Annotated in this window: 45 protein-coding genes and 1 pseudogene (1 of these 46 cut by a window edge); 14 read left to right on the top strand and 32 right to left on the bottom strand. The window is 69.5% G+C overall.

All coding sequences use genetic code 11. The annotated features are described in order from the left end of the window. A protein-coding gene (pdxY, locus tag AC06FP_RS16070) for a pyridoxal kinase (protein ID WP_478076227.1) crosses the window boundary here: on the top strand, positions 1-859 show its 3' portion. The gene continues 50 nt to the left of window position 1, outside the view; 859 of the gene's 909 nt are visible here — the last part of the coding sequence; the start codon falls outside the window, past its left edge; the stop codon is at positions 857-859. Beyond that, positions 856-1,986 carry a prephenate dehydrogenase gene (locus AC06FP_RS16065; protein WP_478076226.1) on the top strand — a complete coding sequence of 377 codons (1,131 nt, stop codon included), beginning with the start codon at positions 856-858 and terminating at the stop codon, positions 1,984-1,986. Before pdxY ends, AC06FP_RS16065 begins: the two co-directional genes overlap by 4 nt. Positions 1,987-2,315: 329 nt before the next feature. Here the strand turns inward: AC06FP_RS16065 and AC06FP_RS16060 are convergent, their stop codons facing one another. The 5 genes from AC06FP_RS16060 to AC06FP_RS16040 form a co-directional block, all read right to left on the bottom strand. Continuing rightward, complete coding sequence (locus AC06FP_RS16060) at positions 2,316-2,507, bottom strand: hypothetical protein (RefSeq protein WP_456116473.1); 192 nt, start codon at positions 2,505-2,507, stop codon at positions 2,316-2,318. 137 nt (positions 2,508-2,644) lie between these two features. Further along, positions 2,645-4,414 (bottom strand): ABC transporter transmembrane domain-containing protein, encoded by a 1,770-nt coding sequence (locus AC06FP_RS16055; protein WP_478076225.1) that lies wholly within the window; start codon positions 4,412-4,414, stop codon positions 2,645-2,647. A 38-nt stretch (positions 4,415-4,452) separates the two neighbouring features. Then, on the bottom strand, positions 4,453-5,043 hold the full coding sequence (locus AC06FP_RS16050; protein WP_478076224.1) for an IMPACT family protein: 591 nt from the start codon (positions 5,041-5,043) through the stop codon (positions 4,453-4,455). Positions 5,044-5,123: 80 nt separating this feature from the next. Further along, on the bottom strand, positions 5,124-6,014 hold the full coding sequence (locus tag AC06FP_RS16045) for a hypothetical protein (protein ID WP_478076223.1): 891 nt from the start codon (positions 6,012-6,014) through the stop codon (positions 5,124-5,126). Beyond that, a complete protein-coding gene (locus tag AC06FP_RS16040) occupies positions 6,011-6,529 on the bottom strand; it encodes an RNA polymerase sigma factor (RefSeq protein WP_478076241.1) in 519 nt (172 codons plus the stop codon). Before AC06FP_RS16040 ends, AC06FP_RS16045 begins: the two co-directional genes overlap by 4 nt. Positions 6,530-6,738: 209 nt before the next feature. Between AC06FP_RS16040 and AC06FP_RS16035 the strand changes: the two genes are divergently transcribed. Beyond that, positions 6,739-9,642 carry a putative bifunctional diguanylate cyclase/phosphodiesterase gene (locus AC06FP_RS16035; RefSeq protein ID WP_478076240.1) on the top strand — a complete coding sequence of 968 codons (2,904 nt, stop codon included), beginning with the start codon at positions 6,739-6,741 and terminating at the stop codon, positions 9,640-9,642. A 223-nt stretch (positions 9,643-9,865) separates the two neighbouring features. Here the strand turns inward: AC06FP_RS16035 and AC06FP_RS16030 are convergent, their stop codons facing one another. From AC06FP_RS16030 to AC06FP_RS15990, 9 genes are all read right to left on the bottom strand, one after another. Next, a complete protein-coding gene (locus AC06FP_RS16030; protein WP_478076222.1) occupies positions 9,866-10,459 on the bottom strand; it encodes an LOG family protein in 594 nt (197 codons plus the stop codon). Between the two features lie 115 nt (positions 10,460-10,574). After that, positions 10,575-12,011, bottom strand: a complete 1,437-nt coding sequence (gene lpdA, locus AC06FP_RS16025; protein WP_478076221.1) for a dihydrolipoyl dehydrogenase — start codon at positions 12,009-12,011, stop codon at positions 10,575-10,577. A 127-nt stretch (positions 12,012-12,138) separates the two neighbouring features. After that, entirely contained in the window at positions 12,139-13,341 is a 1,203-nt protein-coding gene (gene sucB, locus AC06FP_RS16020) for a dihydrolipoyllysine-residue succinyltransferase (RefSeq protein WP_456116466.1), read from the bottom strand. Positions 13,342-13,383: 42 nt separating this feature from the next. Then, positions 13,384-16,215 (bottom strand): 2-oxoglutarate dehydrogenase E1 component, encoded by a 2,832-nt coding sequence (locus AC06FP_RS16015; RefSeq protein ID WP_478076220.1) that lies wholly within the window; start codon positions 16,213-16,215, stop codon positions 13,384-13,386. Positions 16,216-16,416: 201 nt separating this feature from the next. Next, positions 16,417-17,322: a GNAT family N-acetyltransferase gene (locus AC06FP_RS16010; RefSeq protein WP_478076219.1), complete on the bottom strand. Its 906-nt coding sequence runs from the start codon at positions 17,320-17,322 to the stop codon at positions 16,417-16,419. Next, complete coding sequence (locus AC06FP_RS16005) at positions 17,319-18,764, bottom strand: ribosomal protein uL16 3-hydroxylase (RefSeq protein WP_478076218.1); 1,446 nt, start codon at positions 18,762-18,764, stop codon at positions 17,319-17,321. Before AC06FP_RS16005 ends, AC06FP_RS16010 begins: the two co-directional genes overlap by 4 nt. Before the next feature lie 103 nt (positions 18,765-18,867). Further along, on the bottom strand, positions 18,868-19,377 hold the full coding sequence (locus AC06FP_RS16000; RefSeq protein ID WP_478076217.1) for a DUF3060 domain-containing protein: 510 nt from the start codon (positions 19,375-19,377) through the stop codon (positions 18,868-18,870). A gap of 184 nt (positions 19,378-19,561) precedes the next feature. After that, positions 19,562-20,944, bottom strand: a complete 1,383-nt coding sequence (gene purB, locus AC06FP_RS15995; RefSeq protein ID WP_478076216.1) for an adenylosuccinate lyase — start codon at positions 20,942-20,944, stop codon at positions 19,562-19,564. Between the two features lie 36 nt (positions 20,945-20,980). Further along, entirely contained in the window at positions 20,981-22,300 is a 1,320-nt protein-coding gene (locus AC06FP_RS15990; RefSeq protein WP_478076215.1) for a hemolysin family protein, read from the bottom strand. A gap of 240 nt (positions 22,301-22,540) precedes the next feature. On the opposite strand from AC06FP_RS15990, the gene AC06FP_RS15985 reads away from it, so the two are divergent. Next, the gene (locus tag AC06FP_RS15985) at positions 22,541-23,953 is read left to right on the top strand and encodes a class II fumarate hydratase (RefSeq protein WP_478076214.1); all 1,413 of its coding nucleotides are present in this window, start codon (positions 22,541-22,543) and stop codon (positions 23,951-23,953) included. A gap of 581 nt (positions 23,954-24,534) precedes the next feature. On the opposite strand, the gene AC06FP_RS15980 is transcribed toward AC06FP_RS15985, so the two are convergent. The 7 genes from AC06FP_RS15980 to AC06FP_RS15950 all read right to left on the bottom strand — a co-directional run bounded on the left by AC06FP_RS15980 (position 24,535) and on the right by AC06FP_RS15950 (position 29,003). Beyond that, the gene (locus tag AC06FP_RS15980) at positions 24,535-24,969 is read right to left on the bottom strand and encodes a hypothetical protein (RefSeq protein ID WP_478076213.1); all 435 of its coding nucleotides are present in this window, start codon (positions 24,967-24,969) and stop codon (positions 24,535-24,537) included. Positions 24,970-25,030: 61 nt separating this feature from the next. Beyond that, on the bottom strand, positions 25,031-25,618 hold the full coding sequence (locus AC06FP_RS15975; protein WP_478076212.1) for a DUF2884 family protein: 588 nt from the start codon (positions 25,616-25,618) through the stop codon (positions 25,031-25,033). Positions 25,619-25,651: 33 nt separating this feature from the next. Beyond that, complete coding sequence (locus AC06FP_RS15970; RefSeq protein WP_478076211.1) at positions 25,652-26,491, bottom strand: DUF4097 family beta strand repeat-containing protein; 840 nt, start codon at positions 26,489-26,491, stop codon at positions 25,652-25,654. A gap of 22 nt (positions 26,492-26,513) precedes the next feature. Next, complete coding sequence (locus tag AC06FP_RS15965; protein ID WP_456116455.1) at positions 26,514-27,527, bottom strand: hypothetical protein; 1,014 nt, start codon at positions 27,525-27,527, stop codon at positions 26,514-26,516. After that, positions 27,524-28,396 (bottom strand): ABC transporter ATP-binding protein, encoded by an 873-nt coding sequence (locus tag AC06FP_RS15960; protein WP_456116454.1) that lies wholly within the window; start codon positions 28,394-28,396, stop codon positions 27,524-27,526. The genes AC06FP_RS15965 and AC06FP_RS15960 overlap by 4 nt, the downstream gene beginning before the upstream one ends. Beyond that, positions 28,393-28,755 carry a GntR family transcriptional regulator gene (locus AC06FP_RS15955; RefSeq protein ID WP_055764809.1) on the bottom strand — a complete coding sequence of 121 codons (363 nt, stop codon included), beginning with the start codon at positions 28,753-28,755 and terminating at the stop codon, positions 28,393-28,395. The genes AC06FP_RS15960 and AC06FP_RS15955 overlap by 4 nt, the downstream gene beginning before the upstream one ends. A gap of 2 nt (positions 28,756-28,757) precedes the next feature. Then, positions 28,758-29,003 carry a hypothetical protein gene (locus AC06FP_RS15950; protein ID WP_456116453.1) on the bottom strand — a complete coding sequence of 82 codons (246 nt, stop codon included), beginning with the start codon at positions 29,001-29,003 and terminating at the stop codon, positions 28,758-28,760. A gap of 171 nt (positions 29,004-29,174) precedes the next feature. On the opposite strand from AC06FP_RS15950, the gene AC06FP_RS15945 reads away from it, so the two are divergent. The 5 genes from AC06FP_RS15945 to AC06FP_RS15925 all read left to right on the top strand — a co-directional run bounded on the left by AC06FP_RS15945 (position 29,175) and on the right by AC06FP_RS15925 (position 33,016). Continuing rightward, complete coding sequence (locus AC06FP_RS15945; protein WP_478076210.1) at positions 29,175-29,705, top strand: glutathione peroxidase; 531 nt, start codon at positions 29,175-29,177, stop codon at positions 29,703-29,705. A 100-nt stretch (positions 29,706-29,805) separates the two neighbouring features. Beyond that, positions 29,806-30,765: an FKBP-type peptidyl-prolyl cis-trans isomerase N-terminal domain-containing protein gene (locus tag AC06FP_RS15940; protein ID WP_478076209.1), complete on the top strand. Its 960-nt coding sequence runs from the start codon at positions 29,806-29,808 to the stop codon at positions 30,763-30,765. 22 nt (positions 30,766-30,787) lie between these two features. Then, positions 30,788-32,137 (top strand): UDP-glucose dehydrogenase family protein, encoded by a 1,350-nt coding sequence (locus tag AC06FP_RS15935; RefSeq protein WP_478076208.1) that lies wholly within the window; start codon positions 30,788-30,790, stop codon positions 32,135-32,137. Then, positions 32,130-32,372 (top strand): SlyX family protein, encoded by a 243-nt coding sequence (locus AC06FP_RS15930; RefSeq protein WP_153190114.1) that lies wholly within the window; start codon positions 32,130-32,132, stop codon positions 32,370-32,372. Before AC06FP_RS15935 ends, AC06FP_RS15930 begins: the two co-directional genes overlap by 8 nt. Before the next feature lie 17 nt (positions 32,373-32,389). After that, positions 32,390-33,016 (top strand): DUF2058 domain-containing protein, encoded by a 627-nt coding sequence (locus tag AC06FP_RS15925; protein ID WP_478076207.1) that lies wholly within the window; start codon positions 32,390-32,392, stop codon positions 33,014-33,016. A gap of 72 nt (positions 33,017-33,088) precedes the next feature. Here AC06FP_RS15925 and AC06FP_RS15920 read toward each other — a convergent pair whose 3' ends face one another. Together AC06FP_RS15920 and AC06FP_RS15915 are read right to left on the bottom strand one after the other, a co-directional pair. Next, positions 33,089-33,628, bottom strand: a complete 540-nt coding sequence (locus AC06FP_RS15920) for an NMCC_0638 family (lipo)protein (protein ID WP_478076206.1) — start codon at positions 33,626-33,628, stop codon at positions 33,089-33,091. A 64-nt stretch (positions 33,629-33,692) separates the two neighbouring features. Next, complete coding sequence (locus AC06FP_RS15915; protein ID WP_456116447.1) at positions 33,693-34,880, bottom strand: MFS transporter; 1,188 nt, start codon at positions 34,878-34,880, stop codon at positions 33,693-33,695. 249 nt (positions 34,881-35,129) lie between these two features. On the opposite strand from AC06FP_RS15915, the gene AC06FP_RS15910 reads away from it, so the two are divergent. Further along, on the top strand, positions 35,130-35,327 hold the full coding sequence (locus AC06FP_RS15910; RefSeq protein WP_456116446.1) for a hypothetical protein: 198 nt from the start codon (positions 35,130-35,132) through the stop codon (positions 35,325-35,327). A 76-nt stretch (positions 35,328-35,403) separates the two neighbouring features. On the opposite strand, the gene AC06FP_RS15905 is transcribed toward AC06FP_RS15910, so the two are convergent. Next, a complete protein-coding gene (locus AC06FP_RS15905) occupies positions 35,404-36,864 on the bottom strand; it encodes an amidohydrolase family protein (protein ID WP_478076205.1) in 1,461 nt (486 codons plus the stop codon). Between the two features lie 48 nt (positions 36,865-36,912). After that, complete coding sequence (locus AC06FP_RS15900) at positions 36,913-37,587, bottom strand: ankyrin repeat domain-containing protein (RefSeq protein WP_478076204.1); 675 nt, start codon at positions 37,585-37,587, stop codon at positions 36,913-36,915. A gap of 125 nt (positions 37,588-37,712) precedes the next feature. Here AC06FP_RS15900 and AC06FP_RS15895 point away from each other — a divergent pair, with 125 nt between their 5' ends. Further along, a complete protein-coding gene (locus tag AC06FP_RS15895; RefSeq protein WP_456116443.1) occupies positions 37,713-38,594 on the top strand; it encodes a LysR substrate-binding domain-containing protein in 882 nt (293 codons plus the stop codon). A 162-nt stretch (positions 38,595-38,756) separates the two neighbouring features. Here AC06FP_RS15895 and AC06FP_RS15890 read toward each other — a convergent pair whose 3' ends face one another. From AC06FP_RS15890 to AC06FP_RS15875, 4 genes are all read right to left on the bottom strand, one after another. Continuing rightward, a complete protein-coding gene (locus tag AC06FP_RS15890) occupies positions 38,757-39,926 on the bottom strand; it encodes an amidohydrolase family protein (protein ID WP_478076203.1) in 1,170 nt (389 codons plus the stop codon). A 439-nt stretch (positions 39,927-40,365) separates the two neighbouring features. Beyond that, entirely contained in the window at positions 40,366-43,047 is a 2,682-nt protein-coding gene (gene metH, locus AC06FP_RS15885; RefSeq protein ID WP_456116441.1) for a methionine synthase, read from the bottom strand. Further along, on the bottom strand, positions 43,044-44,177 hold the full coding sequence (locus AC06FP_RS15880; RefSeq protein ID WP_456116440.1) for a homocysteine S-methyltransferase family protein: 1,134 nt from the start codon (positions 44,175-44,177) through the stop codon (positions 43,044-43,046). Before AC06FP_RS15880 ends, metH begins: the two co-directional genes overlap by 4 nt. A 50-nt stretch (positions 44,178-44,227) precedes the next feature. Beyond that, positions 44,228-45,157, bottom strand: coding sequence for an ArsR/SmtB family transcription factor (locus AC06FP_RS15875; protein ID WP_456116439.1), 930 nt, complete (start codon positions 45,155-45,157; stop codon positions 44,228-44,230). 201 nt (positions 45,158-45,358) lie between these two features. Between AC06FP_RS15875 and AC06FP_RS15870 the strand changes: the two genes are divergently transcribed. Further along, positions 45,359-46,507 (top strand): acyl-CoA dehydrogenase family protein, encoded by a 1,149-nt coding sequence (locus AC06FP_RS15870; protein WP_478076202.1) that lies wholly within the window; start codon positions 45,359-45,361, stop codon positions 46,505-46,507. A 273-nt stretch (positions 46,508-46,780) separates the two neighbouring features. Here AC06FP_RS15870 and AC06FP_RS15865 read toward each other — a convergent pair whose 3' ends face one another. From AC06FP_RS15865 to AC06FP_RS15855, 3 genes and pseudogenes are all read right to left on the bottom strand, one after another. Then, the gene (locus AC06FP_RS15865) at positions 46,781-49,948 is read right to left on the bottom strand and encodes a multidrug efflux RND transporter permease subunit (protein WP_478076201.1); all 3,168 of its coding nucleotides are present in this window, start codon (positions 49,946-49,948) and stop codon (positions 46,781-46,783) included. Between the two features lie 24 nt (positions 49,949-49,972). Then, positions 49,973-51,136 (bottom strand): annotated as a pseudogene (locus AC06FP_RS15860) (efflux RND transporter periplasmic adaptor subunit); the annotation flags it as partial. Between the two features lie 23 nt (positions 51,137-51,159). After that, on the bottom strand, positions 51,160-51,798 hold the full coding sequence (locus AC06FP_RS15855; RefSeq protein WP_478076200.1) for a TetR/AcrR family transcriptional regulator: 639 nt from the start codon (positions 51,796-51,798) through the stop codon (positions 51,160-51,162). On the opposite strand from AC06FP_RS15855, the gene AC06FP_RS15850 reads away from it, so the two are divergent. Together AC06FP_RS15850 and AC06FP_RS15845 are read left to right on the top strand one after the other, a co-directional pair. Further along, positions 51,793-51,987 carry a hypothetical protein gene (locus AC06FP_RS15850; RefSeq protein ID WP_478076199.1) on the top strand — a complete coding sequence of 65 codons (195 nt, stop codon included), beginning with the start codon at positions 51,793-51,795 and terminating at the stop codon, positions 51,985-51,987. The genes AC06FP_RS15855 and AC06FP_RS15850 overlap by 6 nt on opposite strands. Before the next feature lie 47 nt (positions 51,988-52,034). After that, positions 52,035-57,014: an NAD-glutamate dehydrogenase gene (locus AC06FP_RS15845; protein ID WP_478076198.1), complete on the top strand. Its 4,980-nt coding sequence runs from the start codon at positions 52,035-52,037 to the stop codon at positions 57,012-57,014. The last annotated feature ends 128 nt before the right edge of the window (positions 57,015-57,142 follow it).

Here is a 57,142-nt window from a genome sequence, read left to right as displayed (position 1 = left end):
GGACGGGCCCTCGCCGGTGGACGTGATCTCCGTACAGTCGCAGCTGGTCTATGGCCACGCCGGCAACAGCGCGGCGGTGCCGCCGCTGCGCGCCCTGGGCCTGCGCGTGGCGGAGATTCCCACCACCCTGCTCAGCAATGCGCCGTTCTACGCGACGCTGCGCGGCCGCGTGCTGCCGGCGGACTGGTTCGCCGAACTGCTGCAGGGTGCCAGCGAGCGCGGCCTGCCGCAGCGCGCCGGCGCGCTGGTATCCGGTTATTTTGGCAGCGTCGCCAACGGCGCGGCCTTCGCCGACTGGCTCGACGGCGTGCTGCCGTCCTGCCCGGGCCTGCGCTACTGCCTGGACCCGGTGATCGGCGACACCCACACCGGGCCCTATGTCGAACCCGGGCTGGAACGCATCTTCGCCGAGCGCCTGCTGCCGCATGCATGGCTGGTCACGCCCAACGCCTTCGAGCTGGGGCGGCTGACCGGCATGCCGGCGCTGGAACAGGACGACGCCATCGCCGCCTCGCGCGTCCTGCTGGAGCGCGGCCCGCAGTGGGTGATCGCGCACTCGGTGTCCGGCGTGCCCGGCGAACTGGTGACGCTGGCGATCGGCCGCGACCAGGTCTGGCGCTGGGCTTCGCCGCACCTGCCGGTGGACGTGGCCGGCACCGGCGACGTGCTGATGTCGCTGCTGGTGGCATTCCTGCTCAAGGGCCATGCGTTCGAGGACGCGGTGGGCCGCGCCATCGCCGGCGTGCATGCCGCGCTGGAGGCGACGCTGGCCCAGGGCGTGGAGGAGTTCGACGTGCTGGCGGCGGCGCCGGCCGCGCTGGGCACGCCGTACCGGTTCCACGCCGAGCGGTTGGCATGAGCGTGGCGCAGGCGCCGGTGACGCCCGTCATCGGCATCGTCGGCAGCGGCGGCGCCTACGGCCGCTGGCTGCGCGGCTTCTTTCAGTCGCGCATGGGCCTGGAGGTGATCGGCCACGACCCGGTCGATGCCGCCTCGCAGACGCCGGAGCAGCTGCTGGAACGCGCCGACGTGCTGCTGTTCTCCGCGCCGATCCGGCATACGCCGGCGCTGATCGACGATTACGTGCGGCGCTCGGCCGGACGCGAGCGCGGCCGCCTGTGGCTGGACGTGACCTCGATCAAGAGCGCGCCGGTGGCGGCGATGCTGCGTTCGCAGGCCAGCGTGGCCGGCCTGCATCCGATGACCGCACCGCCCAAGGCGCCCACGCTCAAGGGCCGGGTGATGGTGGTGTGCCAGGCGCGCGTCGATGCGCCGTGGCAGCCGTGGCTGGAGCAGCTGTACGCCGCGCTGGAAGCCGAGTGCGTGCCGGCCACGCCCGAGCACCACGACCGGGTAATGGCGCTGGTGCAGGCGATGGTGCATGCCACCCACCTGGCGCAGGCCGGGGTGATGCGCGGCTACGCACCACTGCTCGGCGACCTGCAGGCGCTGATGCCGTACCGCTCGACCGCGTTCGAGCTGGATGCGGCGGTGATCTCGCGCATCCTGTCGCTGAACCCGGCGATCTACGAGGACATCCAGTTCGGCAATCCGCATGCGGGCGAGGTGCTGGATCGCCTGCTGGGGCAGCTGCAGCAGCTGCGCGCGCAGCTGGCCGATGGCAGCGATGCGGCGCGCGCGGCGTTCCGCAGCCAGTTCCTCGACGACAACCGCGCGGCGGTGGGCGAGCAGACCCTGCGCGACGGCAACTACAGCTTCGAGCGGCTGGGCTACCTGCTGGCCGACCTGACCGATACGCGCGCGATGAGCGTGCACCTGCCCGAGGACCGCGCCGGCTCGCTGCGCGAGCTGCTGCACGTGTTCGAACGGCATGGCATCAGCCTGTCCTCGATCCACTCCTCGCGCACCCCCGGCGGCGAGGTGCACTTCCGCATGGGCTTCGCGCAGCGCTACGCGCCGGCCGTGCTGGAAGCGGCCGCGCGCGAGATCGACCACAGCGGCATCGGCCGGGTGCTGGACCGCTGAGCGCGCGTTCATCCACAGCGGCTGTGGATGACCTGCGCACAAGCCTGTGGATGGATGCCGGCAGCCCTTGCGGCGCAAGGCTGTCAAGATGGCTGGTCAATTCCTGGCCAGCCATCGTCGCAGGTATCGGCGGATCGACGGCGGGCCATTCCGTCTGGCTGTGTCGCGTCGCTGCGTGCGTCCGCGCGTTGCCGCGCGCATTCATCCACAGCGGGTGTGGATGACCTGCGCACAAGCCTGTGGATGAACGCCGGCGGCCCTTGTCGCGCAAGGCTGTCAAGATGGCTGGTCAATTCTTCGCCAAGCGTATTCCTGCGCGCCCACGGGTTTCAGATCGTCAGCCGCAGCTCGCCGTCGAGGGTGGTGAATTCGCGCGCGTTGCGCCGCAGGTGGCGGCCGTCGTCCAGCTCATAGCGCGGCGTGGCGTCGCCATCGCCCGCGTTTCCCGGCTCGGGAATGAACTCGATGATGATGTGGCTCTCGCCATTGCTGTCGGTGGCGGGGAACTGGCGGAATGCCATGGCAACCTCCTGCGTGCATGCAACCCGGTTCGGCCGGGCCAGCGTGCTGCGCCGCGCGTTAGCCCGGCGTCGAGGGATGTTCGTCCGCGCGCGTGCATCGTCACGCGCGTCATGCGTGGTGCGCATCGCGCTGCGGTTCAGTCGATGAACTGCAGCCGCGCCAGTTCCGCGTACAGGCCGCCTTCGCGCAGCAACTGTTCGTGCGTGCCCTGCGCCACAATGCGACCGTGGTCCATCACCACGATGCGGTCGGCCTTGAGCACGGTCGCCAGGCGGTGCGCGATCACCAGCGTGGTGCGGCCGGCCATCAGCCGTTCCAGCGCTTGCTGCACCGCGCGTTCGCTCTGCGCGTCCAGCGCGCTGGTGGCTTCGTCCAGCAGCAGGATCGGCGCGTCCTTGAGCAGGGCGCGGGCGATGGCGATGCGCTGCTGCTGGCCGCCGGACAGGCGCGCGCCGCGCTCGCCCAGTTCGCTGGCGTAGCCCTCGGGCAGGGCACGGATGAAGTCGTCGGCCTCGGCGGCACGCGCGGCGGCGCGCACGTCCTCGTCGCTGGCCTGCAGGCGGCCGTAGCGGATGTTCTCCGCCGCGCTGGAGGCGAACAGCGCCGGCTGCTGCGGTACCAGCGCGATCCGTTCGCGCAGCGCCGCCGGTTCGGCCTGGCGCAGGTCGATGCCGTCGATGCTGATCGTGCCCGCGTCGGGATCGTGGAAGCGCAGCAGCAGCGACAGCACCGTGCTCTTGCCGGCGCCGGACGGGCCGACCAGGGCCACGGTCTCGCCCGGCCGCACATGCAGGGTGAAGCCTTCCAGCGCGGGCTGCCCCGGGCGCTGCGGGTAGTGGAACACCACGTCGTCGAAACGGATATCGCCGTGCAGCGGCGTGGGCAGGGCGAGCGGCATGGCCGGCGCGCGCACGCCGGGGCGTTCCTGCAGCAGCTCGGCGATGCGGCCCATGCCGCCGGCCGCGCGCTGCAGCTCGTTCCATACCTCGGCCAAGGCGCCGACCGAGCCGCCGCCGATCAGCGCATAGAACACGAACTGGCCCAGTTCGCCCTTGCTGATGCGCCCGGCGATGACGTCGTGCGCGCCGGACCACAGCACCAGCACCACCGCGCCGAACACCAGGGTGATGACGACGGCGGTGACCAGCGACTGGGTGCGGATGCGGCCGCGCGCGGTCGCCACCGCCACGCGCACCGCCTCGGCGAAGCGCCCGGTCTCATAGCCTTCGCGCGCGTGCGCCTGCACGGTGCGGACCGCGCCGAGGGTTTCGCTGGCGAGGTTGTTGGCATCGGCGACGCGGTCCTGGCTGGCGCGCGAGGCCTTCTCCAGGCGGCGCGCGCCGAGCACGATCGGCAGCACGGCCAGCGGGATGCCGACCAGGGTGAAGGCGGCCAGGCGCGGGCTGGTGACGAACAGCATCGCCAGGCTGCCGACCACGGTGACGGTACTGCGCAGCGCCACCGACATGCTGCTGCCGACCACGCTGCGCAGCAGCTCGCTGTCGGCCGACAGGCGCGAGACCAGCTCGCCGCTGCGGTTGCGGTCGTGGAACTGCGCATCCAGCCCGATCAGGTGCGCGTACAGTTGCCGGCGCAGGTCGGCCACGACCTTCTCGCCCAGCAGGGACACGAAGAAGAAGCGCGCCGCGCTGGCCGCGGCCAGCACCACCACCACGGCGAACACCAGCAGGAATACCTGGTCGATGTTGCTGCCGTTGCTGAAGCCGTCGTCGATCATGCGCCGGAACGCGACCGGGAAACTCAGCGTGGCCGCCGAGGCGACGGCCAGTGCCACCAGCCAGGCGACGAACAACCCCATGTGGCGGCGCACGAACGGCCACAGCGCACGCAGCGTGCCCAGCCGTGCCTTGGCGGAAGTGGGGGAAGCAGGTGCGGTTTCGGTCATGGGCGGGGCATCGGGAGAAGGGAGGGCCGGCACCGGCCTCAGCCGCCGGCGTCGAGCCAGCGCACCCTGTCACGGGTGGCGTCGCGCAGCTGGGTTTTCAAGCCGTCCACGCGGTCGGCGGGCAGTTCGATGGACAGCTGCGCGCCGTGCTCGTCGAACGCTTCGTCGAGTTTGTCGGCCGCGTGGGTGGCCAGCTGCGTGTACACGGTACCGAGTTCGTCGAACGGGCAGGCCAGCCGCAGCCGGCGCATCGCCACCAGCGGCAGGCGCGGCGCCAGCCGCAGGCATTCGGCCGCGGTGCCGCCATAGGCGCGCACCAGCCCGCCGGCGCCGAGCTTGATGCCGCCATACCAGCGGGTCACGACCACGGCCACGCGGTCGTAGCCCTGGCCGTCGATCGCGGCGAGGATGGGGCGCCCGGCGGTACCGGAGGGCTCGCCGTCGTCGCTGGAGCGGTATTCGTTGCCGCAGCGGTAGGCCCAGCAGTTGTGGGTGGCATCGGCCACCGCGACATCGGCGAGGAAGGACAGCGCATCGGCCGCGCTGCCGATCGGCGTGGCCTGGGCAAGGAAACGGCTGTGCTTGATCTCCAGCACGTGGCTGGCGGGCGCGGCGAGGGTATCGGGCATCGCGCACATTCTAGGCGGCCGGCCGATGGTTTTGCCGGATCAGGCTCCCTGCTGGCCGGCGGCGGAGAGCCGCGCGCCGCTCAGTCGGCCAGCAGCGGCCGCAGATCGCGCGGAATGCGCGCTTCCGGATAGGCCTGCACGAAACGCGCCAGGCTGGCGCGCGCGGCATCGGCATCGCCTTCGTCGCGACGGGAGCGGATGCGCTCCAGCCACTTCCGGCGCGGGAGCCGGGCGTCCTCGTCGATGCCGTCCGGCGCGACGACCGCGACGCTGGCCTGTTCGCGCAGCACGGAACCGGTCGTGCGCACCGCTCCATCGGCAAGGGGCTGCGGCGCGCTGGAGCGCAGCCGCATCGCCGCCGGTGCAGCCTGCTGCGCCGGTGCTTCGACGACCACGGGCGCGGGCTCCAGAACGTAACTGGCCGATGCCGATGGTGCGGGCGGCGGCGGTGGCGCGGCGGCCGCGCGCGCCGGCGACGGTGCGGATTCCTGCCGGGGCGTGGACCTGGCTTCGGCCTTGGCGGCCCGAACCGGAGCGACCGGTGGCGGTGGTGGTGCCGGCCGTGCGGCGGCTGCCTCGGGTGCGGCCGGTGGTGCAGGCATCGCTCCCCCGGACGCAGCGTCCGCTGCCGGCGCTTCCTGCGCAGCGGTGGGAGCGGCGAGGGGCGGCGGCGGTACCGACGGCGGCACCGGCCGCAGCTGCCAGGCCAGGCCGACCGCCAGCACCAGGGAGGCGGCCACGGCCAGCGACGACACCAGCCCGCGGCGCCGGCGATGCCGCGAAGGCGAGGCACTGACGGTGAACGCAGCCGGCGGCGCGGAAGGCCGCGGAGGCGGCGCTGCGGACGGTTCGCGCGCAAGCGCGGCGATGGCCGCGTCGGTGCCTGCCGACGGTGCGAGATCCGCGGCCGGGCGGCCCAGCAGCCGCGCCAGTTCGCGCTCTTCGGGAGTCAGGGGCTCGGACATGTTCATTCGCTCAACCTCGCGCGCAGCTTGTCCATCGCATAGCGCAGCCGCGACTTGACGGTTTCCCGGCCCACGCCGGTGATCTGCCCGATCTCCTCCAGGCTCAGTTCCTGTTCCAGGCGCAGGATCAGGACCTCCTGCTGTTCCTGCGGCAGTTCGGCCATCGCCTGGCGCAGCTGCAGCCGCTGCGCCTGCTCGTCGGCCAGCAGCTCCGGCGTGCAGGTGTCGGCCAGGCGCGCGGTGCGTTCATCGGCATCGTCCGGCGTCGCCGGCCGGTGCCGGGCGGCGCGCCAATGATCGTTCAGGCGGTTGTGGGCGATGCGGAACAGCCAGGTGGCGAAGGCCGCCTCCGGCTTCCAGCCCGAGCGGGCATGGATCAGCCGCTGCCACACGTCCTGGAACAGTTCCTCGGCCAGCGAGCGGTCGCGCAGCTGGCCCAGCAGGTAATGGAACAGGCGCGCGCGATGGCGCGCATACAGTTCGGCGAACGCCGCGCCGTCGCCCTCGGCGTAGGCCAGCATCAGCGCTTCGTCGGTCGGGGCTTGGACGGCGGTATCCACGTGCCGCAGCCTAAGCGCTCGCCGCGCCACTGCCTAGTCGCCTGCCGGCGCGGGCCGGTCCGCGTTCAGGAAATGTCGATGCCTGCGCACCGGAGCCGGGGCCAGCGGCGTTATGCTGCACCCCAGGGGGGAGTTCTGGAGCGCCGGAACCCGGAAAAAACATGGAGATCATGTCGCACAGCCAATCCGACGTGCATGCCGGCAACGGACGCGTGGACACCGATTCGCCTGCCAACCGCGTGGTGGCGACGCTGCATGGGCTGCTGCCGCAGGGCAGCGCCGTGGCGTTGGCCTGGGACGACGCGGTGCTCGGCCAGGGCGACTGCGTCAGCCCCGGGGCGGACGCGCTGCGCGGCGCCGTGCGTGGCCTGCTGGCGGGCGCGCCGTTGCCGGACGGCCTGCGCCAGCCGCTGATGGAAAGCTGGACCGACGGCGATGGCGGCGCGCGCATCGTGGTGCTGGCCGAGGTCGATGCCTCGTTTTCCGGGGCGCAGCGGCAGGCCTGGCTGGGCACGGCGCATGCGCTGGTCGCGGCGGTGCTGGTGTCGCTGCGGCAGGGCGTGCAGATCGAACAGCTCGAGCGCGCCAAGCGCCTGCAGCGCGCCCTGTTCGAGATCGCCGACCTGGCCGGCAGCGACCTGGAAATGCCGCAGATGCTGGCCCAGTTCCACCGCATCCTGTGCACGCTGATGTATGCGGACAACTGCTACATCGTCGAGTGCGACGAGCACCAGAGCAGCCTGCGCTTCCTGTATTTCGCCGACACCCTGGACAATTTCGCGCCGCACCCGGAGCGGCGTTTCCGCTTCGAGGAAATGCAGGACAGCCTGACCTTCGCGGTGCTGCGCCAGGGCCGGACCATGCACGGCCCGTCGCGCGAACTGCTGCAGGTGCTGGACCAGCAGCATTCGGTGCACAGCGGTCCGGACAGTGCCGACTGGCTGGGCGTGCCGATGTGGCGCGACAGCGCGGTATGCGGCGCGATCGTGGTGCAGAGCTACGAGACCGGCGTGCAGTACGGCGACGAGGACCGCGCCGTGCTCAATTTCGTGGCCAAGCACATCCTGACCGCGATGGACCGGCGCCAGGCGCATGTGCAGCTGGAGCAGCACGTGCAGCGGCGCACCCTGGAGCTGGAGCGGGCCAACGCCAGCCTGCAGGACGAGATCCAGGAGCGGCGCCGCGCCGAGGCCCTGCAGGCGGCGCTGTTCAATGTTTCCGAGCTGGCCATGAGCTGCGGCAGCCAGGCCGAGTTCCATGCCGAAGTGCACCGGGTGATCGACGGCCTGCTGGACGCCAGCAATTTCTACATCGCGCTGGTCAACGAGCAGGGCGACGGGCTGGATTTCGTCTATTCGGTGGACGAGTTCAACCGGGTGCGCGCCTCGCGCTCCTTCAGCGGCGGCCTGACCGAGTACACCATCCGCAGCGGCCAGCCGCTGCTGGCCACGCGCGCGCAGATCGACGCGCTGATTGCGCGCGGCGACGTGCGCGAGTTCGGCGCCAAGTCGCAGTGCTGGCTCGGCGTTCCGTTGTTCAGCGACGACGAGGTGGTGGGCGTGATCGCGGTGCAGAGCTACAACCCGCAGGTCACCTTCACCGCGCACGACCAGCGCCTGCTCGCGTTCGTGGCGCGCAACATCGGCAACAGCCTGGCGCGCCAGCGCGACCGCAACCGCCTGCTGCAGGCGCATGCCGAGCTGGAGCGGCGCGTGGCCGAACGCACCCGCGAGCTGGGCGAGGTCAACCAGAAGCTGCTGGCGCAGATCGGCGAGCGCATGCGCGTGGAGCAGCGCCTGACCCACCTGGCGATGCACGACGTGCTGACCGGCCTGCCCAACCGCCTGCAGCTGCTGGAGAAGCTGGAGGAGGCCATCGAACACGCGCAGCTGGGCGTGGGCCCGATGTTCGCGCTGCTGTTCCTGGACCTGGACCGCTTCAAATGGGTCAACGACAGCATCGGCCACGCCGCCGGCGACCGCATGCTGGTGGAAGTGGCGCAGCGCCTGGTCGGCATGCTGCGCAGCGACGACGTGGTGGCGCGCCTGGGCGGCGACGAGTTCGCGCTGCTGGTGCGCTGCGACGGCGCCGAGGCGGCGATGGAGGTCGGGCGGCGCCTGCTGCGTTCGCTGGAGCACTCGATGTGGGTGGACGGGCGCGAACTGTTCCCTTCGGGCAGCATCGGCATCGCGCTGTGGAGCCCGCGCTACACCTCCGGCGCCGAGCTGCTGCGTGACGCCGACGCGGCGATGTACCGGGCCAAGGGCATGGGCCAGGACCGCTGCATGGTGTTCGACGAGGCCATGCGCGAGCAGTCGCTGCAGAGCCTGGAACTGGAAGCTGACCTGCGCCGGGCCATCATCAGCAATGACTTCCTGCCGTTCTACCAGCCGATCGTGTCGCTGGCCGATGGCTGCGTGGTCGGCCACGAGGCGCTGCTGCGCTGGCAGCACGAGGGCAGGGGGCTGCTGCTGCCGGGCGAGTTCATCTCGCTGGGCGAGGAAAGCGGCCTGATCGAGCAGGTGGACTGGCTGATCTACGAGCAGGTGGTGCGCGACCTGGCGGGCACGGCGTCGGGCTATGTGTCGGTGAACGTATCGCCGCGCCATTTCCGTTCATCGGAGTTCGCCGCGCGCCTGCTCGACCTGCTGGACGCGGCCGGCGCCGATCCGGGCCGGCTGCGGGTGGAGATCACCGAGATGGCGCTGCTGGAGGACGCGCCGCGCACGCTGCGCATCCTGCATCAGCTGCGCGAGCGCGGCATCGTGGTGCAACTGGACGACTTCGGCACCGGTTACTCGGCGCTGTCCTACCTGCACCGTTTCCCGATCAGCGCCTTGAAGATCGACCGCAGCTTCGTGGCCGGGCTGCATGCCGACAACGGCAAGAGCACCCAGGCCCTGGTCGAGGGCGTGGTGTCGCTGGCGCGCACGCTGGGCATCGAGACCATCGGCGAGGGCGTGGAGGACGAACGCCAGCTGCGCACCCTGCTGGAAATGGGCTGCAATTTCGGCCAGGGCTACCTGCTCGGCCATCCGCTGCCGCGCGAGGCGACGCTGCGGAAAATGGAGTGAGCGAGCTTTCGCCGCGTTGCAGGTGCAGCACGTGCCTACCGCAACGCAGCCCACAGCTTTTCATCGAACCGCGCCACGCTGGCAGTGGCGGCGCCGACAATGTTTACCGCGTCGCCACGCACCAATGATTTACCGCAACGCGGCCCGTAGCTTTTCATCGAACCGCGCCACGCTGGCAGCGGCGGCGCCGGCAATGTTCACCGCGTCGCCACGCGCCAATGACTTACCGCAACGCAGCCCGTAGCTTCTCATCGAACCACTTGTCCGCCTGCGCCGGCGAATACGCACGCATCCACGCCAGCATCCGCTCGGCGTCGTCGCCGTACCACAGGTCCTGGCGCTGCTCCGGGTGCAGGAAGCGTTCTTCCACCATGTGGTCGATCATGCCGATCAGCTTGGCGTAGAAACCGTCGATGTCGAGGAAGGCGCAGGGCTTCTTGCCGATGCCGAGCTGGCGCCAAGTCAGCATCTCGAAGATCTCTTCGGCGGTGCCGAAGCCGCCGGGCAGGGCGACGAAGGCGTCGGACAGGTCGAACATGCGCGACTTGCGTTCGTGCATGGAGCCGACGATCTCCAGCGTGGTCACGCCCTGGTGCGCGACTTCCAGGTCCACCAGGTGCTGCGGGATCACCCCGGTGACCTCGCCGCCGGCGGCCAGCACGCCATCGGCCACCGCGCCCATCAGCCCCGTGCGGCCGCCGCCGTACACCAGGCGCAGGCCTTCCTGGGCGATGCGCCTGCCCAGTTCGGTGGCGCGCTCGACGTAGACGGGTCTGGCGCCGGGATTGGAGCCGCAATAAACGCAGATGGACTTCATGGGTGTTCCTGGAAACGGAGGTGTGCGGATCGCGCCGGTGGGCGGGCGCGATCGGGGAATGCAGAAGCAAGAAGGCTCCGCCGGGGCGGAGCCTTCTCGGTCAGGCCGGTGTCGCTCAGTTGGCCTTGTGGATGGCGCGCTTGCTGACCGCCATCGCCGCGTCGTGGATCACTTCCGACAGCGACGGGTGGGCGTGGCAGATGCGGGCCAGATCGTCGGCCGAACCGCTGAACTCCATGGTCAGCACGCCTTCGTGCACCAGTTCGGAGACGTTGGCGCCGACCAGGTGCATGCCCAGCACCCGATCGGTTTCGGCATGGGCCAGCACCTTGACGAAGCCGGCCGGCTCCATCATCGCCACGGCGCGGCCGTTGGCGGCGAACGGGAAGCTGCCGGCCTTGTACGGGATGCCCTCGGCCTTGAGCTGGGCTTCGGTCTTGCCGACCCAGGCCAGTTCCGGCTCGGTGTAGATCACCCACGGGATGGTGTCGAAGTTGACATGGCCCGGCAGGCCAGCGATCAGCTCGGCCACCGCGATGCCTTCCTCGAAGCCCTTGTGCGCCAGCATCGGGCCGCGCACGCAGTCGCCGACCGCCCACACGCCATCGACGCCGGTGTGGCAGTGGTCGTCGACCACGATCTGGCCACGCTCGTTGACCTGCACGCCGGTGCCGTCGGCCAGCAGGCCCTTGGTGGCGGCGCGGCGGCCCACGGCCACCAGCAGCTTGTCCACGGTCAGGGTCTTCTCGCCTTCGCCGTCGGTGTAGGTGACGACCACTTCCTTCTTCTTGTCCTTGCCGGTCACTTCGGTCTTGCTGACCTTGGCGCCGAGCTTGATGTCCAGGCCCTGCTTCTTGAACTCGCGCGCGGCGACCTTGGCCACTTCGGCATCGGCGGCGGCCAGGAACTCCGGCATCGCCTCGAGGATGGTGACTTCGGCGCCCAGGCGCTTCCACACGCTGCCCAGTTCCAGGCCGATCACGCCGGCGCCGATCACCGCCAGGCGCTGCGGCACTTCGGCGAAGTCCAGCGCGCCGACGTTGTCGACGATGGTCTCGCCATCGAACTTGGCGAACGGCAGCTCGATCGAATCCGAACCGGCGGCGATGATGACGTTGGTACCCTTCAGCTCGACCTCGCTGCCGTCATGCTGCTTGACCTTGACGATGTTGCCGGCCTGCAGCTGGCCGAAGCCGTAGTAGGCGGCGACCTTGTTGGCCTTGAACAGCTGGGCGATGCCGCCGGTGAACTGCTTCACGATGGCGTCCTTGCGGCCGACCATCTTCTCCACGTCCATCTTCGCGTCCTTGAAGCTGATGCCATGGTCGCCAAAGATGTGGCCCATGTTCCAGTACTGGCGCGAGGAGTCCAGCAGCGCCTTGGACGGGATGCAGCCCACGCGCAGGCAGGTGCCGCCCAGCGCCGGCTTGCCGTCCTTGCCCAGCGCCGCGTCGATGCAGGCGGTCTTCAGGCCCAGCTGGGCGGCGCGGATGGCGGCGTGGTAGCCGGCCGGGCCGGCACCGATGACGACGACGTCGAATTGTTCAGCCATTTGAGATTCCTTGTTTCCTGTCCCTTCTCCCGCCGGGAGAAGGTGGCGCGAAGCGCCGGATGAGGGTGCGGGTGAGGCTTGCCCTCACCCCAACCCCTCTCCCGGAGGGAGAGGGGCTGCAGGCCTGTTACAGGCCGAACAGCATGCGGCCCGGGTTTTCCAGCTGGTTCTTGATGTCCACCAGGAACTGCACCGCGTCCTTGCCGTCGATGATGCGGTGGTCGTAGGACAGCGCGATGTACATCATCGGCGCGATCACGACCTGGCCGTTCTCGGCGATCGGGCGTTCCTTGATCGTGTGCATGCCGAGGATGGCGCTCTGCGGCGGGTTGACGATCGGGGTCGACATCAGCGAGCCGAAGGTGCCGCCGTTGGTGACGGTGAAGGTGCCGCCCTGCAGGTCGTCCAGCGACAGCTTGCCGTCGCGCGCCTTCTTGGCGTAGTCGGCGATGCCCTTCTCGATGTCGGCGAAGGACATGCGCTCGACGTTGCGCAGCACCGGCGTCACCAGGCCCTTGTCGGTGGACACGGCGATGGAGATGTCCGAGTAGCCGTGGTAGATGATGTCGTCGCCGTCGACCGAGGCGTTGACCAGCGGGAAGCGCTGCAGCGCGTTGGCGGCGGCCTTCACGAAGAAGCTCATGAAGCCCAGCTTGATGCCGTGCGCCTTCTGGAACTCGTCCTGCAGTTCCTTGCGCGCGGCCGACACCTTGGCCAGGTTGACTTCGTTGAACGAAGTCAGCATGGCGATGGATTCCTTGGACTGCATCAGGCGCTCGGCGATGCGCTTGCGCATGCGGGTCATCGGCACGCGCTCTTCCGGACGCGCGCCGCCGGCCTTGCCGACGCCGCCGTTGCGGGCGAAGTTGACGATGTCTTCCTTGGTCACCGCGCCGCGACGGCCGGTGCCTTCCACGTCGGCCGGGTTCACGCCTTCGGTGATGGCCGAGAAGCGCGCGCCCGGGGGCAGGGCGTCGGCGGCCGACCTGGCGGCCGGGGCCGGCGCGGCGGCAGCGGCGGCCGGAGCCGGGGCGGCCGGCGCAGCGGCCTTCGGCGCCTCGGCGGCTGCCGGGGCCGGCGCGGCGGCGACGGCGCCTTCCTCGATGATCGCCACGACCTGGCTGCTGGTCACGGTGGCGCCTTCGGGGAACTTGATCTCCTTGATCACGCCATCGACCGGCGACGGGACCTCGAGCACGACCTTGTCGGTTTCCAGGTCAAGCAGGTTTTCGTCGCGCTTGACCGCGTCGCCGACCTTCTTGTGCCAGGTGGCGATGGTGCCGTCAGCGACGGATTCGGGCAGTACCGGGGCTTTGACTTCGGTGGCCATGCAGGGGCTTCCTGGTTCGTATTCTTCGTGAAAGGGGGAGAGTTATTCAGCGAACTGGTCGTTGAAGGGGTTGACCAGCGCATCGGCGAGCAGCTGCTGCAGTTCGCGCAGGTGGTCGGCCATGTGGCCGACGGCCGGCGACGGCGAACGCGGGCGGCCAGCGTAGTGCAGGTTCTGGCCGTCGGCCAGGCAGGCCTGCAGGTGGTGGCGGATCTGGTACCACGCACCCTGGTTCATCGGCTCTTCCTGGCACCACACCACGTCGGCGGCCTTGCCGTACTTCTTCAGTTCGGCGGCCAGCTGCGGGCGCGGGAACGGGTACAGCTGCTCCACGCGGATGATGGCCACGTCGTCCTGGCCGCGCTTGGTCTGGTCTTCCAGCAGGTCGTAGTAGACCTTGCCCGAGCACAGCACCACGCGCTTGACCTTCCTGGCGTCCGCGGTGGCGTCGCCGATCAGGTGCTGGAACTCGCCGTTGGCCAGTTCGTCCAGGGTGGAGACGGCCAGCTTGTGGCGCAGCAGCGACTTGGGCGACATCACCACCAGCGGCTTGCGGGTGGTCATGCACAGCTGGCGGCGCAGCATGTGGAAGGCCTGCGCCGGGGTCGACGGCACGCAGACCAGCATGTTCTCCAGCGCGCACAGCTGCAGGAAGCGCTCCAGGCGCGCCGAGCTGTGTTCCGGGCCCTGGCCTTCGTAGCCGTGCGGCAGCAGCAGGGTCAGGCCGGAAATGCGGCCCCACTTGGCCTCGCCGGAGGCGATGAACTGGTCGATCACCACCTGGGCGCCGTTGGCGAAGTCGCCGAACTGGCCTTCCCAGATGCACAGGGTGTTGGGATCGGTGGTGGAGAAGCCGTACTCGTAGGCCATCACCGCCTCCTCGCTGAGCAGCGAGTCGATGACGGTGGCCTGTTCCGGCGACTGCACCAGCTGGCGCAGCGGCAGGTAATAGGCGTCGGTCTTCTGGTCGTGCAGGATCGCGTGGCGGTGGGTGAAGGTGCCGCGGCCGACGTCCTGGCCGACCAGGCGCAGGCCATGGCCCTGGTCGAGCAGGGTGGCGTAGGCCAGGTTCTCGGCGAAGCCCCAGTCGCCCGGGATCTCGCCGGCGGCCATCCTGCGGCGGTCGTCGTAGACCTTGGCCACGCGCGAGTGCAGTTCCACGCCCTCGGGGATGGTGTTGATCAGCTTGGCCAGGCGGGTCAGCTCGGCCATCGGCACCTGGGTGCTGACCGGGTCGGACAGCTTGCCGGCCAGCAGCTTCGGCCAGTCCACGTACAGACGGCTGGTCGGCGGGGTCTTCTCGACCTTGGCCAGCTCGGTGGTGACCTCGCCCGAATCGAGCTTCTCGCGGTAGGCATCGACCAGCGCCTTGCCGCCGTTGGCCGGGATCACGCCGGCGGCTTCCAGCTTCTCGGCGTACAGCTCGCGGGTGGTCTTGTGCTTGCGGATCACCTGGTACATCAGCGGCTGGGTGATCGCCGGCTCGTCGGCTTCGTTGTGGCCCCAGCGGCGGTAGCAGACCAGGTCGATCACTACGTCCTTGTGGAACTGCTGGCGGAAGTCGTAGGCCAGCTGCGCGGCGAACACCACCGCTTCCGGGTCGTCGCCGTTCACGTGCAGGACCGGCGCGCCGACCATCTTGGCGATGTCGGTGCAGTACAGGGTCGAGCGCGAGTCGTCGCGGTTGGAGGTGGTGAAGCCGACCTGGTTGTTGATGACGATGTGCACGGTGCCGCCGACGGCGAAGCCGCGCGCCTGCGACATCTGGAACAGCTCCATCACCACGCCCTGGCCGGCGAACGCGGCGTCGCCGTGGATCAGGATCGGCATGACCTGGCGGCGCGCGGTGTCGCCGCGGCGCTCCTGGCGCGAACGCACCGAGCCGGCGACCACCGGGTCGACGATCTCCAGGTGCGACGGGTTGAACGCCAGCGCCAGGTGCACCGGGCCGCCGGCGGTGGCGACGTCGGCCGAGAAGCCCATGTGGTACTTCACGTCGCCGGCGACGGCGCGGTCGTCGTGCTCGAAGCGGCCTTCGAATTCGTCGAACAGCTTGCGCGGGTTCTTGCCCAGGGTGTTGACCAGCACGTTCAGGCGGCCGCGGTGGGCCATGCCGATCACCACATCCTTGACGCCGTCCTTGCCGGCGCTGCGGATCACCGTGTCCATCATCGGGATCAGCGAGTCGCCGCCTTCCAGCGAGAAGCGCTTCTGGCCGACGTACTTGGTGTGCAGGTAGCGTTCCAGGCCCTCGGCGGCGGTCAGGCGCTCCAGGGTGCGGCGCTGGGTGTCGGCATCGAGGTTGTAGTTGCCGCCGGCGTTCTCCAGGCGCTGGTACAGCCACTGGCGCTGGTCGACTTCGGCGATGTACATGAACTCGGCGCCGATGGAGCCGGTGTAGGTCGCCTTCAGGCGCGCCAGCAGGTCGCGCAGCTTCATGCGCGGCTGGCCGCCGACGCCGCCGGTGCTGAACTCGTCGTTGAGGTCGGCATCGGACAGGTGGTGGAAGGCCAGGCCCAGGTCGGGCGGGTTGACCGGCGGGGTCAGGCCCAGCGGGTCGAGCTGCGCGCCGAGATGGCCGCGCGAGCGGTAGGCGGTGATCAGGCGTCCGACGTTGCGCTCGCGCTCGTCGCCGCCGCCGGCACTGGCCGCGGCGCTGGAGGCGTTGCGGCCGGCCTCGGCGATGTGGGCGATGACGGCCGAATGCGGGACATCACCTGCCTCGCGGCCCTTGAAGCCATCGAAGTAGGACTTCCATTTGGGGTCCACACTGTCCGGGGAGACGAGGTACTGCTCGTACAGGTCCTCGATATAGGAGGCGTTGCCGCCGGCGAGTTGCGATGACTGCGCAAACTGCTTCAGGAGATTGTCCACGATGGAGGGTCGGATTCGCTTGTGGGGTATGGCGTCTGGAACCGGCGGGACCTTGCAGCAGGACGCCGCGCGGGCGTGATGAAACCGCTGAATTATACCCTCGCGGGGACAGGAAGGGGCACACACGCTGTCCACCGGGTTAATGCCAGGCCATATCCTCGGGCTGATGTCGGGCCATGCCTTGTCCCGGCCCGACAGCGCTCAGATGCCCAGTGTCCGCAAGCCTTCGCAGAGGCCTGCCGCGTCCCATGCGCGCTGGAACAGCGCGTCCTGCTGGCGGGCATGTGCGGGCATGTCCAGCGCCAGTCCGCCGTCGCCGCGTTCGCCCATTGGACGAAAGTAGCAGTCGCCGTTGTCGTTGACCGCGCAGGCCGGTGCCAGCGCGGCATCGGCCGGGTCTGCCGGCTGGCGCAGCTGGAACACGCTGGGCAGCCGCTGGACGAGCGCGAGCAGGGGCGCGGGCAGGGCCGCCAGGTCGCCGTCGTGCAGCAGCACCAGCGCCTGCTTGTCGTGGCGCGCGGTGGCGAAGCGGCGCAGCGCCTGCAGCACGGCCGGCTGGCCGAGCCGCGTGGCATCGCCGTCGCGGCAGCCGAGCAGCAGGCGGCGCCGGGCGCGGTGGATCACCGCCGACAGCGCCGCTTCGGCCTGGGCCGCGTCGCGCACGCGCATGGCGCCATCCATGCGGCGGCGCATGGTCTGGTGGACGATCCCGGCTTCCTCGAACTCCGCGCCTTCGGGCAGGAAACCGTTGCGCGCGTAGAAGTCGCGGGCGTGGACCTGCGCATGCAGGGACACCTCGCCCCAGCCGCGGCGGGCGGCCTCGGCCACCAGCGCCTGCAGCAGCGCCTCGCCCACGCCCTGGCCGCGCCAGCCGGGCAGGACCGCCATGCGGCCGATGCGCCGCTGCGGGGTCAGCCGGCCGGTGCCGATGGCAAGGCCACCGGCATCCAGCGCCACCACGTGGTGGCTGAGCGGGTCCAGGTCGTCGGTTTCCAGCTCGGCCGGCACCTGCTGCTCGCCCACGAACACGGCGTGGCGCACGCCGTGCAGCAGCGCGTGCCGCGCGGCGTAGTCGGCCGCCTCGACGTGGAACGCCGCGGACGTCATGCCGCCGGGCTGTCCTCGTCGCCGTCGTCGCAGATCACCACGACCTCGACGCCTTCCTCGTTCACCTGCACGGTGTCGATGGCGCCGCTGGCCGGTTCGCCTTCGCCGGCCTGGGCGTATTCGAACACCTCGATCTCGAGTTCCGGGGCGTCGGCCTCGTCGTCGAAATCGTCGGCGGGCTGTTCCTCCATGACCTCGAGCGCGTCCTGCTCGGCCTGCATCGCCGCCAGGGTCTCGGCGTCGAGCAGCTGGTAGTGGCCGCCGGCCAGCAGTTCCAGCACGGCGCTGCGGCCCTTGGCCGACAGCTTGCGGAACATGGCCGCGTCGATCCGCTCGGCGGCGGCCAGGCCCTGCGCGTCCCGGACCGGCAGCGCGAAGGCATGGCCGCTGCTGTACAGCGTCGCGCCGCGGGTGGCGCGGCGCCAGGCCAGCCGCGCCCACGGGTGGCGTTCGAGCAGGCCGCCTTCGTCCAGCACCGTGTCCACGTCCGCCGGGGCGGGCGGCGCCTGCGAAGGCAGGATGTCGCCGGCGGCGCGGTAGGTGGTGATGAAGCGGCCGAACCAGTCGCCGAGGCGGTCCGGGTCGTTCATGCGCAGCGCGTTGAGCGCGGCGACCACCCGCTTCATCGCCGCCGCGTCGATCTCGTTGGGGTCTTCCGGCAGCTTCAGGTCCGGGTCCTGGTAGCGGATGGCCTCGTCGGCGTCGGCCACCAGGTCGTCCAGCCAGTCGCTGATCAGCTCGGCCGAGGACGGCGCGCGCATGCCGAAGGAGAAGGTCAGGCACGGGTCCTCGGCCACGCCGTGGTGCGGCACGTTCGGCGGCAGATACAGCATGTCGCCCGGTTCCAGCACCCAGTCGTGGGTTGGCTTGAATTTGCGCAGCAGCTTCAGTTCGACGTCGGGGCGGAAGTCCAGCGGCGGGCGCCTGCCCTTGATCGACTCGCTGGCGTCGATCTGCCAGCGGCGGTGGCCGTGGGCCTGCAGCAGGAAGACGTCGTACTGGTCGACGTGGGCGCCGACCGAGCCGCCGGTGGCGGCGAAGCTGATCATCACATCGTCCATGCGCCAGCGCGGCAGGAAGTCGAAGTGCCCGATCAGCGCGCGCACGTCCGGGTCCCACTTGTCCACGTCCTGCACCAGCAGGGTCCAGTCGTGGTCGGGCATGCCCGGGAAATCGTCTTCCTGGAACGGGCCGGTGCGCAGGCTCCAGCCGTCGGTGGCGCGGTCGTGGGTGACCAGGCGCGCCAGCGCGCCGTCCTCGCAGGCCAGGCCGGCGAGGTCTTCGGGCATTACCGGGCTGTGGAAATCCGCGAACGCGCCGCGGATCAGCAGCGGGCGCTTCTGCCAGTAGTCGCGCAGGAAGCGCTCGGCGGGCATGCCGAGCATCTGCCCGGGGCGGGCCTGGACTTCGATCGGATGGGTCTTGCTCTTGGGTGCGGCCATGGGGAATCCTTGCGACGGAAAGCTGGGCGCATGTCATGCGCAGGCGCGCATTGTCCGCTGCTTTGGCGGATTTGGCACGGGCCGGCCGCCGCGGGCGGCCGCTTCACATCACCCGGTTGCCGGTGCCGGCATCGGCATGGATTTTCGGCTTGCCGCTGGCGTTGACGGTGTTGTCGCTGCCGCCGAAACCCACCTCGGGAATGTCCGTGCCCAGCACCATGTTGGCATCGCCATCGAGCTGGATCCTGCCGCTGCGGGTGAGATTGAGGGTGTTGCGGCTGCCGCCGACGCGGACCTCGCCGACCTGGGCGTTGAGCACGGTGAAATCGCTGCCTTCCACCGTAATCGAGCGTGCGTCGTCGACGTTGAGCGAGCCGTGCGAGGCGGTGATGGTGATGTCGCGGCAGCTGCCATCGATGACCCATTGCATGTTGTCGCGGGTCAGGCGCAGGTCCTTGCCATCGCACCGGGCGCCGCTGGCCGGGTCGGTCAGGGTGTCGCCGGCGGCGGACGCGGCCACGGCGGCCACTTCGTCGCCGGTGGACGGCGGGGTAGCGCCGCAGGCGGCCAGCAGGGCGGCGCAGGCCAGGGGCAGGATCGGCTTCGTCTTCAAGGTGGACTTCTCTGCATGACGGAGGAATCCGGACGCTAGCAGAGGGGGTGTGACGAAGGCAGTCGGCTGTGCGAGGGGCGGGCCTGCTGCCGGACCGGGCGGCCATGGGCAGCCCCGCGCCATGCGGCAACGGCGAAGCCCGCGCTTCGCCGTTGCCGCCAGATCAGGGCGCTGGAAGCCGGCCTCAGATCGCCCGGGCCAGCGGCGCGGCCAGCCCGGCGTAGCCGCCCGGGGTGAGGTCGCGCAGGCGCTGCTTGGCGTCGGCCGGCAGGTCCAGCGATTCGATGAACGTGCGCATCGAATCGGCGGTGATGCCCTGGCCGCGGGTCAGCGCCTTGAGCTGCTCGTACGGGTTGGGCAGGCCGTGGCGGCGCATCACCGTCTGCACGGCTTCGGCCAGCACTTCCCAGGCCGCGTCGAGGTCGGCGTCCAGGCGCTGCGGGTTCACTTCCAGCTTGCCCAGGCCCTTGGCCAGCGATTCCAGCGCCACCTGGGTGTGGCCGAAAGCGGTGCCCAGCGCGCGCAGCACGGTGGAGTCGGTGAGGTCGCGCTGCCAGCGGCTGATCGGCAGCTTGGCGCTGAAATGCTCGAACAGCGCGTTGGCGACGCCGAAGTTGCCCTCGGCGTTCTCGAAGTCGATCGGGTTGACCTTGTGCGGCATGGTCGAGGAGCCGACTTCGCCTTCCTTGAGCTTCTGCTTGAAGTAGCCCAGCGAGACATAGCCCCAGATGTCGCGGGCCAGATCGATCAGGATGGTGTTGGCGCGGCGGGTGGCGTCGCCGATCTCGGCGACGTTGTCGTGCGGCTCGATCTGGGTGGTGTAGGGGTTGAACACCAGGCCCAGCGAGGCGACGAAGCGCTCGGCGAAGGCCGGCCAGTCCACGTCCGGGTAGGACACCACGTGCGCGTTGTAGTTGCCCACCGCGCCGTTGATCTTGCCGGTCAGCTCGACCGCCGCGATCTGGCGGATCTGCCGTTCCAGGCGCGCGACGACGTTGGCCACTTCCTTGCCCAGCGTGGTCGGCGAGGCGGTCTGGCCGTGGGTGCGCGAGAGCATCGGCTGGCCGGCCTGGGCGTGCGCCAGCTGGCGCAGCGTCGCGGCGATGCCCTGCAGGGTCGGCAGCAGCACCTGGCCGCGCGCTTCGGCCAGCATCAGGCCGTAGGACAGGTTGTTGATGTCCTCGCTGGTGCAGGCGAAATGCACGAATTCCAGCGCCGGCGCCAGTTCGGCGTCGTCCTTGAGCCGTTCCTTGATGAAGTACTCCACCGCCTTGACGTCATGGTTGGTGGTGCGTTCGATGTCCTTGACGCGGGCCGCGTCGGCCACCGAGAACCCGTCGGCCAGCGCGCGCAGGCGCGCCTTGCCGGCCGCGGAGAAGTCGGCCAGCTCGCCGATGCCCGGCTCGGCGGCCAGCGCCAGCAGCCACTCGATCTCCACCTTCACCCGCGCCCGGATCAGGCCGTACTCGGAGAAGATCGGGCGCAGCGCATCGACCTTGGAGGCGTAGCGGCCGTCGAGCGGGGACAGGGCGAGCAGGGCGGCTTCGGGACGGGACGGATCGGTCATGTCGGCGGGCTGGGGCAGAGGGCAGGGGCGCGTATTCTACGCCGCCGCGTCGCCCGCGGCCGGCAGCGGCTGCACGGCCACGCTCTGGATGCGGTGCCCGGCCATGCCGCGGACGGTGAAGCGGTAGCCGTCGATGTCCAGCGCTTCGCCCTGCTCGGGCAGGCGCTGCAGGTGGTGCAGGATCAGCCCGCCGACCGAGTTGGCCTGCGCCGGCGCGGCCAGGTCGTGGCCGAGCAGGCGCTCCAGCCGGAAGATCGAGGTCGAACCGGCGACGAGCACGCTGCCGTCGGCATCGCGCACGGGCGCGTCGCCGGTCGCGTGCGGGTGCTCGTCCTCGATGTCGCCGACCATCGCCTCCAGCAGGTCTTCAAGGGTGAAGAAGCCGAGGACGCGGCCGTGTTCGTCCACGCACAGGGCCAGGTGGGTGGTGCCGGTGCGGAAGCGTTCCAGCACCTGCGGGACCGGCGTTTCCAGCGCGATCAGGTTGGCCGGACGCAGCAGCCCGGACAGCGCCGGCCGCGCATCGCCGCGCGCCAGCTGCACCAGCACGTCCTTCATGTGCAGCACGCCCAGCACATGTTCGCCGTCGGCGCTGAACCAGGGATAGCGGCTGTAGCGGCTGTCGGCGAAGCCGGCCAGCACCGCCTGCAGGTCCATGCCGTCGCGGAAACTGTGCAGGTGGTCGGTGGCCCGCATCAGGTCGCCGGCGACCAGTTCGGGCAGTTCCAGGGCGTGGCTCATCAGCGCCAGTCCGCGGTCGCCGTCGCCGGCCGGCGGCTGGCCGCCGAGGATCAGTTTCAGTTCCTCGCGCGAATAACGGTGCGAGGCATGTTCGACCTCGCCCCAGCCCAGCGCGCGCAGCAGCAGGTTGGCGCTGTTGTTGAGCAGCCAGATCGCCGGGTACATGGCCCAGTAGAACAGGTACAGCGGCGCGGCGGTCCACAGCGACATCCGTTCCGGGCGGCGGATCGCCATCGACTTGGGCGCGAGTTCGCCCAGCACGATGTGCAGGAAGGAGATCACGCTGAAGGCGATGACGAAGCTGGTCAGGCGCGAGGCGTCCGGCGTCAGCCCCAGCAGGTCGAACAGCGGCTGCAGCAGGTGCGCGAACGCGGGTTCGCCGACCCAGCCCAGCCCCAGCGAGGCCAGGGTGATGCCGAGCTGGCAGGCCGACAGGTAGGCGTCCAGGTGGCCGTGCACGTTCAGCAGCAGGCGGCCGCGCCAGCCATGGTGTTCGGCCAGGCCCACCGCCTGGGTATGGCGCAGTTTGACCAGCGCGAACTCGGCGGCGACGAAGAAGCCGTTGAGCACGACCAGCAGCAGGGCCGCGGCCAGCAGGGCGAGGTTGCCGATCATGCTCGTCCCGCCCCGAAGGCGGTGGAGGCGCGCGTGGCGCCGGGGAGCAGGATGCGGCTGGCGGAATGCGCGTGGCCGCGACAGCCGTCGGGGTCGTCGCCCATGTGCGGAGGAAACCTTGGAAAACGGAAACCCCGAGTCTAGCCGATGGAGCGCGTGCACGCGGCGCGGCGACATTCGGCGGTATGGTGGTGCCATGCCGCCAGGCGGCCTTTTCCCGGAACGACGTGGAGCCAACCGATGAGCAGGAACTTCAGGATCGAACACGACAGCATGGGCGAGCTGCAGGTGCCGGCCGCGGCGCTGTGGGGCGCGCAGACCCAGCGCGCCGTGCAGAATTTCCCGGTGTCCGGGCAGCGCATGCCGCGCGCCTTCATCCGCGCGCTGGGGCTGATCAAGGCCAGCGCCGCCGAGGTCAACGTCGGGCTGGGGCTGCTGCCCAAGGGCGTGGGCCGGGCGATCCGCGCGGCGGCGCTGGAGGTGGCCGCCGGCGAGCACGACGCGCATTTTCCGATCGACGTCTACCAGACCGGTTCGGGCACCTCGTCGAACATGAACGCCAACGAGGTCATCGCCACGCTCGCGTCGCGCCGGATGAAAGCTGGCGGCGGCAAGGCCGGCACAGCACGTGTGCACCCCAATGACCACGTCAACCTCGGGCAGAGCTCCAACGACGTGATCCCCACCGCCATCCGCGTCTCGGCGCAGCTGGAAACGGTGGATACGCTGCTGCCGGCGCTCAGGCACCTGCGCCGCACCATCGACAGACGCGGGCGCGCGCTGGGCAAGGTGGTCAAGACCGGCCGTACCCACCTGATGGACGCGATGCCGCTGACCTTCGCGCAGGAATTCGGCGCCTGGTCGGCGCAGCTGGAATCGGCGCAGGGGCGCATCGAAGACGCGCTGAAACGGCTGCGCCGGCTGCCGCTGGGCGGCACCGCGATCGGCACCGGCATCAACGCCGATCCACGTTTCGGCGGCAAGGTGGCGCGCGCGCTGTCGGCGGCGACGGGGACGAAGTTCGAGAGCGCGCAGAACAAGTTCGAGGGACTGGCCGCGCAGGACGACGCGGTCGAGCTGTCCGGCCAGCTCAACGCGCTGGCGGTGGCGCTGATCAAGATCGCCAACGACCTGCGCTGGATGAACTCCGGGCCGCTGGCCGGGCTGGGCGAGGTCGAGCTGCCGGCGCTGCAGCCGGGCAGTTCAATCATGCCGGGCAAGGTCAACCCGGTGATCCCGGAAGCGACGGTGATGGCGGCCGCGCAGGTGATCGGCCACCACACCGCGATCACCGTGGCCGGGCAGACCGGCAACTTCCAGTTGAACGTGGCGCTGCCGCTGATCGCGGCCAACCTGCTCGATTCGATCCAACTGCTGTCCAGCGTGATGACCCTGCTGGCCGACAAGGTGTTCGCCGGGCTGGTGGTCAGGCAGGAGCGGGTGCGCGAGGCGCTGGCGCGCAACCCGATCCTGGTGACCGCACTCAACCCGATCATCGGCTACGAGAAGGCCGCGGCCATCGCCAAGCGCGCCTACAGGGAACAGCGCCCGGTGCTGGAGGTGGCGCGCGAGGACAGCGGCCTGCCGGAAGTGGAACTCAAGCGGCTGCTGGACCCGGTGGCATTGACGCGCGGCGGCATCCATGAGGGCTGACCTGTGTTTTTCCTTCTCCCTGCGGGAGAAGGTGGCGCGCAGCGCCGGATGAGGGTGCGGGCGAAGCCTCCTGCAGCTGGATATCGCGGGCTTCGCTCCGGCCCTCACCCCAACCCCTCTCCCAAGGGGAGTGAGGCTCAGGGCTGCAGCTTTTCCTTCTCGCTGCGGGAGAAGGTGGCGCGCAGCGCCGGATGAGGGCGCGGGCGAAGCCTCCTGCAGCTGGATATCGCGGGTTTCGCTCCGGCCCTCACCCCAACCCCTCTCCCGGGGGGAGTGACGCTCAGGGCTGCAGCTTTTCCTTCTCGCTGCGGGAGAAGGTGGCGCGCAGCGCCGGATGAGGGCGCGGGCGAAGCCTCCTGCAGTTGGATATCGCGGGCTTCGCTCCGGCCCTCACCCCAACCCCTCTCCCAAGGGGAGAGGGGCTTCAGGTCGGCCGTTTTCCTTCTCCCTGTGGGAGAAGGTGGCGCGCAGCGCCGGATGAGGGTGCGGGCGAAGCCCCCTGCAGCTGGATATCGTGGGCTTCGCTCTGGCCCTCACCCCAACCCCTCTCCCGGAGGGAGAGGGGCTTTAGCTGCAGCTCTTCAGCGCAGCGCGCGCGGGTTGGCCAGCGCTTCGGCGTAGTCCTTGAACTCGGGAATGCGCTGGGCCAGGTCCGGCGGGAACGGCGTTTCGCCGGCGGGTACCTCCAGCGGCACGGTGCGGCCGCTGGCGTCGGCCGGCGCGGTGGAGTCGGTCAGCGTGTTCTGGCGCAGGATCTGCAGCCGGACGAAGCTGGTCTGCAGCAGCTCGCGCTGGCCCTGGTCGAGCGGGATCTCGATGTCGTCCACGCGCAGCCTGCCGTCGGGCAGGATGTCCAGGTTCGGATAGGGCGCGCGCCGCACCGACACCAGGGTGGCGCCCACTTCCACCTTGGGCCTGCTGCGCTCGGCGCGGTGGGCGGCGTACTGTTCGCGGTCGCCGCAGCCGGCGGCGGCGGCGATGCAGGCCAGCAGGAGGGGCAGCAGCAGTTTCTTCATGGCGGAGTGCAACGGTACGGCGGGGGAGCGGCGATTCTACCGCCCCCACCGCCGGTGACGGTCAGGGCAGGGTCACGTGGCCGTCGCGGCATTCATCGACGTCGCTCTGGTCCATCTTCGCGTAGGGCTTGAACTCGGGGATGGCCGCGGCCAGCCGTTGCTGGGTGGCGAGCATGGCCGGCAGCCGGTCGCAGATCTTCGCCGCGCTTTCCTCCAGTTTCTTCGCCTCGGCGTTGACGCGTTCCTCGATCTGGTCGGTATCGCCGGAGAAAATGCCCTTGATCGCCTCGCCGGCGGCGCGAACCCCCAGGTTGGCGCCCTGTACGCCGATCTCGATGCCGGCCTCGGCCACCTGGATCACCTGCCCGCGGTATTCCAGCAGCAGCCTGCGCTGGGCGTCATCCACCGCGATCGTCCGGCCGTTGATAAGCAGGTCGCCGGCGGGCGAGATCTCGACCTTGGCGCCATTGTCGCTGGATACGCTGATGTTGTTTTCGACCAGTTCTTTGCGCGCCTTGTTGGTCGCTTCGCGGACCTTCTGGCCGATGCTGGCTTCGCCGAGCGGGTCGTCGGCCTGGGGGCGCTTGCCGCAGGCGATCAGCGGCAGGCACAGCATCAGCGCGAGCAGGGGGGCTTTGAGCGTCTTCATGTCGGTGCTTCCGTTGCTGGCAGGAGGAATGAATCAGTGCTTCTTCGGCAGCTCGATGGCGCCGCGGATGCCGGAGTGGTCGACCGAGCCGCTGCCGGTGCGCTGCACCCGCAGGCTGCCGGCATCGCGTACGCGCAGGTCGCCCGAGCCCAGGGTGCTCAAGCTCACCGCGCCGCGGACGGCGCCGATGTCGACGTCGCCCGAACCGATGCTGGCGATGTCCACATTGCCCTGCACGTCGCGCAGTTCCAGGTCGCCCGAACCGATGCTGCCGACCCTGGCGTCGCCACGCACGCCATCGACGCGCACATCGCCCGAGCCGATCGACACCACATGCAGCGCGCCCACGCCGTCCAGCTCGATGTCGCCCGAGCCGACCGCGGCGGTGGCCAGTCCCCTGATGTCGCGCGCCTTGACGTCGCCGGAACCGACGTCGGCGCTCATCGCCTGCGCGCCGGCGAGCGAGGCATCGCCGGAACCCACCTTGAGCTGGACCATCACCTCGTCCGGCAGCGTGCCGCCGATGTCCAGCCAGGCGTAGCTGGAGCCGAAGTTGATGTTCATGCCGCGGCTCTCGCGCTGCAGCCGCACGACGAGCTTGTCGCCCACCTTCTCCTGGGTGAGTGAAAGCTGGCCGAGCAGTTCCTGGCTGGAGGCGCAGGCGCGGCCGGACAGCGCGGCGCGGGCGCCGGGCGATGCCTGCAGTTTCAGGTCGTGGCTGTTGACTTCGAAGACCACGGCCTTGGCGCCGGCCAGTTCCAGTTCCAGCGCCTTGGGCTGGCTGAACCTGCAGTGCTCGTCGGCCAGGGCCACGCCCGGCAGCAGGGCCAGGGCGAACAACAGGGGCTTGATCGTTGCGGATTTGATGTTCATCGGGTTCCTCGCAGGTGGGCGGTCAGATGTCGTCGCGGCGCTGGCGCAGCCAGATCGCGGCGGCGATGAACAGGGCGCCGACCAGCACGCCGATCCACAGCTCCGGGTTGGCCAGCCCGGCCAGCTGCACGCCGGGCGAGAAGCCATGCAGCATCGACTTCACCGACTCGCCATTGGGCGTGGGGCTGCGATAGGCCAGCTCGATGCCCGGCGTGGCGCTGAGCAGCAGGCGGCCCACCACATGGCTCCAGAACCAGCCGCTGTTCATGCCGAACAGCTTCATCAGGTCGAACCAGCTGACGATGACGCCGGCGAACACCGGCAGCATCACCGCCCACAGGAACGGCTTGCTCTTCGCCCAGGCCGAACACAGCAGCAGCCAGCCGGCGGTGGGCAGCGCCCACAGCGCGTACACCGGGATCCAGACCAGGTGGCTGGCGGCGATCGAGAACGGGTTGGACGAGGCCCAGATCAGGGTGATCGGGTTGCCGCCATGGAACAGCACCACCAGGCTGATGACGACCATGAAGCCGAACATGGTCACGATGGCCGCGGCCACCGCCAGCAGCGGGGCGATGACCAGCGCGCCGACCAGCTTGGACAGCACTGTCTGCGTGTCGGAGACCGGCATCGACTTCCAGAACAGCACGCTGCGGTCGCGGCGGTCGTCGTACAGGGCGCCCAGACAGTAGAAGAACACCACGAAGGCCAGGGTGATGAACGGCCACGCCGAGCTGAGCAGCAGGGTGACGTTCATGCCCTCGCCGAACCGGGCCATGTCCTCCGGGGAGATGTGCCGGGTCAGCAGGCCCAGGTCCAGGCCGTTGACGTTGACGCCGTTGATGTGCAGGTCGCCGTTCTCGGCCGCGCGGTGGGCGGCGAACAGGCCGGCGATGATCGCCATCATCGACAGCAGCAGCGAGATGCCGCCGGCCACCAGCGGCGCGCGCAGGAAGCCGCCGCGGTTTTCCCAGTATTCGCGCTTGAGCAGCCACTTGAACTTGCCCAGCGGGGTGATGTGGTGGACGGCGTTCATGCGTAGGTTCCCTTCATGATGGCCACGAACAGGTCGGCGAGGCCGGGGTTGCGGGTTTCGCCCAGGGCATCGAGCTGGTTGCGGTCGGCGCCGTCGTAGAGCAGCACGGTCTTGCCGAACGGCAGCGAACGCTCGTCGATGGGCGCCAGCTCGCGCGCGGCCTGCAGGGTGTCGGCCGAGGCCAGCAGCTCGGTGTAGCGCTCGGACACGGTTTCCATGTCGGCCGACAGCACGATCCTGCCGTCGCGGATGAACAGCACGTCGGTGAGGATGTGCTCGATCTCCTCGACCTGGTGGGTGGTGATGATGATGGTCTTCTGCTCGTCGAAGTAATCCTCCAGCAGGCGCTGGTAGAACTCCTTGCGGTAGAGGATGTCCAGGCCCAGGGTCGGCTCGTCCAGCACCAGCACGCGCGCGTCGATGGCCATCACCAGCGCCAGGTGCAGCTGCACCACCATGCCCTTGGACAGCTCGGACACGCGCTGCCTGGGCTGCAGCTTGGTGTTGGCGAGGAAACGCTCGCAGCGGGCGCGGTCGAAGCGCGGGTGCACGCCGGCGACGAAATCGATGGCTTCCTTGACCCGGATCCAGCGCGGCAGCACCGCCACGTCGGCGATGAAGCACACATCGTTCATCAGCGCGTTGCGCTGGGTGCGCGGATCCATGCCGAGCACGCGCAGGTCGCCCTCGAACGCGGTCAGGCCGAGCAGGGCCTTGAGCGCGGTGGTCTTGCCGGCGCCGTTGGGCCCGATCAGGCCCACGATCCGGCCCGGCGCGATGGTGAAGCTGGTGTTGTCCAGTGCCGGCTTCTGCTTGTAGGCCTTGCGCAGGCCCTGGGCGGAAACGACGGCTTCGACGGCGGCATTCATGGTGTGGTCCCCGGTGGCAGCAGATCTTCCAAGGTCAGGCCCAGGCGCTGGATGCGTTCCAGCACGCCGGGCCACTCTTCGTTGAGAAAGCGGTCGCGCTCGCTGCCGCGCAGTTTGCGCGCGGCCTCCTCGGTCATGAACATGCCCAGGCCGCGGCGCTTCTCGACCAGGTTCTCGTCGGCCAGTTCCTGGTAGGCGCGCGAGACTGTGATCGGGTTCAGCTGGTACTCGGCGGCCACCTGGCGTACCGATGGCAGGGCGTCGCCCGGCTTGATGATCCCGTCCAGCATCATCGCGATGACGCGATCCTTCAGCTGGCGGTAGATGGGAGCGCCATCGCTCCACTGGATATCGCTCATGGTCAGCTCCGTGGATTCAGCGACTGTGCGAATGAGAAGTAGGGCAGGGAGAGGCTGGTCCGCATCCGCCGGATGGGGCGCCTGGTCTTTTCCTGCGCGTTGGCCTCCTGCTCTTCGCCGGTGGTCCCGGCGGCATAATCCTGGACCTGGCCACGCCCGGCAGGCAGGGACAGCGTGCAACCGATCAGCAACAGCGTGCCGGCCGCGGTCAGCGCCGGGAGAAGATGTCGTTGGTGCCTGCGGTTCATGGCGGTCCCCCTGTGTAGGGTGGCTGGTGTTGTATGCAACTATAACACCGACACGCCGACATGCAACTCCCCTGTAACCCAACTGATGGCCTAGTCTGCAGGCGGCCCGCGTCCGCCCCCAGGAGAATCCCGATGTCCCTTCGCAAATATCTGATTGCAATGGCGTTTGCCATGTCCTTGGCCGGGCCGGCCAGCGCCGCCGACGGCGCGCTGCTGGACCGCGACTACCGTCCGCTGGCCGGAAAGGACCCGGTGAACCTGAACCGCGCATACGGCGGCAAGGTGCTGCTGGTGGTGAATACCGCTTCCAAGTGCGGCTACACCCCGCAGTACGAAGGGCTCGAAGCCCTGCACCAGGAGCTGGCCGGGCGCGGATTTTCGGTGCTGGGCTTCCCGTCCAACGACTTCAAGGGCCAGGAGCCGGGCAGCGAAGCGGAGATCCAGGAGTTCTGCACGCTGACCTACGGGGTGAAGTTCCCGATGTTCCAGAAGGTGCACGTGACCGGCGCGGAGGCCACGCCGCTGTACCAGGACCTCACCCGCCTGACCGGCGTGGCGCCGGGCTGGAACTTCCACAAGTACCTGGTCTCGCGCGACGGCCGGGTGGTGGCGCAGTTCGCCAGCAGGGTGCGCCCGGACGATCCGGAACTGCGCGCGGCGATCGAGCGCGAGCTCGCCCGGCCGGCGTCGCAGCCGCATTGAACGGCGCCGCGGCGCACCGCCTCGACATCGCCGGTGCGCATGCGACAATGACGCCCCTCGCGCCGGTGGCGGCGTCTGTTCACTTCCAGGAAAGCAGCGAATGAAGATGGGAAAGCGCGGCGCTGTGGCGTCGCTACTGATTCTGGCGATGGCGGTCCCCGCGGCCGTGATCGCGCAACAACCTGCCGCTCCCGCGGCCACCAAGGAGAAGTCCGTTTTGACCTCGGAACGTGAAAAGATCGGCTATGCCATCGGCGTGGACGTCGCCAGTTCGTTCGAACCCATCGCCTCGGAAGTCGACGTCGCCGCGCTGCGCCGCGCCGTGGAGAACGCCTTCGCCGGCGGCCAGCCGCTGCTGTCGCAGGAAGAAGCGCAGAAGACCGACCAGGCCCTGCGCATGGCGATGATGGCCCGTTCCGGCCAGCAGGTGCCGGGCGTGGCGCCGGGCAGCCAGCCGCCGGCGGTGGACCGCGAGAAGGTCGGCCTGATGCTGGGCAGCTATGCGGTCGGCCCGTCGCTGGCGCCGATCAAGGACGAGATCGACCTGGACGCGACCTTCCAGGCCATCGCCACCCTTTTCGCCAAGGGCACGCCGCTGATGGACCGCCAGCAGGCGCAGGCCACCCTGCAGGCCTTCAGCACCGCCAAGCAGGCCGCCGCCGCCGGCAAGAACCGCGAGGAAGGCAACGCCTTCCTGGCCAGGAACAAGACCCAGCCGGGCGTGGTGACCACCACCTCGGGCCTGCAGTACCAGGTGCTGCGCGCCGGCAGCGGCGAGCGCCCGGTGGCGAGCAGCCGCGTGCGCGTGAACTACGAGGGCAAGCTGCTGGACGGCACCGTGTTCGACAGCAGCTACCAGCGCGGCCAGCCGGCCGATTTCGGTCTGGACCAGGTGATCAAGGGCTGGACCGAAGGCGTGTCGCTGATGCCGGTCGGCTCCAAGTACCGTTTCTGGGTTCCGTCCGAGCTGGCCTATGGCAGCAACGGCACCCCGGGCGGCCCGATCGGCCCGGACGCGACGCTGACCTTCGACGTCGAGCTGCTGGGCGTCCTGCAGTAAACCCCACGGAGCCACTGCACCTATGCGCGTTGCGATTTTCGGTACCGGCTATGTGGGACTCGTCACCGGGACCTGCCTGGCCGAGGTGGGGCACGACGTGGTCTGCGTCGACATCGACCAGGCCAAGGTCGATGGCCTGAACCGGGGCATCATCCCGATCTACGAGCCGGGACTGGAGCCGATGGTCAAGGCCAACCATGCCGCTTCGCGGCTGGCCTTCACCACCGATGCCGCCACCGCGATCGCGCATGGGCAGGTGGTCTTCATCGCGGTCGGCACGCCGCCGGACGAGGACGGCAGCGCCGACCTGCAGTACGTTCTGGCCGTGGCCCGCACCATCGGCCGGCACCTGCAGGTGCCGACCGTGGTGGTCAACAAATCGACGGTGCCGGTGGGCACCGCCGACAAGGTGCGCGCGGCGATCGCCGAGGAACTGGCCGCGCGCGGCGTCGAGATCGCCTTCGACGTGGTGTCCAATCCCGAGTTCCTCAAGGAAGGCGATGCGGTGGCCGACTGCATGCGCCCGGACCGCATCGTCATCGGCGCGGCCAGCGAGGAGCCGGTGGCGGTGATGCGCCGCCTGTACGCCCCGTTCAACCGCAACCACGACCGCGTGGTGGAGATGGACGTGCGTTCGGCCGAGCTGACCAAGTACGCCGCCAACGCGATGCTGGCCACCAAGATTTCGTTCATGAACGAAATCGCCAACATCGCCGAACGCGTCGGCGCCGACATCGAACAGGTCCGCCAGGGCATCGGCTCGGACCCGCGCATCGGCTGGCACTTCATCTACCCCGGCGCCGGCTACGGCGGCTCGTGCTTCCCCAAGGACGTGCAGGCGCTGGCCCGCACCGCCCTGCAGCACGGCCATACGCCGCGCCTGCTCGACGCCGTGGAAGCGGTGAACGAGGCGCAGAAGGGGCACCTGTTCGAACTGGTCCAGCGCCACTACGACCGTGGCGAGGACGAGGGCGTGCGCGGCAAGACCTTCGCGGTGTGGGGCCTGGCGTTCAAGCCCAACACCGACGACATGCGCGAAGCCTCCAGCCGCCGCCTGCTGGCGCAGCTGTGGGAAGCCGGCGCGCGCGTGCGCGTCTACGATCCGGAAGCCATGCACGAGGCGCGCCGCATCTTCGGCGAGCGCGAGGACCTGGTGTTCTGCGAATCGGCGTTTGATGCGCTGGAAGGCGCCGACGCGCTGGTCGTGGTCACCGAGTGGAAGCAGTTCCGCAGCCCGGATTTCGCGCGCATCCGCCAGGCCCTGGGCGACGCGGTGGTGTTCGACGGCCGCAACCTGTACGACCCGCGCGAGATCGAGGCGGCCGGGCTGGCCTATTACGGCATCGGCCGGGGGCGTTCCCTGCATGTCTGACCTGCTGCCGAGCGCACGCGAACAGGCGCTGGAAGATCGCCTGGTGGAACTGGAAATGCGCGTGTCCTTCCAGGAACAGGCGCTGGCCGAGCTGAGCGAGGCGCTGGCCGACGCACGCATGCAGGGCAGCCGCAATGCCGACGTGCTGCGCGTGCTGCTCGAGGACCTGGGCAAGGTGCGCAACGCGCTGAACGCCTCCGACCCGGCGAGCGAACCGCCGCCCCCGCATTACTGATACGACGTACCGCAAGCATGAGCGACACTCTCCGCGACCAGCTCCTGGGGCTGGGTTTCAAGCCCGCGCCCAAGCCGGAGCGCAAGCCCGACACCCGCCGCGATGGCCGCCCGCAGGGCAGGCCGGCGCAGGCCCGCCCGCAGGCGGGCAACAAGCCCGGCCATGCCGGCAAGGCCGCGCACGGCGGTGCGCAGGGCGCGCGCAGGCCGCGCTCGCAGGAAGACATCGACCTGGCCAAGGCCTATGCGATCCGCGCGCAGCGCGAGAAGGACGAACGCATCGAGGCCGAGCGCCTGAAGCAGGAGGAAGCGCGCCTGCGCCGCGAGGCGAAGGCCAGGCTGGACGAACTGATCAAGGACAAGGCGCTCAACGACCCGAACGCCGACATCGCCCGCCACTTCCCCTATGGCGGCAAGATCAAGCGCATCTACGTCACTGCCGACCAGCTCAAGGCGCTCAACGCCGGTGAGCTGGGCGTGCTGCAGCAGAACGGGCGCTACCTGCTGGTGACCGCCGCCCTGCTGGCCGAGGCGGAGGCGATCTTCGCCCCGGCCGTGGCGTTGAAGGTCGACCCCGACGCGCCGGCCGCGGACGACCCCTACGCCGATCCGATGTACCAGGTGCCCGACGACCTGGTCTGGTGACGGAAGGCGCCGCTACGGACGAAGACGAAAGACAGGCCATCGGCCTGTCTTTTTTTGTACGGTGCCCGCCGGTCAGGGCCCACCATCGGGGATGCGGCCGACGCTGAGGATGGCGCGGACGGGGGGCGCGGCGACGGCGGTATTGACCAGCATGCGCAGATGCAGGTCGGTGGGAGTGTCGGGGTCGGGCACGGTATAGGCGTGTTCCTCCCAGTCGGCATCGGTGGAGACCGGTTCCCATTCAACCCTGGAGTGCGCTTCGGCGGTCCTGCCGAGCAGGATGAAATCGCTGACGATGGCCTTGGGGTCGCCGCTGAGGGCGGTCATCGTGCACATGCCCTGGTCGAGCAGCGCGAAGCCGTACAGCCTGTCCTCGAACGACATCAGCCAGGCCTTGCCGGCGCGGCCCACGAGGAATTTCTGCGCTTGCCTGCCCTCCAGGCGCTGGGCGGTGGTGTCCAGCCGCGCGGTGAGTTCACCGGGCTTGTCCAGGTACTGGAAGCAGGAGTTGACGAACGCGGAGACCGTCTGGTCGTCCTCGGCCCGGGCCAGGCAGGGCGTGGCGAACAGCAGTGCAGCCAATGCAATGCAGGGCCAGTGGTGCGGTTTCATGACGACTCCCCCTGTGTCGTGAAGGCTGCGCCGTTATAGCAGAGCCGGGCGGGGAGGGAGAGGCTCAGCCGGCCACCTGCCGGGCCTGGCGCGACGGCGGCAGCCAGAACAGCGCGATCAGCGAGCCGAGCAGGGCGAAGCCGCCGCCCACCAGGAAGGCGACCCTGCCGTCGCCGAAGTGCCACAGCTGGCCGGCGATCAACGCGCCGAGCACGCCGCCCAGCCCCGACGAGAAACCGTAGAACAGCCCCTGGCCGTGGCCGTTGAGGTTGCCGGGGAAGTAGCGCGCCAGCAGCTGCATGGCCGAGGCGAAGAACGCGGCGAAGCCCAGGCAGTGGGTGGCCTGCGCCACCAGCATCACCGGGATGTTCTCCGGCCACAGCGCGGTGGCCCACCAGCGCAGCGCCGCGCTGGCCATGGAGATGATCAGCAGCCAGCTGGCGTCCCAGCGCCGGAAGAAGCCGGCGATCAGGAAGAACACGGCCACTTCGAACACCACGCCCACCGTCCACATCAGCCCCAGCAGCGAGGTGCTGTAGCCGTGGTGGTCCATGTACAGCGAGAAGAAGGTGTAGTACGGGCCGAACGAGAGCTGTTCGAGGAAGGCGGCGATGAAGAACGCCAGCACCGGCGGCCGTCGCACGATCGCCCAGAAACCCTGCACGTGCGCGGCGTGGGTGCCGACGTGGCGGGCATAGCGGTTGAGGAAGGAGGCGCCGGTCATCAGCACGAACAGCGGCAGCATCAGCCACGGCAGCACGCCGGCGCCGCGCCGCTCGATCGCCCAGCCGAACAGCGTCACCACCGCGATGAAGCCCAGCGAGCCCCACACCCGGATCATGCCGTAGCGGTGGCTGTCGCTGCCCAGGTGGGTGAGGGTGATGGACTCGAACTGCGGCATCACCGCGTTGTAGAAGAAGCAGAACCCGACCATCACCGCGTACAGCGTCCACGGCGGCTGCGGCAGCAGGAACCCGGCGAAGCTGAGCACCGTGAGCACGCAGCCGATGCGCAGCCAGCGGATCGGCCGTGGCGACACCGCCGCCAGCGAGGTCCAGGTGCTGGGCGCGACCACGCGGGTGGCGTACCACAGGCTCATCATCACGCTGATCGCGGTCACGCCCAGGCCGCGCGACTGCAGGTACAGGCTCCAGTACGGGGTGAACGCGCCCAGCGCGGCGTAGTAGAAGAAGTAGAAGCTGGACAGCCGGGCGACGGGAACCGCTGGCTGCGGGGTGGGGGCGGAGGTCATGGAGGCGCGCGTGGGGCGCGGGAGCAGGGCGGTGATTGCCGCGGGGCCTATTGTGCCTTGTGCGCGTGGGGGATGGCAGCGGAAGGCGTTCCTTGCGCTGTCGTTTCAGCCGGGCCCGGCGACGGTCGCTTGTACGCCGTTGTAGGGAAACTCTGATCCGGCCGGAACTGTGCGCTGCCGCCCAATACGTGCCTTCCCACGCCCATAGCCTCGCTCTGGCCTGATGACAGGCACAACAGGGAGCGTGACATGAAACCGTGGACCAAGCGCTTCGGCGCGCTGGCATTTCTGTCGATGTCCGTCTTTGGCGGTGCCGCGAGCGGTGCCAGCTGCGAGCGGCCCTGCTGGTATGCCTACCAGAAGTGCGTCGGCCTGGGGAACGACCAGAACCAGTGCTTCGAGGTCTATCTCGACTGCGTCGATACCCGCTGCAACGGCACCCCGTAAGAACAGGCCCCGCCAGGTGCGGGGCCTGTTCTTCATCGTTTCGGTTCACGCCTCGGCATGACGGCGGCGGATCGGCTCAGGGCGCTGTTTCGCTCGCTTCGGCGTTCCAGGCCGCCACCCTGGCCCGGGCCTCGGCGAGCATGGCATCGAGCGCGGCGCGGTCGTAGACCTGGCCGCGCATCACCACGGTGTCGATGGCGCGGGTCGCGGCGATGTCCTGCAGCGGGTTGCGCTCCAGCAGCACCAGGTCGGCGGCCTTGCCCGCCTGGACGGCGCCGTAACGGTCCAGCTTGCCGAACCAGGCCGGGCCGTTGCGGGTGGCCGCGACCAGCGCCTGCGCCGGCGTCAGGCCCTCGCGTACGTACAGCGCCAGTTCGTTGTGCAGGCCGATGCCGGGGTAGTTATAGGAATTGAGGAAACCGGCATCGGTGCCGGCCATGATGCGTACGCCGGCTTCCTGCAGCATCGGCAGCACCGAGGCGACCTGGGCGTAGCGCTCGTGGCGTGCCTGGATCTGCTCCGGCGTGGCCTTGGCCGCGCGCTCCACGCGCCACGTGTAGGTCTTGCGCAGGCCCGGGCCGATGTAGGCCAGGTACGGGTCGTTGTCGTGCGGTTCGGTGTCGAGGAAGCTCAGGATGCGGCCGCCGTCGAGCGTGGGGGTGACCGCCACGCCGCGCTCGGCGAAGCGGCGATAGGCGGCCATCGCGGTGTCGCGGTCGAAACCGGTATGCAGCCGGCGGCTGGCCTCGGCGCGGTCGATGCGCCCGGCGGCGAAGTCGGCGGCGATCCTGGCTTCGTCCGGGATGCCGGCCTGGAAGGCGTAGTCCAGGTGCTCGATGGAACTGATGCCGGCATCGACGGCCTGGCCCACGGTCAGCGCCATCGGGATGTGGCCGGAGGTGCGCAGGCCGCGCTTCTTCGCTTCGGACACCGCGTACAGGAACAGCTCCGGCTTCAGCGTGCTGTCGGTGATCTTGACGAAATCGACCTGGTCGCGCTGTTCGCGGTCCAGCGCGGCGTCCACGCCGGCTTCGTCGCCGACTTCGATGGTGCCCTTCCACACCGGCGCGATGCCTTCGATCTTGGCCCCGGAAGTGAACAGCTGCGGCCCGAACAACTGGCCGGCGGCGATCTGCCCGCGCCAGGACAGCACCTGTTCGGGCAGGTCGCCGGACGCGTCGCGCACGGTGGTGATGCCGTGCGCCACGTACAGCGGCAGCAGCGCCTTGTTTTCCTCGACCAGCGCCGGGCCGCCGCCGAAGTGCACGTGCATGTCCCACAGGCCGGGGATCAGGTAGCGGTCCCGGGCGTCGATGGTCCGGCCGGCGCGCCACTGGCCGGCCAGCGCCTTGTCCTCGCCCACCGCCACGATGTCGCCGCCACGGATCGCCACGGCCTGGCCGGGCACGGTGCGGCCGTGTTCGACGTCGACGACGGTGGCGTGGCGGATCAGCACGTCGGCGCTGGAACGCGCGGCCAGCGCCGGCGGCGCCAGCACCAGCAGGGAGGACAGGGCGAGGGAAAGCGTGGTTTTCATCGGTGGTTTCCAGTGGCGTGCGGCGCGCCGCACAACGGATAAAGGGAATCAGCGGGCGCCGGCGGCGACCAGCATGCGTTCGATGGCCGCCTGCCGTCGCTGGCGGGCATGCTGCAGCGGGGTGGTGCCGTCGCCGTCGGCCAGGTTCGCGTCGGCGCCGGCATCGAGCAGCAGGCGCACGACGTCCTGGTGGCGGGGGCCGCCGTCGCCGAGGATGATGGCCTCCAGCAGGGCGGTCCAGCCCAGGCGGTTGACGTGGTCCACATCGACGCCGGCTTCGATCAGGGCGCGCACGGTTTCCACGTGGCCGCGCTCGGCGGCCGGGATCAGCGCGGTGCCGCCGTAGCGGTTGGTGCTGCGCAGGTCTGCGCCGTGGGCCAGGGTCATGCGCAGGATTTCCAGCTGGCCGCTGGCGCCGGCGTACAGATAGGCGCTGTCGTTGATCGCATCCCTGGCGTTGACGTCGGCACCTGCGTCGATCAATGCCCGCGCCGCGTCGGTCCGGCGCTGGTGCACGGCGGCCAGCAGCGGCGTGCGGCCCCTGGCGTCGCGGGCACCGATGTCGGCGCCGCGGGCGAGCAGGGCGCGTACCGCTGCCGGGTCGCCGGATTCGGCGGCCTGGAACAGCTCGCGCGCCAGGGCGGGCTCATCGGCGCCGGCCGAACACGATGCCAGCAGGGCCGTGGCCAGTACCTGCGCGGTGATCCAATGTCGAGCGGACATCGCCTGCCTCCTGTTTCTGCGGCGTGCGGACGCGCCGTGGGGGCGCCTCGCGGGCGGCGGGCGTTTGCGCGCGGCCGGCGTCGATGCTACAAGCCGTTTATTCCATCCAGAAATGAAATGTAACGATGGAGATCAGTCCGAAATCGAATAGGGCGTTGTTCGACCTCGACCTGCTGCGCGCGCTGGTGACGGTGGCCGACTGCGGCAGCTTCACCGCCGCGGCGGCGCGACTGCATTCCACCCAGTCCACCATCAGCCAGAAGGTGCGGCGGCTGGAGGAACTGGCCGGGCACCGGCTGCTCGACCGCGGCGTGCGCGACGTGCGCCCCACCGACACCGGCGAGACCGTGCTGGGCTATGCGCGGCGCCTGCTGGCGCTGAACGAGGAACTGGGCGAAGCGCTGTCCGGCGCGGCGGTGGCCACCACCCTGCGCCTGGGCGTGCCGGAGGATTTCGCCGGCGGCCGCGCCACGCACCTGCTGGCCGACTTCAGCCGGCGCCACCCGCAGGTGAAGCTGGAAGTGAGCAGCGGCCTGAGCCGCGCGCTGGGCGAGGGCTACGACCGCGGCGAACTGGACCTGGTGCTGGTCAAGCAGCGCCGCGGCAGCCGCGAGGCGCTGGCCTGCTGGCCCGAGCCGATGCGCTGGATCGACAGCGCGGCCAGCCCGGCGTTCGCGCTCGACCCGGTGCCGCTGGTGGCGTTCCCGCCGCGCGGGCTGTACCGCGAGGACATGATCGACGCGATCGAGGCGCTGGGCCGGCGCTGGCGCATAAGCTTCACCAGCTCCAGCCTGGGCGGCATCCAGGCGGCGGTGGCCGACGGCCTGGGCATCAGCCTGCTGCCGGCGCGCACGGTGACCCCGGCGCACGTGGTGCTGGGCGCGGAAAGCGGGTTGCCGGAGATCGACAGCATCGAACTGGCGATCCTGATGCGGCCATCGGCCGATCCCGAAGTGCGGGTGCTGGCCGACATGCTGGTGGAAATGCTGGGCCAGCCGCAGGCGTAGGCGCGGCGGCACGCGGCGCGATGGGGACTTCGGCGGGGGCGTCGCAGAAGCAACCGCAGGCAGGTCGTGCACTGAGTCGCGCTGCGGCTACCTGGGGGACCGCAGGTGCGGCGGCAAGCGCCGCGTCTACGGGGAGCCGGCGCGCCGCTCCCATGCCATCGATCAGATGTCCGGCACGAACCGGCCGCGGCGCACGATGCGGCGGCGGCACGGCACGCCGGCCACGGCGGCCGCGGCGTTGGGCGCGTCCAGCACCAGGAAGGTGGCTTCGTTGCCGACGGCCAGGCCATAGCCCTGCAGGCCGAGCACGCGCGCGCCGGCGCCGGTGGCCATCTTCAGCGCCATGCACAGTTCCTCGTCGGTGTAGAAGCCGGAGCGGTAGCCCAGCAGCATCGCCCGCTGCAGCATGTCGCCGTTGCCGTAGGGCCACCACGCGTCGCGGATGTTGTCGTTGCCCATGAACACCTCCACGCCGGCCGCGCGCAGGCGCCGCACCGGCGGGAACGGGCGGTCGCCCGGTGCGTTGGTCATGATCGCCACGCCGGCATCGGCGAGCACGGCGGCGATGCGGTCCACCTGCGCCTCCTCTACCTCGCCCAGCGAGTACGCGTGGCTCACCGCCACGCGCCCCTTCATGCCCAGCGCGCGGGTGCGTTCGGCGATGCGCCGCAGCTGTTCGATGCCGCCCAGGCCGGGCTCGTGCAGGTGGATGTCGACCTTGACCCCATGGCGCTCGGCGATGCCGAACACCACGTCGAGCTGGCCCTTGCTGTCGCCGTCGAGCGTGTCCGGGTCGATGCCGCCGACGACCTGCGCGCCCTCGCGCATCGCCGCGTCCAGCACCTGCGCGGTGCCGGGGCAGGACATCACGCCGGCCTGCGGGAAGGCGACCAGCTCGATATCGACGATGCCGCGCCAGCGTTCGCGCACCGCGCTCACCGCATGCAGGTTGTCCAGGCCGGTGGTGGCGTCGACATCGACATGGCTGCGCATCGCCACGGTGCCGAACGCGGCCGCCTGCGCGACCAGGGCTTCGGCGCGCTCGGCGATGGGGGGCGCGGCGGCCAGCTCCTGCTTTTCGAGGGCCAGGCGCTCGCGCAGGGTCGCGGCCGGGCGATGCGGGTGCCAGCGGTCGCCGACGAAGCTCTTGTCCAGGTGGATATGGCCATCGACGAAGCCGGGCAGCACCAGTTGCCCGCCCAGGTCGACCAGCAGCATGCCGTCGTGGCGCGGGATGGCCGGGCCGATGGCGGCGAAGTGGCCGTCGGCGACAGCCAGTTCCAGGGGCTCGCCGTCGGGTCCGACGGCGTTGATGAAGAGGTGGTCGACCATGGCGGCTTGGTGGGGATGATCCGGGGCCGCCACGATAGGCCGGGTACCGGTCCACCGGAAATGAAGTATCACGATGGGGGCCATTCGCCCCGGCACTGGCGATGGCGCGCGCGGGGGGCAGGCAGCCCCGGAACGGGGCGCGCGGGCAAGTGGCCGCACGCCGCGGCGCCTTTCGTCCCGGCTCGTATCCACGCTGGAGGCCAACCGCGTCGCGTGGGGATCGGACTTCACCGCACGGCGGGCCTTTCGGAGCTTCGACCTGCAGGGCAGGCCCGGCAGGCCGCCGGGCAAGGGCGCCAGCGAACACGCAGGGCGACCTCACCGCCCCGCGGCGGTTCTCACTCCGGGGCGGAGCCCGCGCCGCGGGAAAGCCGGCGCGCCAACCGTGCAGGGCGCGTCGCCCCGCGCCGGGATGTCACCACACCCGCCAGGTGCGGCCTCATTCGGGGTCGTAGTCCAGGTTCGAAGCCAGCCACCGTTCCGCCTGCGCCCGGTCCACGCCCTTGCGCCGCGCGTAGTCGGCCACCTGTTCCCTGGACACGCGGCCGACCACGAAATACTGGCTCTGCGGATGGCTGAAGTAATAGCCGGACACCGCGGCGGTGGGCAGCATGGCGAAGCTCTCGGTCAGCGACATGCCGATGCCCTCGGCGCCGAGCATGGCGAACAGGCTGCGCTTCTCGCTGTGCTCCGGGCAGGCGGGGTAGCCGGGGGCGGGGCGGATGCCGACGTACTGCTCGGCGATCAGCGCCTCGTTGTCCAGCGCCTCGTCCGCCGCATAACCCCAGTAGCCGGTGCGCACGCGGTGGTGCAGCCGCTCGGCCAGCGCCTCGGCCAGGCGGTCGGCCAGGGCCTTGAGCAGGATCGCGTTGTAGTCGTCGTGGTCGGCCTCGAAGCGCGCCACGTGCGGCTCGATGCCGATGCCGGCGGTGACCGCGAAGGCGCCGATCCAGTCCTGCCGGCCGCTGTCCTCCGGGGCGATGAAATCGGCCAGGCAGAAGTCCGGGCGCTCGGCCGGCTTGTCCACCTGCTGGCGCAGGAAGTGCAGGGTGGTTTCGCCATCGGGCAGGGATACCACCACGTCGTCGCCGCGGCTGTTCGCCGGCCACAGCCCGAACACCGCGCGGGCGGTCAGCCATTTTTCCCGGACGATGGTGTCCAGCATCGCGCGCGCGTCGCGGTACAGCGCGCTGGCCTGCGCGCCGACGATCTCGTCCTCGAGGATCGCCGGAAACCTGCCGGCCAGTTCCCAGGCGCTGAAGAACGGGGTCCAGTCGAGGAAGGGCAGCAGGTCGTCCAGCGGCCAGTCCTGGAACACATGCAGGCCGGGCTGCGCCGGCACCGGCGGAACGTACTGCGCCCAGTCGCAGGTGAAGCGCTGGCCGCGCGCATGCTCCAGCGACACCAGCCGCTTGGCGTCGCCGCGGTTGCGGTGGCGCTGGCGGATGTCGGCGTAGTCGGCGTCGTTGGCGGCGACGAAGGCGCCGCGCAGCTCCTGCGAGATCAGCGACTGCGCCACGCCCACCGCGCGCGAGGCGTCCTTCACCCACACCGTGGGCGCGCTGTAGTGCGGGTCGATCTTCAGCGCGGTGTGCGCACGCGAGGTGGTGGCGCCGCCGATCAGCAGCGGCGTGCTGAAGCCCTGCCGCTGCATCTCGCGGGCGACGTGGCTCATTTCCTCCAGCGAGGGCGTGATCAGCCCGGACAGGCCGATCAGGTCGGCGTTCTCGGCGCGCGCGGTGTCCAGGATCTTCTGCGCCGGCACCATCACGCCCAGGTCGATCACCTCGAAGTTGTTGCAGGCCAGCACCACGCCGACGATGTTCTTGCCGATGTCGTGCACGTCGCCCTTGACCGTGGCCATGACGATCTTGCCGTTGCTCCTGCCGACGTCGCCGGTGCGCAGCTTCTCGGCCTCGATGAAGGGCAGCAGGTAGGCCACCGCCTTCTTCATCACCCGCGCCGACTTGACCACCTGCGGCAGGAACATCTTGCCGGCGCCGAACAGGTCGCCGACCACGTTCATGCCGTCCATCAGCGGGCCTTCGATCACGTCCAGCGGCCGCGCGGCCTGCTGCCGCGCTTCCTCGGTGTCTTCCTCCACCCAGGCGTCCAGCCCGTGCACCAGCGCGTGCGCCAGGCGCTCGCGCACCGGCTTGCGGCGCCAGCCCAGGTCCTCGGCCTTCTTCTCGCCCTTCTTGCCCTTGTAGCGTTCGGCGATCTCCAGCAGGCGCTCGGTAGCGTCGCGGCGGCGGTTGAGGATCACGTCCTCCACGCGCCCGCGCAGCTCCGGTTCCAGGTCGTCGTAGATCGGCAGCGCGCCGGCGTTGACGATGCCCATGTCCATGCCGGCACCGATGGCGTGGTACAGGAACACCGCGTGGATCGCCTGACGCACGGTCTCGTTGCCGCGGAAGGAGAACGACACGTTGGACACGCCGCCGGACACATGGCAGTGCGGCAGCGTGCGCTTGATGATGCGGGTGGCCTCGATGAAATCCACCGCGTAGTTGTCGTGCTCCTCGATGCCGGTGGCCACCGCGAAGATGTTCGGGTCGAAGATGATGTCCTGCGGCGGGAAGCCGACCTGCTCGACCAGGATGCGGTAGGCGCGGGTGCAGATTTCCACCTTGCGCGCGCAGGTGTCGGCCTGGCCGTCCTCGTCGAAGGCCATCACCACCGCGGCGGCGCCGTAACGGCGCACCAGCTTGGCGTGCTCGATGAAGGCCGCTTCGCCTTCCTTGAGCGAGATCGAATTGACCACGCTCTTGCCCTGCAGGCATTTCAGCCCCGCCTCGATCACGCTCCACTTCGACGAATCGACCATCACCGGGATGCGGGCGATGTCCGGCTCGGACATGATCAGGTTGAGGAAGCGGGTCATCGCCTTCTCGGAGTCGATCAGGCCCTCGTCCATGTTGACGTCGAGGATCTGCGCGCCACTGGCGACCTGCTGGCGCGCCACCTCCACCGCTTCCTCGTAGCGCTCTTCCTTGATCAGCTTGCGGAACTGCGCGCTGCCGGTGACGTTGGTGCGCTCGCCGATGTTGACGAACAGCAGGTCCGGGGTGATGACCAGCGGTTCCAGGCCGGACAGGCGGGTAGGCGATTGCGCGCTCATGCGGCCTGCTCCCGCGCCCGCGGCAGTGCGCGCGGCGGCACGCCGGCCACCGCCTCGGCGATCGCCCGGATGTGCGCCGGGGTGGTGCCGCAGCAGCCGCCGACCAGGTTCAGCAGGCCGGACGTGGCGAATTCCTTCAGCGTGGCGGCCATTTCCTCCGGCGTCTCGTCGTATTCGCCGAAGGCATTGGGCAGGCCGGCGTTGGGGTGGGCGCTGACGTAGCCGCTGGACACCTGCGCCAGCGTTTCCACGTGCGGGCGCATGTCGCTGGCGCCCAGCGCGCAGTTGAAGCCGATCGACAGCGGCTGGCCGTGCGCGACCGAGGCGTAGAAGGCTTCGGCGGTCTGCCCGGACAGGGTGCGGCCGGAGGCGTCGGTGATGGTGCCGGAGATCATCACCGGCAGGCGCCCGCCGCGCGCGTCGAAGGCTTCCTCGATGGCGAACAGCGCGGCCTTGGCGTTGAGCGTGTCGAAGATGGTTTCCACCATCAGCGTGTCGGCGCCGCCGTCGATCAGTCCGTCGATGGCCTCGCGGTAGGTCGCGCGCAGTTCGTCGAAGCTGGTATTGCGGAAGCCCGGGTCGTTGACGTTGGGGCTGATCGAGGCAGTGCGGCTGGTCGGGCCGAGCACGCCGATCACGAAGCGCGGTTTGTCCGGGGTCGTGGCCTCGATGGCGTCGCAGCACTGCCGCGCCACCTGCGCGCCGGCCTTGTTCAGTTCATGGACCAGGTGCTGCAGGTGGTAGTCGGCCTGGCTGATCGAGGTGGCGTTGAAGGTGTTGGTCTCCACCAGGTCGGCGCCGGCTTCCAGGTAGGCGGTGTGGATGCCGGCGATGATCTCCGGCCGGGTCAGCAGCAGCAGGTCGTTGTTGCCCTTCAGGTCGTGGCCGCAGCCGGCGCCATGGGCGTGGCCTTCATGGGAAGGCTGCCCGGGGACGGCCGCGTCTTTCGCTGCAGACCCGCGCAGGGAATCGAAACCCTCCGCGAAACGCTCACCCCGGTAATCGGCTTCCTCCAGCCCATGGCGCTGGATCATCGTGCCCATGGCGCCGTCGATGACCAGGATGCGCTGCTCGAGGGCGCGCAGCAGCTTGGCGACGCGTTCGGGATGGAGCCAGGGGAGGGCGGGCATGGGCGGACCGTGACGTGGAATCGGAGGGCGGAAGCGGCGTACGCGCCGGCTCAGGACCGGTGGGCGATCAGCGAGATCACCTCGAAGTGCGGCGGGCGCTTCTCGCGGGTGACGGTTTCAAGGCTGGACACCTCCAGCCCGGCCTTCTCGACGAACCTGCGCAGCTCCTTGCCGGTGAAGCCCAGGTTGACGTGGCCGTAGGCCTCCACCGCCGCCTTGTGCTCGTGGCGGGCCAGGCTGCACAGCATCAGCCGCCCGCCCGGGCGCAGCACGCGCGCGCCTTCGGCCACGGCCTTGGCCGGGTGGCTGGCGTAGGTGAGTGCATGCATCAGCACCACCAGGTCGAAGCTGCCGTCGTCGAACGGCAGCCTGTGCATGTCGCCTTCGCGCACTTCCACGTTGGGCAGCTTGCGCAGGCGTTCGCTGGCCGCGGCGACCACGCGTGCGCTGGTGTCGATGCAGACATAGCGCTGCGCGTGCGGGGCCAGCAGTTCGGCCAGCACGCCGTCGCCGGAGGCGATGTCGAGCACGTCGCCGGTTTCCAGCAGCGGCAACGCGCTGCGCGCCAGCGCTTCCCAGGTGCGGCCCGGCGAGTAGTGGCGTTCCATGTCGCCGGCCACGCTGTCGGCCCAGTTCTGGTCGGCGGCGCGCATCGCCAGCACGGAAGGAACGCGCTCGGCGTCCTGGCGCAGCAGCGGGTCGTCGCTGCCGGTGCTCAGGGCGTGCCACAATGCGCGCTGCGCCGGATCCAGCGCGGCCTCGTCGAAGCGGTAATAGGCCGACACGCCGGCGCGGCGGTCGCGCACCAGCCCGGCTTCCTTCAGCCGGGCCAGATGGGTGGACACGCGCGGCTGCGCCAGCGTGGTGATGGCCGACAGCTCGGCCACGGTCAGCTCTTCCTGCTCCAGCAGCGTCAGCAGGCGCACGCGGGTGGCGTCGGCGAACACCTTCAGGCGGGTCGACCAGTCTTCCAGATCCATAAATATCTACCTATCGAGATAGAGAGATATTTTGCTGCTGCGGCGCGGCAGGGTCAAGGCGCCGCGAGACGGGGGAAAGCGTGCGCGGTTGTTGCCCGGTAAACGCGGGATTGCCGATGCCTCATATCCATGTCCCTGGCGTCTGCGTCGCCGGCACCAACAGTTACAATCGCAACTTCGTAACGCCCTGGGAGGGGTGCAGTGGATTTCAGCTTTTCCGACGAACAACTGATGCTGCAGGACGTCGCCCGCCGCATCGCCCAAGAGAAGATCGCGCCCAGCGCCGAGCACCACGATGCCACCGGCGAATACCCGCTGGAAAACATCCGCCTGCTCGGCGAGAACGGCCTGATGGGCATCGAGGTGCCGGTCGAATACGGCGGCGCCGGCATGGACCCGGTGTCCAGCGTGCTGGCGATCATCGAGGTCTCCGCCGCCGACGCCGCGCATGCCACCATCATGTCGGTCAACAACTCGCTGTTCTGCAACGCCGTGCTCAGCCATGGCACCGAAGCGCAGAAGCAGCTGTACGTGCGCGCGATCGCCGAAGGCCGCGAGATCGGCGCCTTCGCCCTGACCGAATCGCAGTCCGGCTCCGACGCCACCGCCATGCGCTGCCGCGCGGTGAAGCAGGCCGACGGTTCCTACGTGATCAACGGCCAGAAGAGCTGGATCACCTCCGGCCCGGTTGCGCGCTACATCGTGCTGTTCGCGATGACCGACCCGTCGCAGGGCGCGCGCGGCATCACCGCCTTCATGATCGACACCACCCGCCCGGGCTTCGGCCGCGGCAAGACCGAGCCCAAGCTCGGCGTGCGTGCCTCGGCCACCTGCGAAATCGAGTTCCAGGACTACGTGGCGCGCGCCGAGGACGTGATCGGCACTGAAGGGCAGGGCTTCAAGATCGCCATGAGCCTGCTCGACTCCGGCCGCATCGGCATCGCCTCGCAGGCGGTGGGCATCGCCCGCGCGGCCTACGAGGCATCGCTGGCCTACGTGCGCGAGCGCAAGTCCTTCGGCGCGCCGATCGGCAGCTTCCAGATGATCCAGGCCAAGATCGCCGACATGAAGTGCAGGCTGGACGCGGCGCAGCTGCTGACCCTGCGCGCGGCCTGGACCAAGGCCCAGGGCAGGCGCTTCTCCACCGAAGCGGCGGTGGCCAAGCTGACCGCTTCGGAAGCGGCGATGTGGATCGCCCACCAGGCCGTGCAGATCCACGGCGGCATGGGGTATTCCAAGGAAATGCCGCTGGAGCGCTACTTCCGCGACGCCAAGATCACCGAGATCTACGAAGGCACCAGCGAAATCCAGCGTCTGGTCATCGCCCGCAACGAGACCGGGGTGCGCTGAGTACTTCACAAGCCCCTCTCCCCGCGGGGTGAGAGGGGCAGTTTGCGAACCATCGGTTCGTTGCCGCTCGAACGCCCTTGCGCCAGCGCAAGGGCCGGGGGCGCGGAGCGGGGGTTGGAGAGGGCAAGGGCGAAGCCCCTCGCGATGTCTGGTTGCATGAGGCTTTGCCCGTACCCTCATCCGCCCCTTCGGGGCACCTTCTCCCAATGGGAGAAGGCATAAAAACAAAGCCCCGGCAGTGCCGGGGCTTTGTCGTTCCAGGGGGCAGCCGGATCAGCGATCCTGCTGCACGGTACGCACCTTGTGCTGCTCGATGAACTGCCTGGACTGTTCGTCCAGCCTGTCGCCGAGCACGCGGCGCACGGTGACGAAGAACAGCGGGATCAGCAGCACGCCGATGACGGTGGCGAACAGCATGCCGCCGATGACGCCGGTGCCCAGCGAGTGGCGGGCGTTGGCGCCGGCGCCGGTGGAGATGGCCATCGGCAGCACGCCTAGGATGAACGCGAACGAGGTCATCAGGATCGGTCGGAAACGCAGGTGCGCCGCTTCGATGGCGGCCTCGCGCAGGGTCTTGCCGGCGGCGCGCTGCTCCACGGCGAATTCCACGATCAGGATCGCGTTCTTCGCGGCCAGGCCGATCACCGTGACCATGCCGATCTTGAAGTACAGGTCGTTGGGCAGGCCGCGCAGCAGCGAGAACACCACCGCGCCGAGGATGCCGACCGGCACCACCAGCAGCACCGAGACCGGGATCGACCAGCTTTCGTACAGCGCGGCCAGGCACAGGAACACCACCACCACCGACAGCACCATCAGCAGGGTGGCGGCGTTGCCGGCCAGGATTTCCTGGTAGGACATGCCGCTCCAGTCGTAACCGAAGCCACTGGGCAGGTCGTCGCGGACCAGGTTCTCCATGGTCGCCATCGCCTGGCCGGAGCTGCCGCCCGGCGCCGGCGAGCCGACGATGTTCACCGCCGAGTAGCCGTTGTAGCGGCTCAGCGCCGGCGGCGCGTAGATCCACTCGGACTTGACCACCGTGCTGAGCGGGATCATCGAGCGCTGGCCGTCGGCGTCCTTGCTCAGCGAGCTGGGCACGTAGTAGCTGCGCAGCGATTCGGGGCCGGTGCGGTAGGCGGCGTCGGCCTGCATGTTCACGCGCTTGATGCGGCCGCCGTAGAAGAAGTCGTTGACGTACACCGGCGCCAGCATCATCTGGATCGCGGTGTAGATGTCATTGACCGACACGCCCATGGCCTGGGCCTGCACGCGGTCCACCTTCAGCTGCAGCTGCGGCGAGTTCTCCAGCGTGTTGGGGCGCACGCCGACCAGCGACTTGTCGCTCGAGGCCGCGCCGATCAGGGTGTTGCGCGCTTCCATCAGCGCATCCTGGCCGGCGCCGGCGCGGTCCTGCAGCCACATGTCGAAGCCGCCGAACTGGCCCAGGCCCTGCACAGTGGGCAGGTTGACGAAGAACACCTGCGCGTCCTTGATGCCGACGAAGGCCTTGCCGTTCATTTTCTGGATGAACTCGGGCGCCGTTTCCTTGCGCGCGTCCCAGTCCTTGAGGCGGATGAAGGCCATGCCGACGTTCTCGCCGGAACCGACGAAGCTGAAGCCGGTGACCTGCATCATGCCTTCGAAGGACGGGTCGTCCTTCATCATGCCCAGCAGCTGGTCGAACACCACGGTGGTGCGGCTCTTGGTCGCGCCCGGCGGCAGCTGCACGATGGCCAGCGCATAGCCCTGGTCCTCTTCCGGCAGGAAGCTGCCGGGCAGGCGGGTGAACAGGAAGCCGCACAGCACCACCAGCAGTGCGAACACCATCAGCCAGCGCGGGCTGTGCCGGATGACGCTGCCCACGGTGCCGACATAGCCCTTCTCGAGCTTGCCGTAGTACTTGTTGAAGGTACGGTAGATCCAGTTCGGGTTGTCGTTGTGGGTCGGCTTGAGGAAGGCCGCGCACAGCGCCGGGGTGAAGCTCAGCGCCAGCAGCGCCGAGAAGCCCATCGACATGGCGATGGTCAGCGCGAACTGCTTGTAGATCTCGCCCGAGGCGCCGGGCTGCATGGCGCTGGGGATGAACACCGCCGCCAGCACCACGGTGATGGCCACCACCGCGCCGGTGATCTGGCCCATCGCCTTCTGCGTGGCCGGCTTCGGGTCGAGCCTGTCCTCGCTCATGATGCGTTCGACGTTCTCGATCACCACGATCGCATCGTCCACCACGATGCCGATCGCCAGCACCATCGCGAACAGGGTCAGCTGGTTGATGGTGAAGCCGATCGCCAGCATGCCCATGAAGGTGCCGAGCAGGGCCACCGGGATGACCAGGGTGGGGATGATCGTCGCGCGGAAGTTCTGCAGGAAGATCAGCATCACCAGGAACACCAGCACGATGGCTTCCACCAGCGTGTGGATCACTTCCTTGATCGAGATGTTGACGAAGGTGGTGCTGTCGAACGGGGTGAACCAGCTCACGCCCGCCGGGAAGCTGGGGGCGAGGTCGTCCATCTTGGCGCGCACCGCCTTGGACACGTCCAGGGCGTTGGCGCCGGGCAGCAGCTGCACCGCGAAGGCGGCCACCGGCTTGCCGTTGTAGCGCGTGTCGAAACCGTAGTTGGACGCGCCGAAGGCGACGCTGGCCACGTCCTTCAACCGCACCACGCTGCCGTCGGCGTTGGCCCGCAGGATGGTGTTCTCGAACTCCTCGGGCGTGCTGTAACGGCCTTCGGCGGCCACGGTGGCGGTGAACGCCTGGCCGTTGGGGGCCGGGTCGCCGCCCACCGAGCCGGCGGCGAACTGCAGGTTCTGCGTGCCGATGGCGTTGTACACGTCGGTGGCCGACAGGTGGTAGCCCTGCAGCTTCTCCGGGTTGAGCCAGATGCGCATGGCGTACTCGGAGCCGAACTGCTGGGTGCTGCCGACGCCGGGCACGCGCGAGATCTGGTCGAGCACGCGCGAGCCGACGATGTCGTTGAGCGCGTCGCGGTCCACCGAGCCGTCGTCCGAACGCACGCCGATGGCCATCAGGAAGCCGGCGTTGGCCTTGGCCACCACCACGCCCTGCTTGGTCACTTCCGAGGGCAGGCGCGGGGTCGCCAGCGCGACCTTGTTCTGCACCTGCACCTGGGCGATGTCGGCGTTGGTGCCGCTGTCGAAGGTCAGGGTGATGCTGACGCGGCCGGTGGAGGACGAGGACGAACTGAAATAGACCAGGTTGTCGATGCCGGTGAGCTGCTGCTCGATCACCTGGGTGACCGCCTTCTCGGCGGTGGCGGCGCTGGCGCCGGGGTAGGTGGCGTTTACCGTGACCTGCGGCGGGGCGACGCTGGGGTAGGACTCCACGCCCAGGTTGAGGATCGAGATCACGCCGCCCAGCGAGATCAGGATGGCCACCACCCAGGCGAATACCGGGTGTTCGATGAAGAATTTAGGCATGGCGGATTCCCGTTTCCCTTACTTGGCCGGGGCCGGCGCGGCGGCCGCGGGCTTGGCGGCGGCCGGTTGCCACGGCGAGGGCTTGGCCGGCGCGCCTTCCTTGACCTTCTGCACGCCCGAGACGATGACCTTGTCGCCGGCGGCCAGGCCGGAGGAGACTAGCCAGTTGCCGTTCTGCTGGCTGTCCAGCACCACGTCCTTGCGCACCACGTTGCCGTCGCCGCCCACGACCAGCACGTAGCCGCCGCGGGTGTCGCGCAGCACCGCCTGCTGCGGGATCAGGAAGGCGTTGTTGCGCTCGCCCAGGTTGGCCTTGAAGCTGACGAACGAGCCCGGCAGCAGGGTGCGCTCGGGGTTGGGCAGCTGCGCGCGCAGCGAGACCGCGCCGGTGGCCGGGTCGACCGTGGTGGCCGAGAAATCCAGCGTGCCCTGATGGGCGTACGGCGTGCCGTCGGGCAGGTTGACCTGCACCGTGGTCTTGCCGTCGCCGGCCAGCGCCACCGCGCCCTTGTCCTGGGCGGCCCGCAGCGCGCTCAGCTCGTCGGCGGTCATCGAGAAATTGACGTACAGCGGGTCGATCTGGTCGACGGTGGTCAGCAGGGTCGCCTCGCCCTGGCCGACCAGCGCGCCCTCGGTCACCTGCTGCTTGCCGGCCACGCCGGCGATGGGCGCGGTGACATTGGCGTAGCCCAGGCTGATGCGCGCGGTGGCCACGGCGGCCTGCGCCTGCTGCACGGCGGCGGCGGTGGTGCGCTCGGCGGCCTCGGCATTGTCCAGGTCGGACTTGGACACGTAGCTCTGCGGCGCCAGCGAGCGGGCGCGTTCGGCGGTGGTCCTGGCATTGGCGTAGCTGGCGCGGGCCGAGGCCAGCGCCGCTTCGGCCGAGGCCAGCGAGGCGCGCAGCGGCGCCGGGTCGATCTGGAACAGCAGCTGGCCTTCCTTCACCGCGCTGCCTTCCTCATAGACGCGCTTGAGCAGCACGCCGGAGACCCGCGCGCGCACGTCGGCCGAGCGGAACGGCGACAGTCGGCCGACCAGTTCGCGCTGCAGCGGCAGGGTCTGCGGCTTCGCCTCGACGACGCCGACGTCCGGCGGCGGCGGGGCGGCCTGTTCCTGTGGCTTCTTGCAGGCGGTCAGGCCCAGGGCCAGGGCGCCGGTGAGGGCGAGGATGCGGAGCGGGGAGGTCATCGGGGAAACTCCGGAGGTTGTATTCAGCGAGTGCCGGGGATGCCGGCCGGCGGCGCCGGGAAGGCGCGCAGGAAGGCATCGACGGCGAATTCGGCCCACCGGCGGCGCAACCCGGGGGTGTCGCGGTGGGGGGCATGGAAGCGTTGTCGTTCGAAATCCTGACCGGCGATCATGCTTATTAACATTTCGGCCATGAAATGCGGATCGTCATGGATGACGCGGCCGCGGGCCATCTCGGTTCGCATCCATTCAGCCAGCTGGTCGCGCAGGGCATCGGCGCTGTCGTGGTAGAGCGCGCGCGCCTCCTCGCGGAATTCCAGGGTACTGCTGCCGATCACCTGCGCGGCCTGGCGGCTGCGCGGCTGGTTGCGGTGTTCCAGGTAGCGCACGGCGAAATCCAGCAGCACCTCGCGCAGCGGGCGTTCGTCGCCGCCGGCCAGCGGCGCGGCGGCGATGCTGACGTGCTGGCGCATCGCCAGGCTGAGCAGTTCGCGCTTGCTGCCGTAGCGGCTGTAGAGGGTCTGCTTGGAGCAGCCCACGTGCGCGGCCACCGCGTCCATGCTCAGGTGCATGCCCTGGGTGGCCAGCAGCTCGCGCACGGCGTCGAACACGCGCTGGTCGCGTGCCTCGATGGGCGCGGATCGGGAGGGGGCGGGATGCACGATTTGGACTATACCGTCCAGTTCACAATTGGTAAAGCGGCGCGAAAAGACGCTGCCCGCCGCTTTTTACCGGCATTCCAGGGGAATGTTTTATGGGATAAAAATCCATTTAAAAACATCGGTTTAAGTGTGTTCCGGATGATTTGTGCAAAGCCCGATTGCGGCCCTGCAACAAGGTCTTTCGAATGACGAGGGCTACAATCGCGCCTCCCCAGGAGCCCACTGAAAGCTCAACCATGAAATCGCAAAACAACGCTGCCAAGTCCGCAAAAACGAAATCCCAACCGGCTGCCAAGCAGAATGTTTCCGAGGCCGGCCTGTCCCTGGAGCCGGTTTTTGCGGCCTTGCGCAAGCGTTACCCCGCCGCGGCCCAGGCCCAGGCGGTGGCATTCGCCTCTGCGTTCTACAAGCGCATGGAAGCCGATGAGTTCAGCGCGCACCGCGCCGAGGACTGGGCGGCGCTGGCCGCCGGCATGCTGGAGTTCGCCCGCGTGCGCAAGCCGGGCAAGGCCAACGTGCGCGTGTTCAACCCGGGCCTGAAGACCGATGGCTGGGAAACGCCCCACACCGTGCTGCAGATCGTCAACGACGACATGCCGTTCCTGGTGGACACCGTTTCGCTGGCGCTGGCCGACATGGGCGTGGGCGTGCACGTGCTGGGCCACCCGGTGATCGCGCTGGGCCGCGACAAGGCCGGCAAGCTCACCGGCGTCGGCGAGGGCCCGCTGGAATCGGTGATGCTGCTGGAGATCGACCGCCAGCCGGCCGAGGCGATGGACGCCGTCGCCCGCCGCGTGACCGAGGCGCTGGACGACGTGCGCGCCATCGTCAGGGACTGGGAGCCGATGCGCGACAAGGCGCTGGCCCTGGCCGACGACCTGGGCCGGCGCACGCTGCCGGTGAGCGAGGAATCGCGCCATGAGGCGCAGGAGTTCCTGCGCTGGGCCGCGGACAACCATTTCACCTTCTTCGGCTACCGCGAGTACAAGGTCGGCAAGCAGGGCCGCGAAGACGTGCTGGCCGCGCAGAACGGCACCGGCCTGGGCCTGATGCGCGGCAAGGACACCTCGGTGGCGCGCCCGGTCAAGGGGCTGGCGGCGCAGGGCCTGAACACCACCAGCGGCCTGACCGACGCGCTGATCCTGACCAAGACCAACGCCCGCTCGCGCATCCACCGCGGCGGCTACATGGATTACATCGGCGTGCTGGAATTCGACGCCAAGGGCAGGATCGTCGGCGAGCAGCGTTTCCTCGGCCTGTTCACCTCCAGCGCCTACAACCGCCGCCCGTGGGAAATCCCGCTGGTGCGCCAGCGCTACGAGAACGTGATGAAGCGTTCGGGCCTGAGCCCGTCCAGCCACAGCGGCAAGGCGCTGCGCCACATCCTCGAATCGCTGCCGCGCGAGGAACTGTTCCAGTCCAGCGAGGACGAACTGTTCCGCACCGCGATGGGCGTGCTGGGCCTGCAGGAGCGCGTGCGCAGCCGCCTGTTCCTGCGCCGCGACAAGTTCAGCCGCTTCATCTCCGCGCTGGTGTTCCTGCCGCGCGAACGCTTCAACACCGACGTGCGCCTGCGCATCGAGGGCCTGCTGCGCGATGCGCTGCAGGGTGAGTACGTCGATTCCAGCGTGGTGCTGGGCGATTCGCCGCTGGCGCAGGTGCACCTGATCGTGCGCCCCAAGGCCGGGCAGAGCCTGGAGCTGGACACCGAGGGCCTGGAGAAGCGCCTGGCCCACGTGCTGCGCAACTGGCAGGACGACCTGCGCGAGGCGCTGGTCGCCCGCCACGGCGAAAGCGAAGGCCTGCGCATCGCCTCGCGCATCGGCAAGGCGCTGCCGGCCGGCTACATCGAGGACTCCAGCGCCGAGATCGCCGCCGCCGACGTGGCCCAGCTCGACGCGCTGACCGGCCCGGACGACCTGCGCCTGAGCCTGCAGCCGATCCACCGCGACGGCGCCGACGGCCTGCGCATGAAGCTGTACCGCCAGCTCAAGGACATCCCGCTGTCCGACGTGCTGCCGATGATGGAGAACATGGGCCTGCGCGTGATCGCCGAGCGTCCGTACCGCCTGATGGTGGACGACGCGCCGGTCTACGTGCAGGACTTCGAGGTCGAATCGACCGTCGGCGCCATCGACGCGGCCGCCGCCAGCGCCGCCTTCGCCGACGCCTTCGCCCGCGTGTGGCACGGCGAGGCCGAGAACGACGGCTTCAACCGCCTGGTGCTGGCCACCGGCCTGGACTGGCGCCAGGTCTCGATGCTGCGCGGCTACTGCAAGTACCTGCTGCAGATCGGCGTGCCGTTCTCGCAGGCCTACGTCGAAGGCACCTTCAACCGCTACCCGCTGCTGGCGCGGCTGATCGTGGAGCTGTTCGAAGCCCGCTTCGACCCGGCGCCGGCCGCCGACAAGGCCACCGCCGACGCGCAGCTGGCGCAGTTCAAGGCGCTGGCCGGCGGCGACGCCGCCACCGCCAAGCTGCTCGAGGGCGTGGTCAAGGCGCGCGGCGGCAGCCGCCAGGCGCGCATGGCGCTGGTGCACGACACCCTGGTCAAGCTGCTGGACGGCGTGTCGAGCCTGGACGAGGACCGCATCCTGCGCAGCTTCATCGGCGTGATCGAAGCCACCCTGCGCACCAGCTACTACATGCCGCGCAAGGACGGCCTGCGCGCCGACGGCGGCCCGGCCGACTACATCAGCTTCAAGTTCGACGCCGCCCGCGTGCCGGACCTGCCCAAGCCGCGCCCGTACCGCGAGATCTTCGTGTGCGGCCCGCGCGTGGAAGGCACCCACCTGCGCTTCGGCCCGGTGGCCCGCGGCGGCCTGCGCTGGTCCGACCGCCGCGAGGACTTCCGCACCGAGGTGCTGGGCCTGGTCAAGGCGCAGATGGTGAAGAACACCGTGATCGTGCCGGTCGGCTCGAAGGGCGGCTTCTACGCCAAGCAGCTGCCGGACCCGGCGGTGGACCGCGAGGCGTGGTTCGCCGAGGGCGTGGCCTGCTACAAGCGCTTCATCAACGGCCTGCTGGACATCACCGACAACATCGTCGGCAACAAGATCGTGCCGCCGGTGGGCGTGGTGCGCCATGACCAGGACGACCCGTACCTGGTGGTCGCCGCCGACAAGGGCACCGCGACGTTCTCCGACACCGCCAACGGCATTGCCCGCGCGCACGGCTTCTGGCTGGACGACGCCTTCGCCTCGGGCGGCTCGGTCGGCTACGACCACAAGGGCATGGGCATCACCGCGCGCGGCGCCTGGGAGTCGGTCAAGCGCCACTTCCGCGCGCTGGGCCGCGACTGCCAGAAGCAGGATTTCACCGTGGTCGGCATCGGCGACATGTCCGGCGACGTGTTCGGCAACGGCATGCTGCTGTCCGAGCACATCCGCCTGGTGTGCGCGTTCGACCACCGCCACATCTTCCTCGACCCGAACCCGGTGGCGGCCACCTCCTTCAAGGAGCGCGAGCGCATGTTCAGGCTGCCGCGTTCGAGCTGGGCGGACTACGACGCCAAGCTGATCAGCAAGGGCGGCGGCGTGTACGCGCGTTCGCTCAAGTCGATCGAGATCACCCCGCAGGTGCGCGAGGCGCTGGGCATCGACGCCGGCATCAAGTCGATGACCCCGACCGAGCTGATCAACGCCGCGCTCAAGGCGCCGGTGGACCTGGTGTGGAACGGCGGCATCGGCACCTACGTGAAGTCGGCCAGCGAGAGCAACGCCGACGTCGGCGACCGCGCCAACAACGGCCTGCGCGTCAACGGCGGCGAACTGCGCTGCAGGATCGTGGGCGAGGGCGGCAACCTGGGCATGACCCAGCTCGGCCGCATCGAGGCCGCGCACAACGGCGTGCTGCTCAACACCGACTTCATCGACAATTCCGCCGGCGTTGATACCTCCGACCACGAGGTCAACATCAAGATCCTGCTCAACGACGTGGTGCGCGCCAAGAAGCTCACCGTCGAGCAGCGCAACAAGCTGCTGGCGTCGATGACCGACGAGGTCGCCGGGCTGGTGCTGATGGACAACTACCGCCAGAACCAGGCCCTGAGCCTGATGGAGCGGATGAGCGTCAAGCGCCTGGGTTCCAAGCAGCATTTCATCCGCACGCTGGAACAGCAGGGCCTGCTCGACCGCCAGATCGAGTTCCTGCCGTCCGACGCCGAGTTGTCCGCGCGCAAGCTGCGCGGCCAGGGCCTGACCCGTCCGGAACTGGCGGTGCTGCTGTCCTATTCCAAGATCGTCGCCTTCCAGCAGCTGCTGGAATCGGACATCCCGGAAGACCCGTACCTGTCCAAGGAGCTGCTGCGCTACTTCCCGCAGCCGCTGCAGAAGAAGTACGCCGACGCGATGAACGGCCACCGCCTGAAGCGCGAGATCATCGCCACCGCGGTGACCAACCAGACCATCAACCGCATGGGCGCCACCTTCCTGATGCGCATGCAGGAAGACACCGGCCGCAGCGTGGCCGAGGTCGCCAAGGCCTACACCATCAGCCGCGAGACGCTGGACGCGCGCGCGCTGTGGACGCAGATCGACGCGCTGGACGGCACCCTGCCCGAAGCCGTGCAGGTCGATGCGCTGGAAGTGATCTGGAAGCTGCAGCGTTCGTTCGTGCGCTGGCTGCTGAACCGCCCGGGCGCGATGCCGGGCATCACCGCCGCGGTCGAGCGCTACCAGGGCCCGTTCAACGACATCCGCGTCGCCTCGGGCGTGCTGCCGGATTCGCAGCGCCCGGCCTACGAGGCCAGCGTCAAGCAGTGGAGGGAGAAGGGCCTGCCGGCGGCACTGGCGCAGCAGCTGTCCGAGCTGCAGTTCCTGGAGCCGGCGTTCGACATCATCGAACTGGCGCGCACCCGCAAGCTCAAGCCGGTGGACGTGTCCAAGGTCCACTTCCGCCTGGGCGAAGCCCTGCAGATGCCGTGGCTGTTCGAGCAGATCGACGCGCTGGAGGTCAATGGCCGCTGGCACGCCGTCGCCCGCGGCGTGCTGCGCGACGAACTGGCCGCGCACCAGCGCAACCTGGCCGGCCAGGTGCTGTCGATGAAGGGCGGCAGCGCCGAGGCCAAGGTCGCCGCGTGGCTGGGCCGCGATGACAGCAGCCTGCGCTTCACCCTGGCGATGCTGGCCGAACTGGCCGAGCAGAAGACGCTGGACTACCCGACCGTCTCGGTCGCGGTGCAGCGCCTGGGCCAGCTGGCGGCGCACGGGGTGTGACCCCGTGGTCGGGCCGGTGAAGCCGGCCCGACCCGAAAGCCTGCGATGCAGGCTTTCGGCACCGCCCTCGGTTTGCCTATCCCCGCGGCTGTCGCCGCGCCCCCCTTAACAAAGGGGGGCTTTGCTCC

The organism is Stenotrophomonas sp. Steno-Z2 (assembly GCF_056393235.1).
Note: the sequence above shows the minus strand (reverse complement) of the source record. Positions and strands in the feature narration are given on the sequence as shown.

Coding starts and splice junctions, on each gene's coding strand:
- AC06FP_RS16055 (WP_478076225.1), bottom strand. CDS start 4,414: ATGACCGAAACCGCACCTGCTTCCCCCACTTCCGCCAAGGCACGGCTG.
- AC06FP_RS16030 (WP_478076222.1), bottom strand. CDS start 10,459: ATGAAGTCCATCTGCGTTTATTGCGGCTCCAATCCCGGCGCCAGACCC.
- AC06FP_RS16010 (WP_478076219.1), bottom strand. CDS start 17,322: ATGACGTCCGCGGCGTTCCACGTCGAGGCGGCCGACTACGCCGCGCGG.
- AC06FP_RS15890 (WP_478076203.1), bottom strand. CDS start 39,926: ATGGTCGACCACCTCTTCATCAACGCCGTCGGACCCGACGGCGAGCCC.
- AC06FP_RS15970 (WP_478076211.1), bottom strand. CDS start 26,491: ATGAACATCAAATCCGCAACGATCAAGCCCCTGTTGTTCGCCCTGGCC.
- AC06FP_RS15950 (WP_456116453.1), bottom strand. CDS start 29,003: ATGAACCGCAGGCACCAACGACATCTTCTCCCGGCGCTGACCGCGGCC.
- AC06FP_RS15980 (WP_478076213.1), bottom strand. CDS start 24,969: ATGAAGAAACTGCTGCTGCCCCTCCTGCTGGCCTGCATCGCCGCCGCC.
- AC06FP_RS15925 (WP_478076207.1), top strand. CDS start 32,390: ATGAGCGACACTCTCCGCGACCAGCTCCTGGGGCTGGGTTTCAAGCCC.
- AC06FP_RS15940 (WP_478076209.1), top strand. CDS start 29,806: ATGAAGATGGGAAAGCGCGGCGCTGTGGCGTCGCTACTGATTCTGGCG.
- AC06FP_RS16005 (WP_478076218.1), bottom strand. CDS start 18,764: ATGGCCGCACCCAAGAGCAAGACCCATCCGATCGAAGTCCAGGCCCGC.
- AC06FP_RS15915 (WP_456116447.1), bottom strand. CDS start 34,880: ATGACCTCCGCCCCCACCCCGCAGCCAGCGGTTCCCGTCGCCCGGCTG.
- AC06FP_RS15990 (WP_478076215.1), bottom strand. CDS start 22,300: ATGATCGGCAACCTCGCCCTGCTGGCCGCGGCCCTGCTGCTGGTCGTG.
- AC06FP_RS15910 (WP_456116446.1), top strand. CDS start 35,130: ATGAAACCGTGGACCAAGCGCTTCGGCGCGCTGGCATTTCTGTCGATG.
- AC06FP_RS16040 (WP_478076241.1), bottom strand. CDS start 6,529: ATGCTGGCCTACGCCGAGGGCGACGGCGCGGCGTTCGCCGAACTGTAT.
- AC06FP_RS15955 (WP_055764809.1), bottom strand. CDS start 28,755: ATGAGCGATATCCAGTGGAGCGATGGCGCTCCCATCTACCGCCAGCTG.
- AC06FP_RS15930 (WP_153190114.1), top strand. CDS start 32,130: ATGTCTGACCTGCTGCCGAGCGCACGCGAACAGGCGCTGGAAGATCGC.
- AC06FP_RS15985 (WP_478076214.1), top strand. CDS start 22,541: ATGAGCAGGAACTTCAGGATCGAACACGACAGCATGGGCGAGCTGCAG.
- AC06FP_RS15895 (WP_456116443.1), top strand. CDS start 37,713: ATGGAGATCAGTCCGAAATCGAATAGGGCGTTGTTCGACCTCGACCTG.
- AC06FP_RS15965 (WP_456116455.1), bottom strand. CDS start 27,527: ATGAACGCCGTCCACCACATCACCCCGCTGGGCAAGTTCAAGTGGCTG.
- AC06FP_RS15905 (WP_478076205.1), bottom strand. CDS start 36,864: ATGAAAACCACGCTTTCCCTCGCCCTGTCCTCCCTGCTGGTGCTGGCG.
- AC06FP_RS16050 (WP_478076224.1), bottom strand. CDS start 5,043: ATGCCCGATACCCTCGCCGCGCCCGCCAGCCACGTGCTGGAGATCAAG.
- AC06FP_RS16060 (WP_456116473.1), bottom strand. CDS start 2,507: ATGGCATTCCGCCAGTTCCCCGCCACCGACAGCAATGGCGAGAGCCAC.
- AC06FP_RS15920 (WP_478076206.1), bottom strand. CDS start 33,628: ATGAAACCGCACCACTGGCCCTGCATTGCATTGGCTGCACTGCTGTTC.
- lpdA (WP_478076221.1), bottom strand. CDS start 12,011: ATGGCTGAACAATTCGACGTCGTCGTCATCGGTGCCGGCCCGGCCGGC.
- AC06FP_RS15845 (WP_478076198.1), top strand. CDS start 52,035: ATGAAATCGCAAAACAACGCTGCCAAGTCCGCAAAAACGAAATCCCAA.
- AC06FP_RS15865 (WP_478076201.1), bottom strand. CDS start 49,948: ATGCCTAAATTCTTCATCGAACACCCGGTATTCGCCTGGGTGGTGGCC.
- AC06FP_RS15850 (WP_478076199.1), top strand. CDS start 51,793: ATGCACGATTTGGACTATACCGTCCAGTTCACAATTGGTAAAGCGGCG.
- AC06FP_RS15960 (WP_456116454.1), bottom strand. CDS start 28,396: ATGAATGCCGCCGTCGAAGCCGTCGTTTCCGCCCAGGGCCTGCGCAAG.
- purB (WP_478076216.1), bottom strand. CDS start 20,944: ATGACCGATCCGTCCCGTCCCGAAGCCGCCCTGCTCGCCCTGTCCCCG.
- AC06FP_RS15935 (WP_478076208.1), top strand. CDS start 30,788: ATGCGCGTTGCGATTTTCGGTACCGGCTATGTGGGACTCGTCACCGGG.
- AC06FP_RS16035 (WP_478076240.1), top strand. CDS start 6,739: ATGTCGCACAGCCAATCCGACGTGCATGCCGGCAACGGACGCGTGGAC.
- AC06FP_RS15900 (WP_478076204.1), bottom strand. CDS start 37,587: ATGTCCGCTCGACATTGGATCACCGCGCAGGTACTGGCCACGGCCCTG.
- metH (WP_456116441.1), bottom strand. CDS start 43,047: ATGAGCGCGCAATCGCCTACCCGCCTGTCCGGCCTGGAACCGCTGGTC.
- AC06FP_RS15945 (WP_478076210.1), top strand. CDS start 29,175: ATGTCCTTGGCCGGGCCGGCCAGCGCCGCCGACGGCGCGCTGCTGGAC.
- AC06FP_RS15975 (WP_478076212.1), bottom strand. CDS start 25,618: ATGAAGACGCTCAAAGCCCCCCTGCTCGCGCTGATGCTGTGCCTGCCG.
- AC06FP_RS15875 (WP_456116439.1), bottom strand. CDS start 45,157: ATGGATCTGGAAGACTGGTCGACCCGCCTGAAGGTGTTCGCCGACGCC.
- AC06FP_RS15880 (WP_456116440.1), bottom strand. CDS start 44,177: ATGCCCGCCCTCCCCTGGCTCCATCCCGAACGCGTCGCCAAGCTGCTG.
- sucB (WP_456116466.1), bottom strand. CDS start 13,341: ATGGCCACCGAAGTCAAAGCCCCGGTACTGCCCGAATCCGTCGCTGAC.
- AC06FP_RS16045 (WP_478076223.1), bottom strand. CDS start 6,014: ATGAACATGTCCGAGCCCCTGACTCCCGAAGAGCGCGAACTGGCGCGG.
- AC06FP_RS16065 (WP_478076226.1), top strand. CDS start 856: ATGAGCGTGGCGCAGGCGCCGGTGACGCCCGTCATCGGCATCGTCGGC.